This is a genomic window from Winogradskyella pulchriflava (genome assembly GCF_042434315.1).
GTDB classification, from domain to species: domain Bacteria; phylum Bacteroidota; class Bacteroidia; order Flavobacteriales; family Flavobacteriaceae; genus Winogradskyella; species Winogradskyella pulchriflava.
The window spans coordinates 806,640-864,310 of sequence record NZ_JBHLTQ010000001.1 but is presented as its reverse complement, the minus strand read 5'-3'; the positions used below and the strand labels follow the sequence as shown (position 1 = coordinate 864,310).

Genomic DNA, 57,671 nt, shown 5'->3' with positions numbered 1-57,671 from the left:
GGAGCCGTAGGTCCGGAAATCTGAGTATTTGTTCCACCAAATAGCGCTGCAAAAAAACTAATAAATATAGCGCCATACAGACCAGCACTAGGCCCTAAACCAGAAGATACACCAAAGGCTAATGCCAAGGGTAAAGCCACTATTCCTGCTGTAATACCACCAAAAGCGTCTCCTTTGATGTTTTTGAATAAATCCTTCATAGTTTAGTTATTATGTTACTTTAAATTTAACAAATTAAATTATGACTTCCTCACTTTACTAAAAATTAACGAAAGCAATAATATTAATTTGGTCACGACCAGAAGTTTCAAAATACTGGTTCATATATCCTAGTTCCATTCTTAAATTATCTGAAAACTTATATCCCAAGCCTCCAAAAACCCTATTTCTATCAAAAACAGATGATTTAGTGTTTAAAAAAATCTCATTATATAAAGATAAATACAATGGATTTTTTCCTTCTTCTTTATATTGAAGCGGTACATTAATCCCTAAAAAATACCTGAAGCGCATTTTAAAATCGTCTTCTACAAAACGTTGTTCAAAGCGGTAACGATGGCTTAAACCTACATTCCCAATTTTTTGTTTTGTTGTAAATTGCTGAAAAATTCTATGTTCGTTAACGGAAACTTTGTCGTCGGTATTACCTATATAGTTTTCAGACAAAATATAACCATAACCTAGTAGAATATTGTCATTATTTTCAGATAAATTATAGCCAACACCAGTTCTTAAAAGTAACTGCTCTAAATCACCAATGGCATTGTAGTTCCTGTACTGAACTTCGTTGTGAATATTCCATTTAGAATTCAGTTTTTTATTACCAATGTAAATTAACCAATTTCCTAAATTACTATCTTGACTCATAGCAAAAAACGGCAACACTAATGCAATGATTAGTGTTGCTATTTTGCTTTTCTTTTTCATTTTATATTGATTCATCAATTGGATGTCTTTTTATGAGTAAAACTCAACAGCACCTGTGTTGATATCATACATAGCTCCAACAATCTTTATCTCACCATTTTTCTCCATCTCTGCTAATATTGGACTTTCTGCATAAATTCTGTCTATAGTTAATTCTACATTCTTCTTAGAAACCTCATCTACAAAATCTAAATTTTTAGAAGTTCTTAAGCTTTCATCCTTAGGTTCAGTAACTGCATTTACAGCAGGTGTAATTTTTTCTATTAACTTAGTTAAATTACCCATTTCTGCATGGTCACAAGCTCCTTTTACGGCACCACAACTTGTATGTCCAAGTACAACAATAAGTTTTGTACCTGCTAATTTGCAAGCAAATTCCATACTTCCTAAGATATCTTCGTTAACAAAATTACCTGCTATACGAACACTAAAAATATCACCTAAACCTTGATCAAATATTAATTCGGCTGATACTCTCGAGTCTATACAACTCAAAATTGTTGCAAATGGAAATTGACCTTCGCTAGTATCGTTTACTTGTTCTAAAAGGTTACGATTGGCTTTTAAGTTATCTTGAAACCTTTGATTTCCTTCTTTTAAATATTGCAATGACTTTTCTGGTGTCATTGTTGCTTGTGTTTCTCTTGTATGTGCTTTCATATATCTATATTTTTATATTTTATTAAATTCTGTTTTTAATTATGCTTCAGACACTAATAACGAAACATTCAACTTGCTTAACACTTCTTTTAATGGTGCTTCAGCATTTGTTGTGTCCTTAGTTTTGTTTTTAGCTCTATCTACACATAATAAATTAATGTTGTTTTTTATTAAATAAGAGGAAAGTGTAGTCATTGCATTAGCATTCTGCTCAAATACATATTCTACCATTTTCTCTCCATTTACACCTATAGTATTAGTTGTTTCTTTTTGGCCTTTAAGAATCCTAAAGGATTTTAATGGTGCTTTGGTGTGCGTCATAATATCTTTAGAAAACTCTTTGTCAAAAATTTTATTAGAACCATTTAATACTCCTAGCGTCATTTTTTCATTTGGTACTAATGCATTTTCATTTGAAGAAATCATTATAACTCCTTTAAACTTCTTTAACACAAAACGCGTAATACTATCACCTATGAGTTTAAAAGGCTTTGACTCACGCTGACCTAAAACAATAATATCTGGTTTAGAGGTTTTAATATAGTTTTTAATTTCCTCTTTTACATTTCCAAATGAGAACCTATAATCAATTGCAGTATTATATGTTTTTGAAACAGAATTAACCAATTCTTCAACCTTTTTTTTGGTGTTATTTTGTTCTTCATTTAAAGTTCTCATTGCAGATAACTGATTATCTCTATCAACAATATCTATGTATTGTTTAACATGAAATAATTCAATCTTAGCATCAATCATATTTGCTAAACTTATACTGCTTTTTAAAGTTGCACTGGCAGTTTTTGACAAGTCTGAAAGTACTAGTATTTTATATTTATAATTTTTCATAATATTCTAGCTTAAACTTATATTAGACTTAGGTCTTAACTGAAAAAACTCAATAAAACTTGGCGGATTTTCAACAATTCCACGTTTGGAAATTAATTTGATGTCAATATTCCGCTCTTTGGCCTTAAAAGCAAAATCGTCTAGAATTTCAATAATATCATAATCTAGATATCTTGTTTTTCTAACGTCGAATTCTAAATAGGTGTCTCTTGGCAAACTATCTAATTCTTTTAAAATGGCACCTTTATTAAAGAAGGTTACTTCTTCTGCAAGCACCATCTTAATTCTATGTTTACCATTACTCTTATCTTCTATATGAAGAAAGTGAGAGTTTTGGTAACTTTTTAATAGAATAACAACGATACCAACCATTAAACCTAAACCTATTCCAACCAATAAATCCGTAAAAACAATACCAATTACTGTAACAAAAAATGGAACAGATTGTTTCCAGCCTAATTTGTACATTTTTTTGAATAATGCTGGCTTAGCCAATTTATAACCTACTATTAAAAGTATAGCAGCTAAAACAGATAATGGAATTTGATTTAATAATCTCGGAATTAATATTACCGAAATCAACAATAAGAATCCGTGGATAATAGCAGACATTTTACTTTTACCACCAGACTGAATATTAGCAGAACTTCTTACAATTACTTGTGTAATAGGTAAACCTCCAATTAAACCAGATAAAATATTACCTGTTCCCTGAGCTAATAACTCTCTATTTGTTGGTGTTACGTTTTTGTCTGGATCTAATTTATCTGTTGCTTCAACACATAATAAAGTTTCTAAACTCGCAACTAACGCTATAGTAAATGCTACAATCCAAACTTCTGGATTTGTAATTGCAGAGAAATTAGGAAAACTAAATTGACCTATAAAAGAATCGAAACTATCTGGAACAGGTACACTTACTAAGTGCGATTCCGCAATGGATAAAGTCTCGTTCGATTGTGTTAGTACGTAAAAAATTATTCCTACCACAACAGCCACTAAAGGACCTTGAATAATTTCAAAAAACTTTCCTTTTTTGGCTAACACGTTGCTCCATAGCAGTAATATAGCCAATGAAATAAGCCCAATAACCATTGAACCTATTATGATATTATCAAAAATACCTAATAAGGCCGAAAATGTGTTTTCTCCTGATGACCAGGTAAAACTATCAGCTCCTTCTGGCTCTGCATCGTAACCAAAGAAATGAGGAATTTGCTTTAAAATAATGATAATTCCAATACCTGTAAGCATTCCCTTAATTACTGATGATGGAAAGTAATACCCAATAACTCCAGCTTTCAAAACGCCAAAAAGCAATTGTATAATTCCGCCTAATACAACGGCCACTAAAAAGTTTTCATAACTACCTAAAGTACCAATTGCAGTTAATACAATAGCTGCTAAACCAGCTGCAGGGCCACTAACTCCAATTTTAGATCCACTTAAAGACCCTACTACAATTCCTCCAATAATTCCGGCAATTAAACCAGAGAAGAGAGGTGCTCCACTGGCTAAGGCAATACCTAAACATAATGGTAATGCTACAAAAAATACAACGACACTTGCTGGCAAGTCGTTCTTTAATGTTTTAAACATTTGATATAATGATTTTTACTACTGAAGTGAATTCAATAGTTGTTTAATATTTATTTTGGGGACATAAAATGTCTAACGAAAAAAATATTAAATAAAATCGGGCGGTGGGGAAATTAAATTGAGATGTGGTTTTGGATATTGTTTAAACCTATATCCTATTAAATTAGCATTTGCTTCATCTTCAAACATGCCTCCAGAATCGAGACTAGTATGTTCGAAAACTAATTTTACATTCTGATTTTCTTCCTCTTCAGTAACACCATAGAAACAGGTTACGTCTATAGAGTCGTCAAAAGAAACAATAATAGTTGGCGCAGCGATAAGTGCCATTAATACAATGGTAAAAAAAACTGCGGATCTATATTTATACTTCTGAAACATAAGCCGCAAATATAATATTAAGAAATTAACATACTGTTAAATAATTTCTAAAAATCCTTTAACAACTTAATATCCTTAGATGGAATCCACCCTAAAGAATTGTCAGAAAGTTGAATCTTTTTCCAGTCTTCATAAGTTTCTAAAACCTGAACCTTAGTGCCTTCATGAAGCCTAAACACTTCTTCACTTGTTTGATTAGGATCTGCTTTTACTCTACTTTCTTGAGCAAAAACAATGGCAGGATTATCTTTCTTATTCAACCCTTCTTTTTGAAATGCCATTGCAACAGAAAAACATGCAATCACCAAACTTACAATACTCGACACAAATGCAATTCGCTTTTTTGATGTACTATAAGAAAAATAATACACCAAAAAAAGCAAAACAAATAACAACACGCCTACAACTGAAATTTTAGCCCAAGTATCCGTTTTAAAGGTGTTTACAACATTATTGATTAATTTACTAAAGCCAACCTTAGGGACTATATCAATGGCATCCACAGTCATTTTTTGAGCAAAAGATAAGTTGTTTTTTATCTCCTTGTCATTAGGGTTAAGTTTTAGTGCTTTTTCAAAATAGTATATGCTAGGTGCAATGTTATTTAGCTTATAATTAGCATTTCCTAAATTATAATACAGTTGTGCTGAATGATTTCCAGATTCTAAAATGGATTCATACTTATCAATCGCTTCAGCATATTTCCCATCATTATATAAAGCGTTTGCCTCCTCAAAATTTTTATTGTTTTGAGTAAAGCCAAATAGACTAAAACAAAGTAATGCTACAATAATTGTTCTCATGCTATCTTAACTGTTTATCTATAAGTGAAATGGTCTTTGCAGCTTTATCATAATCATTTTGCATAGTTACCTGCGTTATTGGTGTATATCTTGCCAATTCACAGTTTTCTAAAATTGAAATAAAATCTGAAACCACATTGCTTTCAACATGTTGTGCTGTAAGAAGGCTTTCTATTTTCTCTTTATTAAAATCACTGGTTTCAATATTAAGTTTCGCCTTTAAATAATTATGAAGCGCTCGCTCTAAAGCTTCATAGAATGATTCTTTTTGACCTAAATTTCTTTTTGCTTCACTTAAATATTTTCTTGCTAATCTGTCTGCCTTTCTTATACGGTTCCCTGTAACATCTGCATTGCGTTTGTCTCTATTTCTTCTAATAACAATCGCTAAAGGAATTGCTAAAAACGGAAATAACAATAGTGACCAAAACGTTGTAGTATTAAAAAATGGTTTGCGTTTTATACTAGACCAATTAGACGATGTCTTTATAAATGAAAACGTATTGGTGTTTGGTCTAACCGTTTGCTTTGTATTAGTTGCCGCTGTATCATTAGTATTTGCTGCATCTGGACCATCTAATACATTAATAACAATTTCATTGGCTGTAATACGTTTATAGCTTTCTGTATCTAAATCAAAGTACGAAAATGAAATAGGTGGTATAGGATATTTTCCTCTATACTGCGGCACAATAGTATAAGTATCTGATATACTTCCTTGCATTCCGCTTAAATTGGTTCTTACATTTTCGTTGTGCTCTGGTTCATAGACTTCGAGCGAACTCGGTGTAGATAACTTAGGCAGCTCAAATAACTTTAAGTTTCCTTTTCCTGAAACTTCTATTTTAGCCTGAAGTGATTCTGTGGCATCTAATTCTGTTTTTGTTGTAGTTACCTTAAACGTAAAATCACCAACAGCTCCTTTAAAATCTGAAGGCTTATTCACTTCCGGAAGCGGTTTTACATCTATTGTTCTACTACCTGCAGTTACAGTTTTTGGTACTTTGGTCATTATAGGGCGACCAAAAATATCTGCTCTGCCAGTTGGTACTTCTACTGTAATGTCTAAAACCAAAGGTTCTATTTTTAGCTTTCCAGTTTTTTGAGGATACAATACTGTTTTTCTGAGAACTACATAACGATATTCTTCTCCTTTATACAATCCTTTTTGGATATTAAGTCCTTTGATTTCTATATTTTGACTCCAAAAATCATTATACCTTGGATTGTCTTTTTCTCTCCAGTTACTGACTCCTGTTTCTGGCGAAACATACAATTTATACACAACCGTAAAGCCTTCATTTAAGTACGGATTGGTTTTAGAAACCTCAGCTACCAGATGTATATTTTCTGAGGCAATGTCTGATGCGTCTGGTGGGCCATTAGGTTTGTCAACAGCAGCTGTAACATTGATTGTAACAGGAAACGTTTTGTATATTTCACCATCAATCTCAATCGTAGCTTGCTTTATCGTAAAGGTTCCCCTTTTTTTTGGAGCTAAAAAATAACTGTAGGTTTTAGAATAAGATCGTTTACCATTTACCCAAGAGTTACTGACGGAAGTATTTGGTCCTCCAACAACAGTAAAATCATTAAAACTTGGAGGCACAAAATTGTCGCCATCTTGATTCATCTCAAAATCTATGCGCAAACGCTCATTTACACCAAGTTTTTTCTTGCTAACCTTAGCTTCAAATTTAACTTGTGCAGAAGCTATACTTGTTGCAAGCAGTATGAATAATATCGATATGTTTTTTATGAATTTCATTTTGTTATAAAGCACTTCGACTGCGCTCAGTGTGACAACTGAAAACTGCGACTACGAACTAATTACCAATCTTTTTCGGTTTTTACTTTAGCTCCTTTTTGTTTTTCTGCATTTATCTTTTCTTGTACTTTCTGTTCTTGGTTTTGCATTGCCTCTAATATGTTTTTTATCTGCTGTGGAGACATTTGCCCTGGCTTAGGCTTAGGTTTTTCGTTTGGTTTCTTTTTATCATCATCACCTTTACCATCGTCTTTTTTCTCATCCTTAGGCTTTCCGTTATCATCCTCTTCTTTATCTCCTTCTTTTTTGCCCTTATCGCCTTCGTCCTTTTTATCTTGATCTTCTTTATTTTCGTCTTCTTTCTTCTCTTCGTTTTCTTTGTTTTTTTCCTCTTCTTTGTTTTCGTCCTTTTTATCGTCTTCGCCACCACCATCTTCTTGTTGGTTAGCACAGTCTTTTGCTAAGGCCAAATTATAACGTGTTTCTTCGTCAGTTGGGTTATTTCTTAAGGCATTTTTAAATGCTTCTACTGCTTCTTTGCATTGTTTTTCTTGCATTAAGATATTACCAATATTATGGAATGCTCTGTGCTTCTCATCTTTAGTCTTAGCATTTTTTGCTGCCTCCTGGCTTCTAAATAACGCTTCTTCAAAACTTCCTTTTCTAAAATACGAATGTGCTAAATTATAAGAACCAACAGCTTTACTCGGAGCTTTGGCAATGGCTTTTCTGTATTCCATTTCGGCTTCGACATAGTTATCTGCCTCAACTAACTCATTGGCATTATACACCAAATTTGCTGCTGTTTTTTCTGCTTTTAATTGTTCTTTGTTGGTTTCTTGCGAAAACCCTAAACATCCAACTAAAGCTATAATTAGTAATGTGTAAAACTTCATTTTACTCACTTTTTAATTTAAATTTTGTTTGAAGACAAACCGTTTCCTTTTTAATCTTTATACAATCGGGAACCGTTGTCTATCCAATTTAAAATTAGCAAACCCTTTTATAATTCAACGTTAAAGAATATCTAAAAGTTTTCATTAAACAAATTCAACTTCTTTAACCAGGCTGTTTTACGCTCTAGGAATAATATATCAATAAACAACAATAAAATCCCTAAACCTAAAAACCATTGGAATTGGTCTTTAAAATCTGCTATTTGCTTAGATTCAAATTCCTTTTTGTCCATTTTATTGAGAATATCCTTAATGGTTTCTACAACTTCAGTTGTATTGCTCCCATTGATGTAAACACCATTTGTTTCTTCTGCTATTTCTTTTAAAGTGGTTTCGTCTAAGCGTGTGATAACAGTTTCTCCATTGTTATCCTTTTTGTAATTTAATATTACGCCATTTCTTTTTATTGGTATTGGACCACCTTTAGTATCACCTACACCTACCGTTAATATCCTAATACCTTCTTCATTAGCTTCTTCCGCAATATCAACAGCTTCACCACCATGATCTTCTCCATCTGAAATAATAATTAGAATCCTATTGGTTTGCTCTTCATCATCGTAATAGGTTTTTGCAAGTTGAATAGCTTCATGGATTGCTGTTCCTTGTGAAGACAACATATCTGTATTCATGTTTTGCAAAAACATCTTTGCCGATGCGTAATCTGTTGTAATCGGTAATTGTGGAAATGCTTTACCAGCATAAGCAATAATACCAACTCTATCACTGGCCAAACTATTAATGATTTGCGTGACCAATTGCTTAGATTTTTCTAATCGGTTTGGTGCAATATCTTCTGCCAGCATACTTTTTGAAACATCTACCGCAAATACAATATCCACACCTTGACTACGAACAGTTTCTAATTTTGTACCAATTTTTGGGTTTACCAATGCTAATGACAAACACGCAAATGCTGCACAAAGTACTAAGACTTTTAGTACACTTTTAAAAAGTGATTGATTAGGACTTAAACGCTTTAGCAAATTTCTATCCGCAAATTTCTTTTGCGCAGAGCGTCTCCATACTTGTAATAACACAAATAGCAAAATAATTACTGGAATAACCAGCAATGTCCAAAACCATATTTTTTCGTCGAGTCTAAACAAAGCTTCTAAATATTGTGTTTCGTAATAGTATTTCAATTAAAAGAAGTAATCCGGCTAACAGAACCAGTGGTCTGTATTTTTCATCATAATTGTAGTACTTCTTTTCTTCAATTTCAGTTTTCTCTAGCTTATTGATTTCATTATAAATCTCGGCTAACTTTTTGTTATTTGTAGCTCTAAAATATTTACCACCTGTAACATCGGCTATTTCCTTTAACAAATCCTCATCAATTTCCACTTGTTGACTGCCATATTGAAATGTTCCGTTTGGATTTATTCTTACAGGAGACAAAGCCATTCCATTTGTACCTAATCCTATGGTGTAAACTTTTATACCATATTCTACAGCTAATTCGCTTGCGATTTTAGGATCTATAAAACCTGAATTGTTAACACCATCAGTTAATAGTATAATAACTTTACTCTTAGCTCTACTATCTTTTAATCGGTTTACAGAAGTTGCTAATCCCATGCCTATAGCTGTACCTCCTTCAATTATGGTATTATACTTTATATCTCTAAGCGATCTTTGCACAATAGATTTATCGCTTGTAATTGGTGTTTTTGTGTAAGCTTCTCCTGCATATTCTACAAGACCTATTCTGTCATTAGGACGACCATCAATAAAATCTGAAGCTACTTCTTTTAAAGCTTCTAGTCGGTTTGGTCTTAAATCTTTTGCCAACATACTCGCAGACACATCAATAGACATAACAATATCTATACCTCTTGTTGTTTTGGTTTTTGTTGACACATCAACAGTTCTTGGTCTGGCTAATGCGGTTATCAATAACCCTAAAGCGATTAAGCGTAATGCAAAAAGCACATGCCTAAACTTTGACCAAAAAGAAGATGTTGATTTAAATCCCTTAATACTAGAAATTTTTAGCTCAGCCGTTTGCTTATTATGTTTAAAAACATACCAAGCTATTGCTATTGGCAATAGCAACAGAAACCAAAATAGTTCTTTATTTAAAAATTCTATATGCTCAAACATTATTTATCCTCTTCTTCTGGTTCATCTGGATTAAGCTCAATGGAATCAACAATACGCTGTACCATTTTGTCTGCATAATCATCATTATCTGGCCAGGTTATTATTATTTGTTGCAATACATTTTTTTGATTTGAAAAACAAAGCAACATATACTCCGCATTAACCACAGAATTGGTATTTGGAATTTTAATACTTAACGTTCCAAATGTTTTTAATCCTTCGGCAGCGTTTGGTGTAATAAATTGTTCGCGCTTAACAGATATATCTGTTGCTCCTTGTGCCTCAAACCCTTTAAGACTTTCTTCCGAAACTTTTAATAAATCAAACGTTGGATTTTCATTATCCTCACCTTGTTGTGCCTGTTGTGGCACTTTGAGTGTTGTTGTATTAACACCTATGCTAAAAATGTCGAGCATAGTGCCATATACAAATGTTGTCATTGAAAGTTGTTCTTTCGCTTCTTCAGGAATCGGTGGATTTACACGTTTTAAAACTCTTGGTGTTTCTATCCAAACAGGTGGAAAACCGTAAGCACTTTCTACCCATTCTCCTTCCAACAATTCTTTACTTTCATGACCAATTATGGTATCTTTTACATATTCAAAACCATATTTAATACCGAAACCGACGAACGTAGCAATAAGCAAAAACAAAGAAATAGCCACAGTAAGAATAACTTTTCTACGTTTCTTCTTGCGTTCTTGTTCTTCTCTATATTGTTGATCTAATAATTTTTCTTCTTCTGTTGGTTCTGGCAAACTTTCTTTTACATGATCTATCTCTCTATCTATTGTGGACTTGTCCATTTCCGCCAGTGCTGTGTCTGGAGCTGATTTAGCAAACTTTACCAAATCGGCACGTTTTAAGATAGACTCAATGTTTTTTATAGTGTCTTTAGATAAGTCTATTTGATTACCTTCCTTAAGTAGTTGCAATCTTGAAATAAGCTCGTCTGTTGTACTCTCCAATGCACGATCGTACACTTTTTCGTCAAGGTATTTTCTTATGATAAAGGTTAATTCTGAATAAAATTCTTTGACTTCAGAACGTATTAAATACTGACTTTCATCTAACTTTTTTAAAGCTAACTTTGCTCTATCGTAAGGTGGTAAAAGGGCAATTTCTTCTTCCTCTGTTAGAGGTTTTTGCCTCCAAATAAACCAGTATAGCAAAAAGGCAACTAAAGCTAATGCTACCAAAATGCCTAATAACCATTTCCACCAATTGCCTCCACTTTTTTCTACCTCAAAAATTGGTTTTATATCGTAGAGGTTTTGCTTTGTGGTATCAACTTCAACTGTATTAACATCTACACGCAACGAATCGGTAAAAAAAGGCTTTTCGTTAATAATTACCTTTTGTTGCGGAATGGTATATGAACCCGAATCGAACTGTGTAAGTTTGTATATCCTAGACAATAAAAACTTAGCATCCTTTTTGGTAGTATCTATTTTTAATGCTTCAACAGCCTCTAAAGGCATAAAGGTTTGTCCTTCTGGAAACACTACTAAAGCTGTAGAATCTGCCTCTACTTTAATTTTATAATTAATTTGCTCTCCAATTCGGATTTTAGTAGTGTCAACTTCAGATTTCACTTGTGAAAACGATACGAAAGAAAAAAGAAAAAAGAACATAAAAAAGACAACGGAAGACCTTTGACGGAATACCGAAGTTTTCATTAATCCTTTATTATTAATTGGTAAATCGTAAATCATGATTCGTTTATCCTCTTCTTTTAAAATAACCCAATAGTTTTTTTACATAACTTTCATCCACACGACAATCTATAGCACCTGCTCCGGACTTTGTAAATGTATCTTTAAAGTAGTTTACTTTTTCGTTATAAAAGCGTCCGTAATTCAACCTTACTTTTTTGGATGCAGTATTTACTAATAACAATTCACCAGTTTCTTCATCTTCCATCTGCACCATTCCTATATTTGGGATTTCTTCTTCGTGTTTATCGTAAATTCTTATCCCTGTAATATCATGCCTACCAGCTGCTATTTTTAGATTCTGTTTATAATCATCTGCTATAAAATCTGAAAGCACAAAAACGATGGCTTTCTTCTTCATAACGTTAGACAAAAACTTAAAAGCTTCAGCGATATTGGTGTTTTTGCTTTTTGGTTTAAACTCTAATAATTCTCTGATAATTCTAAGTACATGAGAACGTCCTTTCTTTGGAGGGATGTAGAGTTCAATATCATCTGAGAATAGAATTAAACCAATTTTGTCATTATTCTGAGTTGCAGAAAAGGCTAAGGTTGCAGCTATTTCTGTAACAATTTCATTTTTAAATTGGTTTTTTGTTCCAAAGAGCTTACTTCCAGACACATCTGCCATGAGCATCATGGTTAGCTCACGTTCTTCCTCAAATACTTTAATGTAAGGTTCGTTGTAGCGTGCTGTTACATTCCAATCAATGTTTCTAACATCGTCACCATATTGGTATTGACGCACTTCAGAAAAAGTCATACCTCGTCCCTTAAAGGTAGAGTGGTACTCTCCTCCAAATATATGATCAGACAAACGACGTGTCTTAATCTCTATTTTTCGTACTTTTTTTAGAAGTTCTTTAGTATCCATTTTGCGCTTTGTCATTCCGCACTTGATGCGGAATCTATCAAATTAAACTTTTTGACAAATAATAGTGAGATTCCTGCCTGCGCAGGAATGACAATACTATGGCACCTCAATTTCATTAACGATCTTGTTAATAATATCTTCTGAAGTAACATTTTCTGCTTCAGCTTCGTAAGTAATACCTATTCTGTGGCGCAATACATCGTGCACTACAGCTCTTACATCTTCCGGTATAACGTAGCCTCTTCGTTTTATAAATGCATAACATTTTGCGGCAGTTGCTAAGTTAATACTACCACGAGGTGATGCTCCAAATGAAATTAAAGCCTTTAAATCTCCAAGTTTATATTTTTCTGGATAACGTGTAGCGAAGATGATATCTAAAATATATTTTTCAATCTTTTCGTCCATATAAACTTCTCTAACAGCTTCTTGTGCACTTAGAATCTGAGCGATTGAAACCACAGGATTTACTTTTTCGTAAGCTCCTTTTAAATTGGCTCTAACTATAAGCTGTTCTTCGTCTAGTTTAGGATAATCAATAACAGTCTTTAGCATAAAACGGTCTACCTGCGCTTCTGGTAAAGGGTAGGTTCCTTCTTGCTCAACTGGGTTTTGTGTTGCCATTACTAAAAAAGGCTTATCTAAAACAAAAGTTTCGTCGCCAATGGTAACTTGCTTTTCTTGCATAGCTTCTAACAAAGCGGACTGCACTTTTGCTGGTGCCCTGTTAATCTCATCTGCTAAAACAAAGTTAGCGAAGATTGGTCCTTTTTTAATTGAGAAGTCATTCTCTTTAATGTTATAAATTAATGTACCAACAACATCTGCTGGTAATAAATCTGGTGTAAACTGAATTCTACTAAAACTTGCATCAATGGCTTTTGAAAGCGTATTAATGGCTAAGGTTTTTGCTAATCCTGGCACACCTTCTAATAATATATGACCTTGACCTAGCAATCCAATTAGTAATCGCTCTACCATGTGCTTTTGACCAACAATTACTTTATTCATTTCTAAAGTTAGCAGGTCTACAAATGCACTTTCTTTTTCTATCTTTTCATTAATTGACTTAATGTCAACTGTACTCGTTTCTTCCATTATTATATCGGTTTAAGAACAAAACTATTTTTAGTAACTTTTTAGGAAGTGCAAAGTGTTAAAATTATTTGTTAGTTGCTGTTAACAATTGGTTAAAAAAATAAAGCGTAGTATTAGAAAACACTACGCTTTATAAATTTTTTTAAAGATAATAAGCTATTCAAAAATAATTGGATCTAAACTTGTGGTAGCACCAACATTTACTTCAACATTTTCTATAACTACTGAATCCAACATTAAGGACGCTTCTGGTGTAACTGTTACTGTGTAAATACCTTCTGGTAGCCCTGAAATTTGGAAATCACCAAAATCGTTGGTATAAGTCGTTGTTGAGAATAGACCGTTTGTAACAACAACTTCTGCAGCAATACCTGATGGCTGAATACTACCAGCTATAGTTCCTGAATTAACTTCTAGATTAGCTCTTAATACTGGTTTTAGATTAATATTACCTGAATTTCCTGCCATTACAATGGATTCCTCTACATCAAAATCTAAAATAAAGTCATAGTTATAACCAGCAATTATACTTTGATTAATCATCACTTTTAATCCAGATTGTTGCGCACTTGGAGTATTAAGAGGTCTCGTTTCTGTCTCACCCTCTAATAATACTGAGTTATCATCACCTAATACTAGTCTTATTTGCTTTATAAGACCTGTTTCAATAGTTTCATTGTTTACCAACTCTAAACTTACACCACCTGTAAGCTCTAATAAATCGTAAACTCCTGGATTGATAATTCCAATAGATTGCCATCCTTGTTCATCATCTTCATCAAAATCATCGCTGTCATATTTAACCTTTACGTCTATAATTTCAACAAATACATTTTGATAGTCTCCAGGATCATCTACAAGTTTTACGGATAGTGTTGCTGTATCTGAGCTGTTAGAACTATCAGAGTCATTACAAGAAGATAATGTTAGAAGTATTACAAAAATTGATACAATTTGTTTTAAAAATTTCATGGTTTATATTTTTATGATTTCTAATTTATGTACGCTGAGAATTACGTACTTGGATTATATAACATAAGGTATTTACAGACATTTTGAGTTAAAATCTAGTTAAAAAAAAGAGTAACACATTAAGCATTACCCTTTTATATTCCATTAATTTAGGATTAAAAAATTAATATTGAATTTGTCTTATTGCTGTATATAGTTTAGGATTTAAAACCATCATGTTTTCGTCTTCATTAAAGCTTACAGATTCGTCAATATCCATATCTATTACAAAATCGTATCGTCGCTTACTATCTAATTGTGTACTTATTAAATTAGAAGGTGTTGCATTACCATAGTTGGCCACATCTAAACTATGTAAAACATTATTAATATCTATAAAATTATTGTCGCCTAACACCAATCTTATTTCATAAATAAAGTTTGCATCTATTTCTAGATCATCTACTAAAAGTAGTGGGTTATCTTCTTTAAGATCACAAATGTTATAAGTTCCTTGGTTAATGGCATTAAGACTTAACCAAGCATCAGAAACACTTTCGTCTTCCTTTATTTTTAGTTGTACATCTTCAATATTGATATATACCTTATTAAGCACACTATTGGAGCTTTTTAGTTTTACTGTAATACTAGTAACGTTCTCATTGACATTAATATCGTCCTTGGAACAGCTTGTTGAGCATAATAAAATTAGTACTGAAAAAAACAACTGGTTAATAGCTTGTAAATGTTTCATGATTTGAGGAATGGAATAATTACTTAACAAGAATACTTTAATCCTATGGTTTTGAGTATTTTTATACACGAATTGCACAAAAACCAATATAAACTGAATAAAAAGTGACATATTCTCGATTAATTGCAGGTACTATGACCTGGGGAAGTTGGGGCAAACAACTCTCAAAAAAAGAAATGGTTGACTTAATGCGCCATTGTATTGCTCATAATATTACAACCTTTGACCACGCAGATATTTATGGTGCATACACCACAGAAGCCGGTTTTGGTAATGCTTTTATTGATTCTGGAATTAAGCGCGAAGACATTCAGCTTATTTCTAAGTGTGGTATTCAATATCTCTGCGACAATCGCGATAACAAGGTTAAACACTACGACTACAGTAAAGAATACATTATTTGGTCGGTTGAAGAATCCTTAAGGAATCTTCAAACCGAATATCTTGATTTATTACTATTGCACAGACCTAGTCCTTTAATGATTGCTGAAGAAATTGCTGAAGCTATTACCATTCTAAAAAAGGACGGAAAAATTAGAGATTTTGGTGTCTCTAATTTTACTCCATCGCAAATGGACATGATAGGATTGCGCATGGATATTGACGTTAACCAAATAGAGTTTTCTTTGACTGAGCATTCCGCCATGCATGATGGCACTTTGGATTATATGACAACTTGTGGCATAAAACCTATGGCTTGGTCTCCATTAGGTTCTGTTTTTAAAGAAGATAATGAACAAACCAGAAGCATACACAAACAGCTAGGTGCATTGATGGATAAATACAATGCTACCGAAGATCAATTGTTATTGGCTTGGATAATGAAACATCCTTCAGGTATACATCCAGTTGTTGGCACAACAAATAAAACGCGTTTGACACAAGCGATGGAAGCTTCAAAAATTGACTTAGAACTTGAGGATTGGTTTTTAATTTTGGTGGCCAGTCAAGGACATAAAGTGCCTTGATGTTATTCCTGCGTAGGCAGGAATCCACTTATAATCTGACTAAAAAATAGATTCCTGCATACGCAGTAATGACAGAATTATGAAAAAAACAGCATTAATTACAGGAGCAACAAGCGGAATAGGCAGAGCCACAGCAGAGGAATTTGCTAAACATGGCATCAACCTTGTGCTTTGTGGTCGCAGACAAGAACGCTTAGAGAGTATTGAAAAAGCGTTATCCAAACAAACTGATGTACACATTCTAAATTTTGATGTGCGCGACAGAGACAAAACGCTTGGAGCTATTGCTTCGTTACCAAAAGAATTTCAAAATATTGATATCCTCATCAACAATGCAGGTAATGCGCACGGACTAGACCCAATAGAAACAGGAAGTTTGGATGATTGGGATGCTATGATGGATATTAATGTAAAAGGATTACTCTATGTAAGTAAAGCGGTAATTCCTGGTATGACTGAACGTAGATCTGGACACATCATTAATATTGGTTCTTCTGCTGGAAAGGAAGTGTACCCAAAAGGCAATGTATATTGTGGTAGTAAACATGCCGTTTTAGCCATTACAGAAGGTATGCGAATTGATTTGAATCCTTACGGAATTAAAGTTGGTGCTGTTAATCCTGGTTTGGTAGAAACCGAATTCTCTGAAGTACGTTTTAAAGGTGATGCTGCTGCAGATAATATTTACAAGGGCTATAAAGCTTTGCAAGCTGAAGATGTTGCCGAAGTCATTTACTTTGCGGTGTCACGACCAGCTCATGTCAATATTGCTGATGTTTTGATGTTTTGTACGGCTCAGGCGAGTTCTACGATAGTAAAAAAGAATTAAATGTTTGCACCTCCTCCAGAGATTAATGTTATTTCTATATTTTCAAATAGATGTCAAGAACTAGTAGAATTCTATTTTGACATAGGTATGCTTTTCTTCCCATATGAAAATGACATTGGTCAGAAATGTTATTCATTTAAAAATGACAAATTGATATTTGAGATAATTGAAGTCGAAAAGTCATCTGATGTTACTAAGAATTTAAAAATTAGATTTCATATTGATGATGTTAAAGGTTACATTGAAGATATTAAAATACGTGATTTTAAAATTATCAAAGGCTTCTCAGAAACAGATTTAGCTGGTAATTTGATATTTAAAGATTTTGCTGGTAATTCAATTGAACTCATTACCTATAAACAATAAGATCCCTGCTTCCGCAGGAATGACAACTATGATTAATAAGCGTCTGCTCATAAAACACCTACTTGCTCACAATGATGAGAACAGCTTCTATGACAAAAAACGAAAAATAGATATTGGTTTTAAGGAAGGAAAAGCCAAGTTTTTAAAACATATTTGTGCACTTTCTAACAGTAATCCTAAAAACAACTCTTATATCGTTATTGGTGTTGAGGACGAGGATAATAACATAGTTGGTGTCGATTTTTTTGATGACAGTAAAATACAAAACCTTATCAATGCCTATCTCACCAATCCACCTATTGTACAATACGAAAACATTCCCTTTCCACATTTACCAGACGATAAGGTTGTTGGCCTTGTCACCATTAGAGCTAATGAAAAAATCACCGCTTTAAGAAAGAACATTTGGAAATACTATGGTGGCTCTGTTTTTTTTAGGGATGGTAGTATGAGCATGCCCAAAGTCTTCGATATCGAAATAAAGGACGTGAATTCAGAAATTGTTGCAGCTATTGAAAATCATGCACAGAACAATATTGAATTAACGCTTGATGGAGTGTTTGATTTTATGAAGAAACGCAAGGATTTTAATCCACAATACAAAGTTTTTAAAGAGTATTTCGTGCTTTGTTGGTCTGGACAAAAAAAGCATGTGAAGAACGAAGTTTTCTATTCGAGAGTAGATATTGAATTGATTAACGAACAAGTACGATTGTTCTATTCGGCATTAGATGAAGTCGCTATTTTCTATGATGAAGATTCGTTTAAAATTGTAGAATATGTAAGGCTTGGACTTCAACAGTCGTATAAATATTATAAGCTTGAAGAAAAAACCATTCACTTTGATAACAATGCCAATTATTCCATAGAAGCCAATTTAATTTTTGAGCCTCCGCAATTCGACAAAAAGGTGTTGCATCACATCTACAATAGCAACAATGCCATCTTGGAAAAGCTTGAAAAAGGCATAACACTAGCCAATCATGAAATTGCTGACTTAGAAAATTTAGCGGCTAGTTATCTTATTTGTTATCTCAACGGTTTTGAAGATGCCTTGCCTAAATTAGAGTACGCAAAGCCATATATGAAAAAGTATAATTCTCAACTTTATAATTCCTATAAAGAAACCATTAGAATCCTAAGGAAGGTAAAATACAGTTAGTTAGTCGGATTTAGTCACGATTTTATCCCTGTTTTCTGCATCTTATCGAAGCACTTACAAAAACCATACAGATTATACATTTTTTTTGACCATTCATCAAAAAATTTAAGAGCGAAGCAAAATAACTTGCATCTTTGAAATGCTATTAATCAATTATATAACCTTGTTTTAGCTGTCAAAAAAGCAGTCTTGAAACAAGGTTTTTTTTGTTTAGATAAAGTTCAACACTTTTTGTTTTGAATTGATAATCCCTTCTGTAGAGACATTCATCCAATTATTTAAAATGGTGGAATAGACTGATCGAAAATCAATTTCATACTTTAAATCTCCATTATCATCCAAATCATTTAAGCTTGCTAAATTATTATAGAATCCTGCTTGCTTTAGATTTTTACCAATTATAAAGACATTGTTTGCAGCTCCGTGATCTGTTCCGTTTGCCGCATTTTGCTTTACACGTCTTCCAAATTCAGAAAAGGTTAGAATCAATGTGTCTTCAAACATATCATTCTGCTCTAAATCTTTAACAAATGTCGAAACACTTTCTGCATACTGAGACAACAACCTACTCTGCTTATTATTTTGATTGGCATGCGTATCAAATCCACCTAAAGAAGTATAAAATACTTTAGTGTCTAATCCTGAATTTATAAACTGAGCTACATTTTTAAGCTGTCTTGCAAATTTATTTTGAGGATACTCTTGCTGAGACAGTTTTACCTTTGTGTTTTCGTAAATGTATTTTGCTGAAGACTTGGCTTCAGTCATGGTTTGGTACAAATAACCCAAATTGTGTTCGCTTAAATGTGCATCGTTATAATGATTAAGTACATTCTTAAAATAAGGATCTTTAGACGAATTATACAACACTCTATAATCGTTGGTAGCAATACCGTTGAAGTGTTCCCCTTTCATGGCTAAACTCAATTGCTCATCTATCTCAATAGCATTGTAAGGTTTTTCACCATGTTTATCTAGGTAGCGACCTAACCAACCACTTTGCAAATACTCATCAGAGCCACTTGCGGTTTGCCAAATGTCCATAGATCTAAAATGAGAACGCACAGGATTTGGGTAACCTACATTATTTAAAATAGACAATTGACCTTTATCGTAAAGCGCTCTCAATGGTGCTAAACTAGGGTGAAATCCTAAATCGTCATTAAGTTTTATAATGTCTTTTGTAATAGCTAAACGTGGTCTAGAATTATAGTAAATATCATTGTTATATGGAATAATAGTGTTTAAACCATCATTACCACCAGCCAGCTGAATAATAACTAAACGCTTATAACCCAATCTTTCGGCAGCTACAGATTCAAAAGCTTTTACAAAACTTGGCACAAAAAACAAGCTACTAGCTAATGCCGAATCCTTAATAAATTTTCTTCTATCCATAACTAACACATTTGATATTCTGGTAACGACATTAACTGAATACAATAATCTTGTTTCGATTTTTTGCTCAGCGATTTTAAATAATCCGCTGTACCTTTATTTATGTTTCCTTGAATAATATAATCCTGAAGATTTTCCGTTTCCACTAATTTGAAATTATCCATAAATGCTTCCCAATCTGGCAATGTTTTAAACGGTAGTTTGTCCTTATTACGTTTAAAGAATTTCTCTCTAAAATTATCATTAAAATCGCCATGTTCTTTTAATGAAATTACAGCGTTATTAAATATTATAGAAGCCAATTTTAATCTTACCATAATAGTATTAGCATCTATCCAAGCTTTATCTCCTTTCCAACCTGCAACGTTAGGAGGATCCAATAAGGTTTGTCCTAAAATTTTCTGAATTTTAATTAAGTCCCTTTCTCTTTCAAATTTTACAGGAACTGTTTTAGCCATACCAACCAAAAACTCTACAGGTGATTTTATTCTTGCACCAATGTTTTTTTCATCATAAAACCAATCGGACAGAAATACAAAGCGCATCAAATTTTCGATATTATAGTCTTTAAAAAACACATCTGCCATAGCATCAATATGCTTTTTGTTAGGTTTTGGATTTACAAAATAGCGGTAGATTTTATCTGAAATGTATAATGCGCACTGTTTATCTTCTAAAATTATATCTATAATATCGTCACCTGAGAAATTTCCTGTTTTACCAAAAAAGGTTTTTAAACCTTCATCATGCTGTCTTTTTCTTAAAATAAAATTTCCTTTAAAATCATGGTTATAACCAGTAAACGCTCTGGCAGATTCTTTAATGTCTTTTTCAGTATATTGTCCTTCACCTAAAGTGAATAACTCCATTAATTCGCGTGCAAAATTCTCATTAGGTCGATTTTTTCTGTTTTGTTTACCATTGAGATATTTTAGCATTGCTGCTTCTTTAGAAATGGCTTTTACAAAATCTCTAAAGTCGCCTAAGGCATGAGTTCTTAAGGCATTGTTGTAACGCTGTATGTATAAAATATGATTGTCCTTACATACAAAATGATTTGCCCAAAAAAGTGTCATTCGTTCCCTTAAAACTTCTTTAGAAGTAACTAAACGCTTTATCCAAGCATAGTTTAATTCTAGAATTTTCTCTCTGTTTTTATCTCTAAGTTCTTTCGCTAATGTCGGATTATCTTTTAGGTCTATTGGATTTAAGCCATTTAAAAAAGATAGGTCAACTCTTAATGGTGTAATAGATTTTGAATTAGAAATAAGCACTTCAACTATTTCATTTTTGCCTTTTTGCAATAACTTAAGTTCGCTAGGATTCATTCCAAATCCTGCTCGCCAAGATAAATGCTGAAGTTCTTTTTTATTCATGGTATATTAGACTTAATATAAACGTAATAGTTTAATTATGATGTTAATTACCCGTATTTTTTTTTAAATTTTCTTAGAACGAATCTAAAAAATCATTTTTTTTACGTACTGAAACCGGAATACTATCACCATTAACCATTATCAAAGTACCACCACGACCCTTTATGTATTTTTCAACATGATTGAGATTTACTAAATAAGAATTATGCACACGGACAAACTGTGCTGCATCTAATTTTTCTTCTATGTACTTAATTTTTCTAGTGACCAAAATTTTTCGTTTATCATTTAGAAAAATTTCAGTGTAATTTCCATCGCTATGGCAATAGATAATAGTATCGGTTTTTACAAAATCCAGTCCTTCCATAGTAGGTAATCCTATAGAACTTATTTTGTTATTGGTTTTTTGTAAGCGTTCAAACAAATCTGCAATATAGTTTTGAGTAGTATCCGTATCTAATAGTTGTGCCACTTTGTTTACGGCTTGGATCAATTCCTCTTTATCAATTGGCTTTAAAAGATAATCTGCAGCAGCAGTTTTAAAGGCTTGTAAAGCATACTCGTCATAAGCGGTTATAAAAATAACTTGGGCATTTTTATAGTCTATTTGTTCTAATAGTTCAAAACCATCCAATCTTGGCATGGCAATATCCAAAAACAGTACATCTGGTTTTTTATCGTTGATTAATGTGACAGCTTCTTCTGGATTAATGGTTTTTCCTATAACATTAATTTCTGGACAATGTTTTAATAGCATGCGCTCTAGCGAACGTAACGCCATGGGTTCATCATCTATAAGTAATGCTCTTATTTTAGAATTATTCATTCCTTTAATTGTTTTGGCAGGATCACTTTCACCAAGGTTCCTGTTCCATTTTCAGTTAAATCGATGACCTCAATCCCAGCTTCGTTTCCATGTATACTTTTTAATAGTTCTAGGCGACGTTGCGTCAGCCCTATACCTTGGGATTTGTGTTTAGGTTTTTGGGCCTTTTGTTGGGCACTTGCTGTTCTGCCTATACCATTGTCTTCTATGTTGCAAATGATATGTTGTTGATTTTCAGAAAAGGTCAACTTCAATTTGCGTTCGTTTTCTTTTGCCATTAATCCATGCCAAATGGCATTTTCAACAAATGGCTGTATCATCATTGGTGGTATAAGTGCTTTTTCTGTGTTAATTGACGGATCGATGGTTAAACTGAAATCTATGGAATTATAAAACCTTAGATTTTCCAATTCTATATATAGTTTTAATAAATCAATCTCTTCTTTTAAAGTTACAAATTTTCGTTTTGAATAATTAAGGGTCGATCTCATTAAGCGCGAAAACTTTACCAAATAATTTGAAGCGTCCTCACTACTATCGTTTTGAATAAATTCATTTATCGAATTTAAAGAATTAAACATAAAATGCGGATTCATTTGCGAGCGAATGGTGTTAAGCTCGGCCTCAATAGCAATACGTTCTTTGTTTGTAAGTTCTTCCCTATACTGACTTACACGTAGCTTTTCCTTTTGGTTTCTTCGGTATATAAAAAAACTTGTAAGAATAACTATTGTAATTAAAGCATATAACAAAACATTTGTTGTTGTTTTTGATTTTGCCATACGCTTGTCTAAGTCTGTTTGAGTTGAAACTAGGTTTTCGTTTTCGTCTAAAAGCTCATTAATACCCAATTCGGCTTTGGCAATTGCTACTTGTTTTGCATGAATATCTAAATTTTCGGCTTCAAAAGATCTATCAGATTTGTTTCTATAATATAGTGCGGAGTCTAGCTTGTTTGTGGCTTCAAAGGCCTTTGAAAGCAGTAACTCATATTCTGCTTTGTTAAGGCTTCTTTTTCGGTCGCTTATAGAGTAGTTTTCTCTTAAAAGATTCAGTGCCTCATTATGCTCATTTTCCTCAAGTAATATTTGAGCCATATAGGCTGCTGATTTTATTTGAATTAGATTGTTTCTGTTTTTTTTCGCCAATTCATAACTTGATAGAAATGTTTTTTTTGCTTCATCGGCATTACCTTGATCTTGTAAAATAATTCCTTTATAAAGAATATTGTAGCAATCTCTAAATGAGTTTCCTTGAATGCTATCAAGTCGAAAACATTCAGCATTGTAATATGCTGCAGAATCTAATTGCTTTGAGTTGATAAATGCCCTCGTAACTTGGGTAAGTAATGCGCTTGGAACTGGAAATTTAGAACGGTGTATTTTATAAATAGGTTGTATTTGGCGCCATATTTCTAAAGCACTCTCAGAATTTTTTACATAATTAAAATTAATCATTACTGTTTTAAGAGCCAAAACAACCTGAATAGAATCGTTCAATTTTTTTGCATATTCATAGTGCTTTTTATTGTGATATACCGATTTGTCAAAGTTAGAACTTGAAGTATTGTAGAATTGCAAATTAGAATGGTACTTCATTGTCATTCTGTCCACCTTGCTTTGTTCTGAGTAAGCTAATCCTTTGTAAAGTGTTTTTAATCCTTTTTCATAACTAAAATCCTTTAAGGATATGTTGATTGAACTTGCCCAAACCACATGTGCTAGCAATATATAATCAATAGGTCGTTTGCTTAAAATTTCCGGCTCCAACGCAGCGTATTCTCTTTTGGCCAAATCATGATTTTTGTTCAACCTGTAATAATCTGCCATGGCAAATCTGGCAATGAAATTAAAATCGTAATGCTTTACTATAAATTCTAAAGAATCTTTAGGAATGTTCTTTACCAGGTCTTTAATTTTTCGTAACACTTCATCTTTTTCCGTATTCTCATCCAAACTGTCATAAGTTTCTATAAGCACTATCAAATCCGATGCATTTTTCTCTTGGGCAATGAGTTTTGTATTGCCAATACATAGCAGAGAATAGAAAACTATTACAAATAAGGGTGTCTTGTAATTCATTTAAACAGGTTGAAGAATTTATAATAATACACATTAAATCTACCACCTCATAGACATAGTGTATAGTCGTGCCATTTCTAATTTAAAGTGTACAAAAAGTGAAATACTCGTGAAAAAGAGTCTCAAACACATGTAATCCATTGGTTGCAACACTTATACACTCAAATTTACGCATTCTCTCTTAAAGTTACACACCCTTACATTCTGCCTTTAAAACACCTGTAATATGAAATACATTTATTTCAAAATCAGCAATATATATTTCTATAGATTTTTTATGTGAAACATCAATTATTAAGCATACTACACAAAACACCTATTAACAAATAAAAATTTAATTATGAAAACTCTCAAATCAGTAATAAACATTAGCATAATGCTTTGCATATTATGCTTTTCCCAGTCCTGTAAAATCGACGATGAAGCGTCAACACCTGTGGAAGTTTGTGACGACGGTATTGATAATGACAACGACGGATTTACGGATTGTGAAGATAACGATTGCGACTCTGAACCTAATTGCCAAGTTGAAATTTGTGATGATGGCATTGATAATGACAACGACGCATTTACAGATTGCGACGATAGTGATTGTGACTCTGCTCCAGAGTGCTAATACGCCTTAACCAACTCACTTTAAAATTTAAAAAAATGAAAACAATTTTAAGTTTTGTTCTAACTATTACGGTCTCAATAGTTATGTATGCCCAAAACACCATCAACTACAAAGCTGTTATCAAAGATGACCTAGGTAATATTATAGCAAATAGTGCTGTCGATATAAAGTTTTCGATATTAGAAGGCAACATCGCGGGACCTGTTAAGTATGAAGAAGACCATGCAACACTTACAGATGCTAATGGTATTGTTATTGTGAATATTGGCGAAGGCACACCAGTGAGCGGTATATTTAATGATATTGCTTGGGAAACGGCAAAACATTATTTAAACGTTCAAATAGACACTGGCTCTGGATTTTTAGATATGGGAACCACACAATTTGGCGTTGTACCTTATGCCAAACACGCAGAACGTGCCACGATAGCAGACAACGTAACCTCTAAAATCGATGACTTGACCGATGCCAAATCCGATGCCGATGGTACCGAAGATGGGTCTTCCATTTTTTTAGGCGTTGGTGCAGGACTTAATGACGACAGCAGTGATAACCAAAATGTAGGTATTGGCTATCAGGCATTATACGCAAACACGTCTGGAGCTTTAAATACCGCAAGTGGGTATCGGGCGCTCCATAATAATACATCAGGATTTAGTAATACCGCAAATGGGTATCAGTCCTTATATTCAAATACAGCAGGAAACAACAATACGGCATACGGTTACAGTGCCCTATACGCCAATAGCGAAGGTTTTAACAATACTGCAACTGGTTATAATGCTTTAACTTCTAATACCATTGGAGGTAATAATACAGCTAATGGATATCAGGCTTTATTATTCAATACTGAAGGTACCAAAAATACCGCAATTGGAGCTTATGCATTGTATTCTAATACTACTGGAATTAGTAACACTTCAAATGGTTATCGAGCACTCTATTCTAACAATACAGGTATAGGCAATACCGCAATTGGCGATGAAGCACTTTATTCTAACACCACTGGGTTAAGTAACACCGCAATTGGTGCTTCAGCCTTATATTCTAATACTTCAGGGTTTTCAAATACAGCAATTGGTGTGGCAGCATTAATAAATAATACGACTGGCGATAACAATACTGCAAATGGTGCTCATGCCTTAAGACAAAATACTGTTGGAATTCAAAATACAGCTACTGGTAGAGGTGCCTTATACTGGAATACTATAGGAATTAATAATACAGCCAGTGGTTATGAAGCCCTGTACTCCAATACTGGAGGTAGTCAAAATACTGCTACTGGCACACAAGCGTTATACGCAAATACCACAGGCCTTAGGAATACTGCAACTGGATATAATGCCTTAAGGGATAATTTATCAGGAACTGGCAATACTGCAAATGGACAGCATGCGCTATCTGTAAATATCTCAGGAAACGGAAATACATCAACTGGTTTGAGTGCTTTATCAGCAAATACTACAGGAGATAACAACACAGCTTTTGGTCATTCCGCCTTAACTAGTAATACTACCGGAAACAATAATACAGCTTTAGGCTTTAATGCTGAAGTGCCAAATGGTACGAGCGATAACCAGGTGCGCATAGGCAATGAAGATGTTGGCTATGCAGGCATACAAGTGGCATGGACGGTAACCTCTGACCGTCGTTGGAAAGATCACATACGGCAATTACCTTATGGTTTAAATCTCGTACAGAAACTACAGCCTGTGGACTATATCCGCAAAAACAACAAGAACAAAACCAGGGAAATCGGTTTTATAGCCCAAGAGGTAGAACAAGCACTCATCACCTTAGGCTATGAAGACCAAGGCTTTTTAACCAAAGATGATAAAGAGTACATAAGCCTGCGCTACAACGATTTAATACCTGTACTCACAAAAGCCATACAAGAACAGCAGGATATTATAAAGCAACAGAAGGCTGAAAATTTAGAACAGAATAAAATCATTTCAGAATTGGTGAAACGTGTTACCGCTTTAGAAAACAATAAATCAAACCGAAAGTTATGAAGACAAAAATTACAATACTTATTTTATTAATAACCTGTTTAGGTTTTGCCCAAGATGGTGTAAACTATAAAGCAGTTATTAAAGACGACCTAGGCAATGTGATTGCCAATGAACAAATTGAAGTGGAGTTCTCAATCCTTCTAGGTGGAGCACAGACCAATATATATACAGAAACCCATTCGCCAATCACAGATAATAACGGTATTGTGATATTGAATATTGGACAGGGAACACCCACTATTGGGGAATTCCAAGCCATAAATTGGGGAATAGACAGCTACTTTTTAAATGTTAAGGTAGATATTGGGAGCGGTTTGGTAGATATGGGAACAATACAATTTACTACAGTACCCTACGCATTATATGCTAGAGACGTAGCCAATAAGGATGATGCTGATGCCAATCCAACAAACGAAATCCAAACCTTAAGCCAAACCGATAATACCATTACCTTAAGTGATGGAGGTGGTTCTTTTGATTTGCCTGAGCAAAAATGGTCAAGCGGTATAGGAGATAATGTATTTAGACTAGATGGAAGAGTTGGTATAGGCACTTCTGTACCAAGTTCAACTTTAGATGTTCAAGATAATTCCACAAGTGGAAGATCTTTGCAAATACATAAAACAGATGTTTCCTCAGGTAACGATGTACTGGAAATCGTGGTTCCTGAAAACGCGCCAGATAATGCACAGTTTATTGAGATGCAGCGAGGACTGACTGGTGATGTGGTTGCTAAAGTTGACACGGATGGTTCTGCAACATTTAAATCAGTACAAGTTACAGATGATGAAGTTTCCAGTTCAGATGTACCTGAGAAAGGTAGGGTGTATAGCAATGCCCTGCCCATTGCTTATGGATTTTTAAGAGGTGTACAAGTCAATCCCACTATAGTGGTAGATTATGGTATTGACACAGTAACTAGAAACTCTACAGGTAGATACAGCATCACATTAGATAGATTCATAGTAGGAACTCCTGTTATCATGGCGACATTAACTAGTCTTACAAATACAGGTAACACAATTGTAGCTGATCATGTTGGTCAAACAATTCGAATAGATATAAATAACAGTTCAAACCAACCCGTGAACGCTAATTTCTCGGTGGTAATTTACGGTAGTACATCTAATTAGAAATATAAAAAATAACACAATTATGAGAACACTACTAATCATATTAACACTTTTAGGATATTCATGTTTGAGCCATAGTCAAACCATAGAAAAATTCAGTATAGACTCTGGTGGAGTATCTACAACTGCTGGAGGTATTCAAATATTATATACTATTGGAGAAGTTAATGTACAAGAGTTAAATTCTGGAGGGATTTATATTTCTGAAGGGTTTATCAATGGTTTTGAAGATAACACGTTAGGTGTTTCTGAAGTTGATACTACAAATCTAAGTATTTATCCAAATCCAGCTTCAGAATATATTACCATCGAATCCAATAAAGCTTTAGACGCTATTGAATTCTATGACGTATTAGGCAAACCTGTGCTTCAAACTTTAGATTCCCGGATAGACATTAGCGCATTAAGCGCTGGTATTTACATTGTAAAACTCTCAATGGGCAACAAAAGCATCAGTAAAAAAATAGTTGTTCAGTAACTAAAAATATATTTGTCAAATAAAAAGAGACTGCCAAAAAGCAGTCTCTTAATTTTTATAGTCTTGTTTTATATTACAAATCAAACTTTATCCCTTGCGCTAAAGGTAGCTCATCAGAATAATTAATGGTGTTGGTTTGACGACGCATATATACTTTCCAAGCATCAGATCCAGACTCTCGTCCACCACCTGTTTCTTTTTCGCCACCAAAAGCTCCACCAATCTCTGCACCAGATGTTCCGATGTTGACGTTTGCAATTCCACAGTCACTTCCTGCATAAGACAAGAATTTTTCTGCTTCTTTCATTTCGTTAGTCATGATGGCTGATGATAATCCTTGTGCTACACCATTTTGCTTTGCAATGGCATTTTCAACATCTCCAGAATATTTCATTAAATATAAAATCGGTGCAAAGGTTTCGTGTTGTACAATTTCAAAATGATTTTCGGCTTCTATAATTGCTGGCTTTACATAGCAACCACTTTCGTAACCTTCTCCTTCTAAAACTCCACCTTCAACTAATACGTTTCCGCCTTCAGCTTTTGCTTTTTCAATCGCAGCCAAATACGTGTTTACAGCATCTTTATCAATTAATGGACCAATGTGATTTTTTTCATCTAAAGGATTTCCAATCGTTAATTGTCCATAAGCTCCAACAATGGCATCTCTCACTTTATCGTAAACTGATTCGTGAATAATTAAACGACGTGTCGATGTACAACGTTGACCACAAGTACCCACTGCACCAAAAACAGCACCAGGAACTACTACTTTTAAATCAGCTGTTGGTGTAATGATGATAGCGTTGTTTCCTCCTAACTCTAACAACGATTTTCCAAAACGCTCTGCAACTGTTTTACCAACTATACGTCCCATTCTAGTAGAACCTGTAGCGGATACTAACGGAATTCTAGAGTCTGTTGTCATAAATTCTCCTACTTTATAATCTCCGTTAATGATACAAGAAATACCTTCTGGCAAATTGTTTTCTTTTAATATACCAGCTATAATGTTTTGGCAAGCAACAGAGCATAAAGGTGCTTTTTCGGAAGCTTTCCAAACACATACATCGCCACAAATCCAGGCTAAAGCGGTGTTCCATGCCCAAACCGCAACTGGGAAGTTAAAAGCAGAAATAATACCAACTACACCTATTGGGTGCCATTGCTCTCTCATTACGTGTCCTGGACGTTCCGATGGAATAGTTTGTCCGTTTAACTGTCTTGATAAGCCTACAGCAAAATCACAGATATCAATCATTTCTTGAACTTCTCCATAACCTTCTTGCAAAGATTTACCCATTTCGTAGGATACCAATTTTCCAAGAGGCTCTTTTAAGTCTCTTAATTTGTTGCCAAACTGACGTACTATTTCTCCACGTTGTGGTGCTGGCACATCTCTCCATACAAGAAATGCTTTTGTCGCAGCATCCATTACTTTATCATAATCTGCTCTTGTTGTAGATTTCACTTTACCAATTAACTGGCCATCAACTGGTGAGTAGCTTTCAATAATATCTCCATTAGAAAAGTTGTTAGAACCTGTAGAAGACCCTTCATTAATATCCTTAACACCTAATTGGTTTAAAGCTTCTTTTATTCCGAAATCGGTAGCAATTGCTTCCATATATGTTTAAATTTTACGAATTATTAAATTTTTATGCGAAGATACTAATAATTCCATGGCTTTTGATTCTTCATTATTGATTTAATATATAAAACCCTGTAATTAAAAATCCTATTCGCTATAACGACGCTAATTGATATAATTATGATTGATTTTTAACTTTTATAATTTATAAGTCAAAAAAAATTAACTTTAAAGCACTTATAAAATCTAATCCAACATGAAGAAAATCGCTCTGTTAAGTCTTGTTTTATTTTTATGTTTTGCTTGTAAGAATGAAAATATAAAAAACACTTCTGAAACCACATCTAAAAAAACAGAATTTGCTATTGTTATTCATGGAGGAGCTGGTACTATTCTAAAAAAGAATATGACACCAGAAAAAGAAGCCGCATATAAAGCTAAACTTGAAGAAGCAATTAAAGTTGGTTATGATATCTTAAAAAGTGGTGGAAGTAGTCTGGATGCTGTTGAAAAAACGATTAATATCATGGAAGACTCACCGCTTTTTAATGCTGGTAAAGGTGCCGTTTTTACCAATGCAGAAACCAATGAATTAGATGCGTCTATTATGGATGGAAAAACGCTAAACGCTGGTGCTTCAGCAGGCACAACAACGGTTAAAAACCCGATTAATTTGGCCAGAGCTGTAATGGAAAAGTCCGAACATGTAATGCTTTCTGGAAAAGGTGCAGAAACCTTTGCGCAAGAACAAGGTTTAGACATTGTAGAACCAAGTTATTTCTTTACCGAAAACCGATTTCAATCCTTACAACGCATCAAAGATAAAGAAAAAACAGAATTAGACCATGATGCTACAACGGCATTTTATGATTCAAATATCAAAGATTCTAAATTTGGAACAGTTGGCTGCGTAGCTTTAGACAAAAATGGCAATTTAGCTGCAGGAACTTCAACTGGTGGCATGACCAACAAACGTTATGGTAGAATTGGAGATGCACCAATCATTGGTTCTGGCACTTATGCCAATAATGCTACATGTGCAGTTTCAAGCACTGGTTGGGGAGAATTTTTTATTAGAGCTCAGGTAGCTCACGATATTTCGGCACTTATGGAATACAAAGGTTTAACCTTAAAACAAGCCGCTCGCATTGTCATACAGGAAAAAGTACCAAACCTTGGTGGTGATGGCGGTATTGTGGCTGTAGACAAAGATGGTAATATGGCTATGGAATTTAATACAGCTGGTATGTATCGTGCTAGCATGAATGACAAAGGAGAATTAACAGTGAAGATTTATAAAGAATAATCTGTAACAATTTAATATCTTTAAACACAAATAGTTAACCAACCTCAACTACAACCATTAGCCTAATTTACTTTCAATCTAAAGAAAGTGAATGATTTAATTTTTTTGCCACAATTGGCAACGACTACGCTCCGTCCTGCTAACAGCAAGATTGGAAACAAATTTTCGAACTACATTACTTATACCATTAACGATCTTATACACTTCGTTATTGATTTTCTCTGTGCATTTCAAATAAATAGTTAAAAACTAAAGACACTAATACTATGAAAACCAAAAAAAACAACTGGAGTAAATCTGAATTACAAATTTACATTATGCTACTCTGCGCCAACGCAGATAAAAAAGAGACTGAGGAAGAATTGGAAATGATCCAAGACAAAACGTCCAAAAAAACTTTTCTAAAAATGCATAAAAAATTTCATAAGCATTCTGAAAAAAAGCGATTAAAGAAAATTGAAGATGTCATAAATAACCACGATTACAGCCAGATGGAGCTCGCGGCTTTTAGAAGAGAGATGTACAAAATTTTCTTTTCAGATAAAAAATTCAGCATGCTTGAAGAACGGTTAGATTGGACCTTAGATAATATACTGTATTAATCGTAATGATAAAATTCTTTAGAAACATCCGTCAAAACTCACTTATGGAAAGTAAAACAGATTGCTATTTTAAATGTGCCATTGAAGACATATTTCTATCAGTAATTGGCAGCTACAACGGAAGAAACCAAATAACTACTTAAGATTGGAAACACAAAACTGCCATAATTGCCAACACAGTTTTGAGGGCAACTTTTGTAACCATTGCGGTCAGCGCAACATAGGAAATAATCGTTTGCGCATACGCGAAGTTGTAAATGACTTTTTTGATAACACATTCAACTTACATAAAGGCTTCTTTTTTACATTTTGGAAATTAATTGTATCGCCTGGCAAAGTAGCACATGCCTATATTAAAGGACAACGCAAAAGGTTTACTAATCCAACGCGTTACTTGGTTATTGCACTTGCCTTTCAAGCTTTTATGGATTATTGGTTTAAAACCGATGAAATCTTGGAGAAAGATGAGTACTTCTATTTCCCATTCCTTTCAGAACGCCTTAATAATAGTATGGAGTTGTGGAATATAAAGTTGACCATTGAGTTTTCATTGTTGAGCAGTTTGTTTGAGGTATTGCTATTTCCCATCATTTTTTATGTGCTATTTAGGTCTCTAAAATTGAATTTTACCGAACTACTTACTACAAACTTTTATTATATCTCAACATCCACTTTAATAACAATGACCATTTTGTTTGTCACAAAAGTACTGTTCGATGTTTTTGTTTCCATAGAGTTTATCGCTTTGCTATTGCTTATCTATGTGTCTTGGGCTTATCTATCTTTTTTCAAAACCACACCTTTATGGATTCGCTCGTTAAAAATAGGTGTTGGAATTGCGTTTTTTTTAATAATGCGAGTGTTTGTATTGCCTTTTACACTCAGTTTACTAAATCCCTTAACGTGAAACTATGATTAAATTCTTTCGCCATATTCGTCAAAACCTAATAATGGAAAACAAAACCAGTAAATATCTAAAATACGCCATCGGCGAAATCATCCTGGTGGTTATTGGGATTTTAATTGCATTACAGATTAACAATTGGAATGAAAGAAGAAAAACAACGAACCAATTACAAGGGTATTTAAATAGTATCAGTAAAAATATACAAACAGATACTATTGAAATTAATCTAATTAAAAGTTTAAGAGAGCGTCACAACCTGGCGGCAATAGACTATGTGAAATATACTTACACAGATACGATGCCAATGCAATTAGTTCCTGAAATTGGTCGCATACTAGGTGAGCAATACTTAAATGTAAATCAAACAGGTTTTGATGCCCTTAAAAATTCTGGATACATCGCAAATCTTCAAGGCACAGAACTAGAAGATGCTATTTATGATTATTACTCATACTACGACGAAATACACGAAAGCGAGATTAGCCTAAACAATTTTATAGAAAATATGGAAGCAGGACTTTACAACGAAAAATATGAGGATGTCGCTATTGTTTATAAAGTATTTTCTAACTCAAAACCACCAAATGCGTTTTCTATAGAAGATCAACAAAAAGCATTACATCAAATTTACAAAAACTCTAAAATGCTTGGTATAATGCAACGTGTAGCTTCTGAAAAATACTTTTTTGTCTATGATAGTCTAAAATCAAAAGGGCAAAAAATCATAAACCTCATTAAAAAAAGGGATAACCAATGATTAAATTCTTCCGTCATATACGCCAGCGTTTGGTTTCTGAAAATAAGTTTTCAAAATACCTGCTTTATGCCACTGGCGAAATTATCCTAGTTGTTATTGGGATACTTATTGCATTACAGATAAATAATTGGAACGATGCTAGGAAAGAAAAAAAGGAGCTCAATCAATATTTAGCTAAAATCAGTAATAATATAGTTTTAGATATAAAAAATTTAAAAGACATAAAAACGAGAAGAGCAGCAACTAATAATGCATGCCAAAAAGCATTGATTAATTTTCAAAAAGAAGAGTATGACTTATTAGTAAACATGAGTGCGGCAAATGCTTTTATAGATTTTTATTTTACACCAAATCAAAGCGGATATGAAGCTTTAAAAAACTCTTCTTATTTAGGTGAGATTAATGGTACAAGAGTAGATAGTTTAATAGACAGTTACAATACAATTGTAAATAAAACTTTGAAAGAAGAAAACAGTTACTTCAACTTTGTAGAAAACATGGAAGTAATATGGACTTCAAAATTTGACATGTCCGAATTTATTAGTTTATACATGACTCAAAATAAATTAAACTATGGAGAACTCGATGACAATCTAAAAAGAAAACTCAAAGCAACTTTCGCTGACGCAACGTTTAGGTCTACAGTAACACGATGTGCAGTTCAAACCCAAATGCTTCAATATTATGATGAACTAATCTATACAGGTGAAGAACTAATAAAAGAAATTAAAACCGTTTACAATGATTAAAATGGCTTAAAAACATAGAATTAATGATATCACAAATATTAACTTAAAATAAAGCTATCATGAAAAAACTAATGCTATTAACACTTTTCTTATGCTTTGGGTTATACTTAAACGCACAAGAAGAACAACCATCACCCATTCTATTTATTTATGATGCCAGTGGGTCTATGTGGGGACAATTAGACGGAAAAACAAAAAAGGAAATTGCATCAAGCGTTTTAGCTAACACAGTTGGTAATTTACCAAGCAATCAAAATGTTGGTTTAATTACTTATGGTCACAGAAAAAAGGGAGATTGTGATGACATTGAGTATATGGTAGATTTATCAAACAACTCAAAAACAAAAGTTACTGATGCAATAAAAAATGTAAATCCTACAGGTAAGACACCTTTAGCGCGCAGTGCTACTATGGCAATTACTTCATTAAAAGAAAACAAAACAAAAGCCACTATTATTTTAATTACGGATGGTATTGAGTCTTGTGATGGTGACATATGCAAAGTGGTAACAGATGCCAAAGCCAATGGTATAGACTTTAAACTTCATATAGTAGGATTTGGGCTAAAAGAAGGAGAAACCAAACAATTAAAATGTGCTGCGAGCGCTGGTGGAGGACATTATTATGATGTTGCAGACGCAAGCGGATTAGGAGATGTTTTAAACGAGGTAACCACACAAACCATTGACAAACCAGACGAAAATTTTTCAATTTACGCCACAAAAAACGGACAACCTGTTGACGCCTGGATAAAAGCCACAAAAGCCGGAACCAATGAAGCTGTAGATGGCTCAAGAACGTATCGCGATTCGGGTTGGGTGTATTTACCTCCTGGCAAATACGATATTGCCATTAGACCTCTTGAAGGCACCGATATTCCTGGTACTACAATTACTGTAGAAATGAATGAAGGCGATATTAAACATGAAAACATCAGTTTTGATGGTGGCACACTAGAAGTGTTTGCCTCCAACAACGGTGAAGGTTGGGATACTTCTGTAAAAATGATTGATGTAAACACAGGTAAAGTAGTAGCAAACGTAAGAACCTATGGTAAGGTAAAAACAATGGAGGTTCCTGCAGGAAACTATAAAGTTACTTATCAAGCACTAGTTTTAAAAGGGAATGACACCTACTTTGAAACTGAAAATATTAAAATATCAGCAAATTCAACCACATTAATAACTCATAATTTTGAATCTGGTTTCGCAAAAATTGGTGTACAAACATCGAGTGGAGAATTAATTGATGCCACCGTAAATTTTCATGATGCTAATTCTGATAATCTTATTACAGGAGCAAGAACTTATACATCAGCCCAAAACAATCCTAGAGAATTTTTATTAAATCCAGGAACCTACACTGTAAAATTAAGGACTTTAGGAAACCATAAGGGCCATTCTGATACATTTACAATAACAGTTAAAACAGGCGAAACTGTTGAGAAAATAATAACCTTTTAGGTATGGCACATCAAATGTTAAAACCTTATAGCTTTTTACTATACTTTTTAAGTATTATAGCTTTCTTTTTTATTGGTGTAACCTATGCAGGAATTGTTGATGCCGGAAAAAATCAAGGGCTAGCTGGAGGTGCCATCGTAGTTGGTTATGGTATTATTTCTACAGTAATTGGGTTGGTAATTGCATTAGTCATAGCCCATAATACCAACCGAAAAACAATTTTTAAGCTCAATATCATTTTAGCCTTATGTAGTATTGGTTTTTACGCCTATTATCATGTAAAATATTTAGAAAGGCAAAAAACCAAAGAACAAGATCAACCTAAAATTGAGCAACCTAAAAAACAAACAGACACACCATTATCCAATGATAAACTTCTTTAGAAAAATCCGCCAAAACTTGCTTATGGAAAACAAATCCGGCAAATACCTCAAATACGCTATTGGAGAAATCATACTTGTAGTTATTGGGATTTTGATAGCCTTACAGATAAACAATTGGAATTCAAACCAACAAGAGCTAAAGGTACTTAACGGTTATTTACAAAACATTGCCGAAAACATTAAAGCAGATAAAAGCAACTTAAAAACAATTAAAGCCTTTAGAGATAGCTCAATAATTGGCTCTAGGTTTTTTTTGAAAATGATGGATTCAGAGTCCGTAAATATAGAGGATGCTACTATTTATTTTTCCAGATACCTTAAGTTCTCACCGCTTTTAAAAGAAAAGTTTAAATCAGATTTAAGTGGTTTTGAGTCTTTAAAAAATTCAGGGTTCTTGCCCAGAATCCAAGACAGTAAAATAGAAAAAGAACTATTTAAATATTACAGTCTAGTAACCGATATAAAAGATGAAGAAGGGGAATTAAATGATTTAATGAAAGAAATGATGTATGATCTATATAAAAAAAATGTTATACAAGAATTGAATAAAACAAGAAGAAAAATTGCCAATGGCACATTGACCTCAGTGGAAATTGAAACACTAAACAAAAACTTAAATCATCCAAGCTTTTTTGCTGCCAATTCTAGAAATAGAGGTGTTAATTATTTAATAGACCTATATAATGAACTTGACAAAACAGGAACCACTATCATAAACGAAATTAATACTAAATCCAATGATTAAATTTTTCCGTCATATACGCCAACGCTTAGTGTCAGAAAACAAGCTTTCTAAATACCTGCTTTATGCCATTGGAGAAATCATCCTGGTGGTTATCGGGATTTTGATTGCCTTACAGATTAACAATTGGAATCAAAAACGCATCGTAAAAGCACAAAACCAAACCATTATTCAAAATCTAAATACTGAGTTTAGTGAAAATCTAATCGAATTAAACTTTAGCTCTGAAAGGGTAAATGATGTGATTGAAGGATTGGATACGTTACTGAAAGTTATGAGAACTCAGGAACATAATATCACCGAACAAGAATTTGACCAACTATTGAACAAAACATTTTGGTTCCCATCCTGGAAGCCAAGTTCTTTTGTATTAATGGAATTAAAAACTTCTGGCGCTTTATCCAAATTAGACAATAATGAGTTAAAATCTTTACTATTTAAATGGGAACGTGAGTTTGACAAAATGGAAAATAACAAAACTAATTATTTGAGATATGGAGCAGAATATGTTGAGTTCATTACCAAAAATGGCTCTGTAAGAAATATTGATGCACTAACAGAAAGCACTAAAAGTCTTCAAAAATCTACCATTGCCAAAAATAATCCTGAGCTTTTAAAGCATCCTGAATTTGAAAATAGAGCAGATAATTTCTATTTCCTTGCCGTTAGATTAAGAGAACATTTATTATCTCTTAGAAAAATAATGGAGGACATCATAGAATGCTCAAACACAGAATTATCCAATGATTAAATTCTTCAGACGTATTCGAAAAAACTTAGTTATGGAAAATAAAACATCCAAGTATTTTAAATACGCCATTGGCGAAATAGTCCTTGTAGTTATTGGAATCCTTATTGCACTACAAATTAATAACTGGAACTCAATTCAAAAAGACATCGCTAAAGAACAGCAGATTCTATTAAGTCTTCAAGCAGAGTTTAAACAAAATATCGAAGAACTTAGTTTTGACCATGAAGTAAATATGGGAAGTATAAATGCTGTAAAGACACTTTTAGATCTTGATAAAACTACAGATTTTGAAACCAAAACTATAGATAGTTTATTGGGTCAAGCGTTCAACTTTGCAACTTTCGATGCCAGATTAGGAGTTATCAACGACATAAGTTCTTCAGGAAATCTTGAACTCATCAGAGATGCTGAATTACGATACAAGTTAAACCAATGGACAGGCGAATTAGCCGATTATAAAGAAGATGTTATAATTAGAAGAGACTATTGGATAAAACATACACCTTCTGTCGTTCATAAATTCTTACCTATACGAAATCAAGACGTGTTTATGGATCGAGAAGATTATGCAAGAGCCATTGTAATTAAGCCTATGGAAGTACCAAAATCTAATTACGTTGCATTTTTATCAAGCATAGAAGTAGATAGTTTTTTATTTGATTATTACATGAATCAATCCTTTGTAAGCACTAATGAAAAAGCAATAATGACTTTTTTAAAAGAAACACTCTCACTAATTGAAAAGAATATTGATAAATGATAAAATTCTTCAGACATATTCGAAAAAACTTAGTTATGGAAAACAAAACATCCAAGTACTTTAAATACGCCATTGGCGAAATTATCCTTGTAGTTATTGGTATTCTCATTGCCCTACAGATTAACAATTGGAACGAAAACCGAAAAAGTGACATTTTTGAGAATGAAATTTTAACACAAATCCGTGCCAATCTTATTAAAGATAAATCGGTCTTAGCAGACTACATCAATAATGCAGAACTTGCAACTACGTCCATAGACAAAATTTTAGCAGAAGATATGTCTTTAAAGGTTAATGATAGCCTAAAATATTGGTTAGCAAATGTTGTAAGGTTTGACAGATACAGACCCTTAACCAATGCCTATGAAGTGCTTAAATCTCAAGGTATTGATAAAGTCAGTAATAAACAACTTCAATTTTTACTTGGTATGTATTACGATGACCAATCTGTTGAAGCCAATATAGCAAGCCATGATCTAGAAATAATGTTTTTAACCGACTGGCTTCCTATTCTTAAGAAGAATATTGTACACCAAAAATTTGGTGTAATGCTTCAATTACAAGATTACTCAGAATTAAAAGTTGGTGGTGAAATTAGAAATCTGCTAATCTTAAATCGAGATAATTGGAGAGGTAGTGACAATACTCTAAAGAAAACGTTAGCTCTTATAGAACAAATATTAACCATTATTAATCAGGAGCTAGATGATTAAATTCTTTCGTAAAATCCGTCAAAACCTAATTATGGAAAACAAAACAGGCAAATACCTTAAATACGCCGTTGGCGAAATCATCCTAGTGGTCATAGGCATTTTAATTGCGTTACAGATTAATAATTGGAACAACAATCAAATCAATAAAAAAGAGGAGCAGGCCATTTTAAAGAACCTCAACTTTGAATTTAAAAAAAACAGGAGGGATCTTGAATTGGTAAAAGACAACTATCGAGGGTTTATTAATTCCACTAAAAAAATATTAAACCTTATTGGAGAAAGCAGAGAAACACTACAAAAATATAATACAGACAGTCTTATATCTGAAAGCATCAATTATTACGATTACAGGCCAACGGAGAATGTACTTTCAGATTTAATTTCCTCTGGTAAATTAAAATTGATTGTATCAGATTCATTGCGATTGCATTTATTCCAATGGTCCAGTTTTTTAAATGAAAAGGAAGAGGCGTGGGAAACTCTCGATGATTTCTCTCAAAACATGATGATGCCATATCTTACAAAAAATGCATCTCTCAAAAACATAGACAGCTATGGTTTTTTAGATTGGGAGGAACCATCTAAGTTAAATCCTGATACTTATAAAATATTTCAGGATATTCAATTTGAAAACAACATAGATAATCACGCTTGGAGCTTAACCAATTATATTTTAGCATTGGAAAATCTTGAAAATACTATTGATAAAATTTTAGTTGAAACATCGAAAATTAAAGATTGAGAAAATGATCAAATTCTTCCGTCATATACGTCAAACCATCATTATGGAAAACAATAAAACTAACCGTTACCTAAAATACGCCATAGGCGAAATCATCCTTGTTGTCATTGGTATTTTGATTGCTTTGCAAATCAATAATTGGAATGAAGACCGAAAAGCAACAATTATTGAAGAAAATTTCTTCGACAGTGTGCTTATAGATATAGAAAAAGATGAAGAGAAGCTTATTTATTATGAACACTTCCATACCAAGCGTATTGAATATCTAGATACACTATTGACCTACGTTCGAAATCCAAAGCGTCCTATGGGCCTCAATAAATTTGCCCAATATATAGAGCCGTTATTCTATTCAGTTAGCCCAACAGTTTACAATACAACATTTGAGTCTGCTAAGTCTTCAGGTGTCTTTAGTAATATTAAAGCAAAAGATTTAATGAAACAATTGTCGCAGTATTATGCCGATTTTACCCAAATCGAAAACACTTTTAATTCTATAACGAGATTTGTAGAAAATCAACTAGAACCCCTTTTATATAACTTTCCTGAAGATTACATGACGTCTGAAACTGGACGGTTGGTGATTAATGAAGAAGACGTTAATTTTTTTTATAAAAAAATTGCATCGATTGAAGACCAAAGAAATTTAAACACAGATTACAATGCTATACTTAGAACACCGAAATTGGAAAATATTATTATTGGGGATATGGGTAGAACATTTAATATTATTGGGAAAATTGAGACTCGCATTGTTGATCTTCGTCAATTAAGAACAAAAATCATAAATCGTGATTAAATTCTTCCGAAAAATTCGCTTCTACCTTATGGAAACAGGAAAAACAACCCGTTATTTTAAATATGCCATAGGAGAAATCATCCTTGTGGTAATTGGTATTCTCATTGCACTACAGATTAACAATTGGAATGTAAATAGAATGAATACTAAAGAAGAAAATACAATGCTTTTGGCCTTAAAGAAAGAAATCAGCGAAAACCAACTGCTACTTAAAAATGAAGTTGAAAGACATACCAAAGCTTTTAATTTATTAAGCGAATTGACTAGCTACATTTCACCTCAACCCAAAGAAATTAATGATGTAAAACTCGATTCCTTAATATTTGCTGTAGGTTGGCTTCCTAGATATTCTCCAAATGAAGGTGTTATAAATTCTCTTATCTCATCAGGTAAAATTTCACTTATTAAAAATGATGGATTGAGTTCAAAAATTTCATCTTGGAATAGCTTATTAGACGAATACAACACCACCTACAAATGGACCGAAAGAGATGTTTTTGAACTATTGGCTTACATTAAAGACAAATACCCATTTAGGCGAACACTAAAAAATTTCGATATCGAAACTGTTAGAAATAGCGAATTCAAATTCTCAAAGGAAGATTTGTTATCAGATTTAGGCTTTGAGAGTTTATTGGCAAACAGAATAATCGATGCCCAAGATGTTTTAAATAGTTCTGAAAAAATGTATAGTTTTCAAAAGGAAATTTTAGAATTAATTGAAAAAGAACTTGAAAATTAAGGCGCAAATAGAAAAGCCTATAAATGATAAAACATTTTCCATCTTGTTAAGACTTCCCTTGCTGGGAAGGGATTAAGGGATGGGTTCAACAATGAGAAAAATTATCCCATACTACCCAAAATTAGTGCCTTTAGCAAAAGAACTTCGTAAAAACATGACGCTAGGAGAAGTAGCATTATGGAGAGAAATAAACAACAAAAAACTTGGCATAAGATTCAGCAGGCAGATACCAATTGATAATTTTATAGTTGACTTTTACTGTAAAGATTTACAATTAGCAATTGAGGTGGACGGTTCTGTTCATTTTGAAAAAGGACAAGAAGAAAAAGACACCTTGCGACAACAGAAACTAGAATATTTAGGAGTAAAAGTCATTCGGTTTAGCGATTGGGATGTGAGAAACTATTTGAGCTGGGTGATTAGAGAAATTGAAAAGGAAATATTTGAACTTCAAAGTGAATAAATGGATTAGCGATTAATATAATTGTTTGCTGTTCCCCTTTTGAGAGGGGATTAAGGGGTGAGTTTTTCTATCCACTAGATTCTATATAATTAATAATACTAAACCCATCCCTAACCCTTCCAAGGAAGGGAACACGCATAATCACATTTTATTTCCGTAACAGTCTTCACACAACAGTTTCCCTTATCGGGAAGGGATTAAGGGATGGGTAATGAAAAGAATTCAACCCATAATTCGTATATCAATACATACAATTCTTAACTTTAAGAACAATTTAACAATCGCCCAAAGTCTAAACATTAAAATTTTGGCGTAACTATTTAACAAGAATGTACCTACTCTTCTTTTTAATCAGAATTTTACACTCAAAAACATTGACACCATGAACATCAAAAAGCAATTCCACCTACTTCTCATTTTAACATTTGTATGTTCTTGTAAAAAAAAGCCCGTAGAAACCGATAATATTTTCAAATTTAGAGATTATATCAGCTATACCACTTCTGGAATTGTTTCTGTATTAGAACCTATAAAAATTAGCTTGGCCAATGAAGTTGAAGGATGGGAAGCAGAACAAAATATTGATGATGCTATTATAAAAACACAACCTCACATTCAAGGCACATTAAAAGCACTCAATAAACACACTTTATTATTTACTCCAGATGAGCCATTAGAACCAGCAACAGAATATGCCGTTACCGTAAAACTTGGAGAACTCTATAAATCCATACCAAATGAGTTTGAAGATTACACTTTTCAGTTCAAAACCATTACTCCGAGTTTCAGCATTATGACTAACAACTTGCAGTCTTACAGCAAAGAGTGGCAGTACGTTTTGGGTCAATTACGCTCGTCAGATGTAATTACTTTAGAAGATGCCAAAAAATTAGTGACCGCAAAACAGAACAAAAAAGACCTCAATTTGGTTTGGCTAGAAATGCCAGAACCGTCTAAATATTTTGAATTTAGAATCGACAGCATAAAACGCGATATTGAGGATAGTAAAATTGATATCGCTTGGGATGGTAAAGCCATTAAAGCCGAAAACAAAGGAGACAACTTCATTAACATTCCAGGAAAAAATAACTTTAGCATTGTAGAAACACAAGTTATTCAAAACCCTGAGCAGTACTTATCCATTAACTTTTCCGATCCTATAAAAAAGCAACAGAATTTTGCAGGCTTAGTCACCATTCAAAATGTAAAAAACCCAAAATATATTGTTGATGGCAACGTGTTGAAAGTCTATCCAGACAGCAAATTAGTTGGCGATATTAGAATAGATGTGTTTACCGGAATTAAAAATACCGATGGTTTCAAACTCAAAAATGCATTTAACCAAACCCTAACTTTCGAAGAGTTAAAACCACAAGTACGATTGATAAGTAACGGTTCCATATTACCAAATTCAAAAGACTTAAAATTCAATTTCGAAGCTGTGAACCTCAGCAAAGTTGATGTACGAATCATCAAAATATTTGAAGACAACGTACTACAGTTTTTGCAAGAAAACAACATAGATAGTAATAACGAATATCACATAAAACATGTTGGTCGTCGCATTGCTAAAGAAACCATTACTTTAATTGGAGATGAAAATTTAAATACTGGCGAATGGAAAGCATACAGTATCGATTTATCAAAATATTTACAAGCAGATCCTGGTGCAATTTATCGTGTTGAAGTCAGCTTTAAACAAGACTATTCCTTATACGATTGTTCTTCCAAATCAGAAACCACAGAGATTGAAGAAGACGATTATTATGATGAGTATTACGAAGAAGATTTTTACGCTTCTGAAGACCTTACAGAAGAGGAAGAAGAACTCAGGGAAGAACGTTATTGGGATAATTTAAGCTATAGCTACAGAAACACCAATTATAGATATAGAGACAGAGATAACCCTTGTACAGATTCTTATTTTAATTACAGTAGTAGAACGGTAGCCATAAACTTAATTAGTTCAGACCTTGGCGTTATTGCAAAGCAAGGTAATGATTATACCTATTTCTTTGCTGTAACTAATATTCTATCTACAAATCCAGAAACGAGTGCAAAAGTCACGCTTTATAATTATCAGCAACAGGAAATCGCAAAAGGGAATACCAATAACGAAGGTATTGTAGAAATCGATGCTAAAAAACGAGCAGCTTTCGCCATAGTTTCTAAAGGAAAAAGTATGAGCTATGTAAAATTACACGATGGAAATTCCTTATCACTAAGTAAGTTTGATGTTTCTGGAAACAGATTGCAACGTGGACTAAAAGGTTATATCTATGGTGAGCGTGGCGTTTGGCGACCAGGAGATAGTTTGTTTTTAACCTTTGTGTTGAATGATAAGGCCAACAAACTCCCAAAGCGTCATCCTGTAAAACTAGAAATTACTGACCCAGTAGGTAAATTAGTTTACAGAAAAGTGTCCATTGATAACATTAATAATTTCTATGATTTCACAGTACCAACTTCACCAGATTATAAAACAGGAAACTACAATGCTAAAGTTTCTGTTGGTGGAGCTAATTTTACAAAAAGCCTTAAAATTGAAACGGTTAAACCTAACCGATTAAAAATTAAAATAGATTTTGAAGACGAAGTTTTAACCAACAACAAACCGCTACAAGGAGACTTAAACGTAGCATGGTTACATGGCGCGCCTGCAAAAAATTTAAAAGCTGAAATTAAAGCAAAATTTACAACATCATACACCAGTTTTAAAGGTTATAAAAACTATGTGTTTAGCGACCCAACCAAAAATTTTAGTTCAGAAGAAACTAATGTATTTGAAGGCTATTTAGATGCTGAAGGGAATGCAAAAGTCGATTCAAAATTAAATATTGGCAAGAATGCTCCAGGCATGTTAACAGCGCAATTTTTAGTAAGAGCGTTTGAAAATGGTGGTGATTTTTCACTCGATGCTTTCACCATGCCTTATGCACCATATGAAAGTTTCGTTGGCTTACAATCACCAAAAGGCAACAACTATGGTTCATTCTTTACAGACGAAAATCAAACGTTCGATATTGCAACCGTTACAGCTGAAGGCAAACCAATTCAACGTAATAAATTAGAAGTAAAAATTTATAAAATTGAATGGCGTTGGTGGTGGAATTCCTCTTACGATGATTTAGCAAGTTATGTGTCGAGTAATTACCACAGACCTGTACAGCAATACGAAATCGATACAGATGTCAATGGAAAAGCGAGCTTTAAAGTCAATATTCCAGAAACGGAACGTGGACGCTATCTAATTAGGGTGGTTGATCCTGTGAGTGGTCATGCCACAGGACGCACAGCGTACTTCTATAAAAATTGGTGGTCTAATTCGGCAGGTGGAGATAAAGAAGCCGCAAAAATGTTAGTCTTCTCAACAGATAAAGATAACTACAATGTTGGAGATACGGCTAAACTAACGTTTCCATCTGGAAGCGAAGGTAGAGCTCTAGTAAGTATAGAAAACGGCACCGAAGTTTTACAACACCAATGGGTAAAAACTAAGCCAGGTGAAACAACTATTGATATTCCTGTAACTGCTGAAATGGCACCAAATGTGTTTATCAACATTTCATTATTGCAACCACATGCCATAACTTCAAATGATTTACCGATTCGCTTGTTTGGCGTTATTCCTATGATGGTAGAAAACCCTGAAACGCGATTAGATCCACAAATAAATATGCCAGATGTCATTCAACCAGAGCAATCTTATGAAATAAAAGTATCTGAAAAGAACAATAAAAGCATGACATATACCATAGCGGTTGTTGAAGAAGGCCTGTTAGATTTAACACGATTTAAAACACCTAATGCTTGGGATAGTTTCTACGCTCGTGAAGCTTTAGGCGTAAAAACTTGGGATATTTTCGATGATGTTATCGGAGCGTATTCTGGTAGCATAGATCAAGTCTTCGCGATTGGTGGAGATGGAAGCGCAGCTGGTGGAAAAAACAAAAAAGCGAATCGCTTTAAGCCTGTAGTAACTTATCTCGGACCATTCCTTTTAGATGCAGGAAAAACAAAAACACATCAACTAAAAATGCCAAATTATGTTGGTGCAGTAAGAACAATGGTTGTTGCAGGAAACAGTAATACCGAAGCTTATGGTAGTGCTGAAAAATCAGTACAAGTTAAAAAACCATTAATGGTTTTAGCAACCTTACCACGTAAATTAAGTCCTGGTGAAAAGGTAACATTACCAGTAACGGTTTTTGCCATGGAAAACAAAGTGAAAGATGTAACACTGTCTATAAATGTAAGCGATGGCATTGCCATAAAAGGCAATAAATCACAGTCATTAAAATTCAGCAAACCAGATGAAAAAATGGTGTATTTTGAATTAGATGTCACCAAAGCAAAAGGCATCAATACCATTGAAGTTGTTGCCACAGGAAACGGAGAAAAATCAACTTACAAAGTAGAAATTGATGTAGAAAATCCTAATCCATTCACCTCGCGAGTTATTGATAGTGAGTTACAAGCTAATGGAAAAGAAACAGTTGCTATTACAACTTTTGGAGTACCAGGAACCAACTCGGCAACTGTAGAGTTTTCAACCTTGCCTCCTATGGATTTCACCAAACGTTTAGCGTATTTAATTCGTTATCCTCATGGTTGTGTTGAGCAAACCACATCTGGAGTGTTTCCGCAATTATTCTTAGCAGATATTTTCGATTTAACACCTCAAAAGAAAAAGCAAGTACAACGTAATATAGAAAGTGGTATTAATCGCTTAGGACGTTTCCAGAATGCAAGTGGAGGATTAGGTTATTGGATGGGTGAAAATTCAGCAAATGATTGGGGAACAAGTTATGCTGGTCATTTTATGATAGAAGCCGAGAAAAAAGGATTCATTTTACCATTAACTTTTAAGAGTAATTGGATTGCTTACCAAAGACAAGCAGCACGTAATTGGAGACCAAGCTATAAATCTTATCATAGTGATTTTGCTCAAGCCTATAGACTATATACTTTGGCTTTAGCAGGAAGTCCAGATTTAGCAAGCATGAATAGATTAAGAGAATTTGATGAAATTTCTAACGACGCTAAATGGAGATTAGCTGCTGCTTATGCTTTAGCCGGACAAAAAGAGGCAAGTGAAGCGATTTTAAAATCGGCAAATATAGATTTTGAAGACAACGAAGCTAATAACTATACTTATGGTTCTGTATATAGAAATAGAGCAATGGCATTAGAAACTATGTTGCTAATTAATCATCCTCAAAAAACAGATTTAGCAAAGTCTATTGCAAAATCTTTAGCAAGCGATCGTTGGATGAGTACACAAACAACAGCTTATAATTTATTAGCTCTCGGAAAAATGATTTCGCAGAATGGTGGTAAAGAATTAAATCTCACTTATACTATAAACGGTAAAACTGAAACTATTGACACTAAAAATGGTATTGCGCAACGCAATGTTCCTATAAAAGAAGGTGAGAATCAAATTGTCGTTACCAACTCAAAAGACAATTTGGTTTATGTAAGAGTTTTAAATTCTGGCAAATTAAAACTAGGTGATGAAATTGCAGAGCAAAGAGGTTTATCAATTTCAACCGTTTATAAAGATTTACAAGGCAATAAAATTGATGTTACCAAATTACAACAAGGTCAGGATTTTGTGGCAATAGTAAGTATTTCAAACTTAACCAGAGATTATGTAAACGATGTTGCATTAACACAAATATTTCCTTCAGGTTGGGATATTGTAAACACACGTTTTACAGACTTTGGAGATACCACAGTAAGCAATGCCAGATATACAGATATTAGAGATGACCGTGTGAACTTCTATTTCGATATGAATAGACAAGGAAAATATGGAACGATGACCTTTACAGTGATGTTAAATGCATCGTACTTAGGTACCTATTATTTACCAGGAGCGCAAGCTGAAGCCATGTACGATAATGATGATTATTTAGTAAGAAATAAAGGGAAATGGGTAACTGTTGAGAAGTAACCAAATTCCTGCGTAGGCAGGAATCTCAAAAAACAATGCTAAACTACTTGTCGGTCGACAGACAAGAATCCTACCATACCAGTTATACTTTGAATTAATTCAAAGGAAAAAATGAAGATTTTTTGTGATAAACGAGGCATAAAAATCAAGCATAGCCATAGCTACGGTTTATTTTTATAACGATGTATAGTGCAAAAAAGGGCATTTTAACTGAATAAATTCAAGGTGTAAATGGTATAATACAAACCGCTAAAATGTTAAACTTAAAAACAAGTAATTATGAAAAATTTAAAAATGATTTTAGCGATCGCTTTAGTATTCAATATGGCAATTGCGACAGCACAACAAGAAGCGTATGTAGCAGCAGAAAGTGGTTTATCTCTTAGAGATCAGCCAGATGTTAGCGGAAAAATGCTGACAAAATTAGCTTATGGCGAAGCCATTGGTGTATTAGAAGAAACTGACAAAAACCTAGTCGTATTAGATGCTGGTGAAAAAATCAGTGGAAAATGGGTGAAAGTAGAAACCAGAAACCACATTGGATATGTGTTTAATGGGTATTTATCACCAAATAAAATCGCAAGAACTATCAGAGTAAATCTTGATGATCTAAATGTTGAAATCAAAAATTTAGCAACGAGTGATTATAAAAGAACTCATAACCTAAAAGATGAAGATAAAGCAACTATCAATGTTGATGTAAGCGATTCGCCAGAAGGAAAACAAATTGTTTTAATTGATAACGATTATAAGCAAGTGAGTTTATTTCAACGTTACGAAAACAGTTTCTCATTTATGAGCTCTGATTCAAAATGTAATACAAACGAATGGAAACAATTCGACACAGAATGGAAGCCACTTAAACAATTAAGGTCTAATACTTTTGAGACTTTAGCCTACACAGAAAAGGATTGGAAACAATTTATTGAAACAGCAATTAAGGATTTAAAAGATGATGTGGTTGATAAATGTGGAGAAGATTGGTTGACTTATGTAAGTAATGTTAAAAACATAAAAGATATTCCTGTTAGTGTAACTACAAATCGTGTTTTTATTAAATTTATCTTGACAGATTCTGAAGATAATATCACAGAAAAAATAATTGAATTTGAGATGCCAAAAGGGTCTTGAACCATAAAAAATGACCTTTTAGATTTGTCATGCTGAACTTGTTTCAGTATCTCATCTAAAAGGTCTAATAAAATAGATATGAAAAACTCTAAACCATACTACGCCGTAATTTTCACCTCAACACAAACTGAAGCTATAGAAGGCTATTCAGAAATGGCTGAAAAAATGGAAAATCTAGCCAAACAACAAAAGGGTTTTATTGGCATAGATTCTGCCAGAAATGAAGTCGGCATAACATTAAGCTATTGGGAAAGCTTAGAAGCCATTAAAAACTGGAAAGCCAACACAGACCATTTATTTGCACAACAAAAAGGCCGCGAACAATGGTATAATTGGTATAATGTAAGGATTTGCAAAGTAGAACGCGAGTACGAATTCACGAAAGCTCTTTAAGGTTTGTCATGCTCAATTTATTTCAGCATCTAAAATATAATACTTCAACTGCACTCAGAGTGACTGTCTCTTTAAAATGAAATTAATAAACTACATAAAACGCAACAAGATAAAATCGGCAATTGTCGCTATACTTCTTGTGGCTTATTATTTCTGTTTACCAAAGCAATTATTTAAAGATCCAACAGCCACAGTAATTACAAGTAATTCTAATGAATTGTTAGGTGCACTTATTGCAGATGATGGTCAATGGCGATTTCCTGCAAGTGATAGTATTCCAGATAAATTTAAAACCTGTATTCTTCAGTTTGAAGACGAATATTTTTACAAACATCCTGGTTTTAATCCTATTTCAATTTTTAAAGCTTTAAAAGGCAATTTAAGTTCGGGTTCTGTAAAACGTGGGGGCAGCACCATTACACAACAAGTGATTCGTTTATCTCGAAAAGGACAATCGCGCACGTATTTTGAAAAGTTTAAAGAATTAATTTTAGCCACACGATTAGAATTTAGGTTATCTAAAGCTGAAATATTAAATCTTTATGCTAGTTACGCTCCTTTTGGAGGCAATGTAGTGGGCATCGATGCGGCATCTTGGAGGTATTTTAACAGAAATGCTTCAGATTTATCATGGGCAGAAAGTGCAACTTTAGCCGTTTTACCAAATGCTCCGAGTTTAATTTATCCAGGAAAAAACCAAAAACGATTATTAGATAAGCGTAATCGATTATTGAAAAAACTATTTGAAAATGGTACCATTGACGAATTAACTTATAAGTTATCTATTGAAGAAGGTCTGCCGCAAAAACCTTATCCATTACCACAAATTGCACCGCATTTGCTTCAGAAGGTTGCTAAAAAATACAAAGGAGAACGTATTAAAACTACTGTAAAAATTTCGCTCCAAGAGCAAGCAAATTCTATAGTGAAACAACATTACAACCTATTAAAACAGAATGAAATTTATAATATTTCCGTTTTAGTTTTAGATGTCAATACACGAGAAGTGTTGGCTTATGTTGGCAATGCACCAACAGATAAAGCACATCAAAAAAGTGTTGATATTATTGATAAACCAAGAAGTACAGGTAGTATTCTAAAACCCTTTTTATATGCTTCAATGTTAGATGCTGGCGATTTACTGCCAAATATGTTAGTTGCAGATGTGCCAACTCAATTTGGCAGTTACCAACCAGAAAATTTTAATAAATCTTATGATGGAGCTGTATTTGCCAATGAAGCTTTATCGCGTTCGTTGAATGTTCCTGCAGTGCGAATGCTTCAAGATTTTGGTTTGGATCGCTTTTATCATTATTTAAAACAACTTCAACTCAAAGATTTAAAATACAATGCAAATCATTATGGTTTGTCTTTGGTGCTGGGAGGTGCAGAAAGTAATCTTTGGGATTTATGTAAAAGTTATGCTGCTATGGCTTCAACATTGAATCACTTTAATGATAATTCTAGTCAGTATTTTACCAATGAATTTGTGCAACCTACTTATATCTCTAAAGAACCTGCTAATTTTGGAAAGCTTCAAAATGAAAAAGACGTTTTTGACGCAGCTTCCATCTTTCTCACTTTTGAAAGCATGAAACAAGTGAACCGGCCAGAAGGTGATGATAGTTGGGAATATTACGATTCTTCGCAAGATGTGGCTTGGAAAACAGGAACCAGTTTTGGATTTAGAGATGCTTGGGCCATTGGCACAACAAAAAATTATGTAGTTGGTGTTTGGGTGGGTAATGCAGATGGAGAAGGACGACCAGGTTTGGTTGGTGTACAAACCGCTGCTCCTATTCTATTTGATGTGTTTGATGTCTTACCAAAAAGTGAATGGTTTACTACACCTTATGACGAAATGTTAGAGGTTAATATCTGTAAAAAAAGTGGTTATAGAGCTTCTTCAATTTGTGATGAAACCGAACTGAGATATATTCAAAAAAGTGGTAATAAAAGAGCACCTTGTCCATTTCATAAGTTGGTGCATTTGGATAATTCAGGGCAGTTTCAAGTGAATTCTTCATGTGAAGCCATTACTAATATAGAAAATATTCCTTGGTTTATTCTTCCTCCTCTACAAGCTTATTATTTCAAAAATAAAAACCCATTTTACAAACCACTTCCACCTTACAGAAATGATTGTGCTGAAGCTTCAGGTATTAGTATGGAGTTTATTTATCCAAACCAGCAAAGCACTATTTTTCTACCCAAAGATTTTGATGGCAATACCAATGATTTAATTCTAAAAGTTGCACACTCAAAACCAGAATTAGAACTCTATTGGTATATTGACAGTCAATTTGTAGGTAGTACAAAGGACATTCATGATATGGCTGTTATGCCAGCTTCTGGAGATCATATAATTACGGTTATGGACGAACTAGGAAATGAACTAAAACATAAAATTACAATTTCGGAATGATTCCATTCAACTGCAAATTCCTATTTTTACAGAAATAAATCAACTTATTAGTTATGGAAATTGTTCAATTTATACATTCAAAATGGGCTTATTTAGTACTTTTAGTATTAATAATTGCCACTTTTAACGCACTTATTAAATTTTTCGGTGATAAGGAATTTGATGCCAAAGACTTTAGAATTTCATTATTTGCTCTGATTACAATGCACATTCAATTATTAATTGGTATTGTTCTGTTTTTTATGAAAGATTATTTTGGTACTATAAGTGAAGTTGGAGGTATGGGCGAAGTAATGAAAAATTCTGCCTTAAGAAACCTAATTGTAGAGCATCCGCTTACAATGATTATTGCTGTTGCGTTAGTAACCATTGGTTATTCTAAACACAAAAAGAAATTAACTTCTAAACCAAAATTTAAGATGTTAGCAATCTTCTATACCATTGCTTTAGTTTTAGTATTGGCAAAAATTCCTTGGGATCTTTGGTTTAAAGCTTAAATAAAATCGCAAAAAAAGCGTCCAGAATTTTGTTCTGGACGCTTTTTTTTTTACCTAATTACTGTTTAATTCTCAGTTTTTGGTTCTTCGTCTTTTACTTCCTTAATAAGGTAAATATAAACCGGAAAGTGATCACTAAATCCATCCGTAAAACCTCCGTCTGCAAAACTTCTAAAAGGATAACCTTTATATCTTCCTCTTTTATTTGTTAAGTAATGTTTATTAAAAATACCTGCTTTATAAAATCGGAATGAAGAATAGTCTTTTTCTAAAAATGGTTGCGTAATTAAAACCATATCAAACAAACTCCATGCATCTCTATAACCTGTAGTGCCCAGGCCCATTTTTTTGTATTGATTTTCAAAAGGGTTATATATGCCTTTAAGAGGTATTTTGTCCTTATCTGCCTTGGCTTTTAAAGCCTTTTTAAAACTTGCATTTGTTGGGTTATCATTAAAATCACCCATTGTTATAACCTTAGCGTAAGGATCTATGGATTGTAAAGAGTCAATAATACGTTTATTTAATTTTGCTGCTCCAACTCTTTTTGACCTACTTCTTGCTTCTCCACCACTTCTCGAAGGCCAGTGATTTACTATTACATGAATTAAATCACCGTCTAGTTCACCACTAACTAATAATTGGTCTCTAGTATAAACACGATCTCTGGTTAAATCATCATAGATAAGTAATACATGAGAGCTAGAATCTTTAGGTTTAAATAATGCTTTCTGATACAATAAAGCTACATCAATACCTCTTTTGTCTGGAGATTCATAATGAATAATCCCATAATCTTTGTGTAATAATTGTGGGTCATTAACTAGATCTACTAAAACCTGTCTATTTTCCACCTCTGAAACTCCGATTAAAGCTGGAGTGTTATTGGTGTCTTCTGAACCAATATCTGCGACAACCCTAGCCATATTGCGAACTTTGTTCTTATAAACCTCTCCCCTTAAAGCTTCATTCATTTCCATAATTGGACTTGCCTCATCATATTTAATAGGGTCATTAATAGTATCAAATAAATTCTCTAAATTGTAGAATGCTACGGTATGAATTTTAAATTTCTTTTTTTCTTGCGCATTTACATTAAATAATGCCAAAAGAAATATTACAATTATAGTTAGATTAAATTTTTTCATTTAGTGTATGTTATGTTAACATTAATTACATTACAAATCTTGAGCCAAAAGTATATATTTATTATAAATAATGTAAATTTGCACGCCTTAAATAACTTTTATTTAATCTACAAAGACTATTAACTTTAATATTTAGTATGAAAAAAAGCTTAATTATTTTATTATTTGGAGTTCTTTCTTCCTTTACTATGGTAGCTCAAAGCACTATTATAAAGGGTAGCGTAAAAGATGCTACATCATCAGAACCAATTCCAGATGTAACCATAACTATTGAAGAAACAAATCTAACTACTCAGACAGATGGTTTAGGTGAATTTATTTTTTCTAGTAATGTTCCATTAGGAGAGCAGGTTTTAAGGTTATCTAAACCTGGTTACACTACAAAACGCTATCCAATTATAGTAAATGAGGGTAAGACCATAAACATTACGGATATGAGTTTAGATGTAGAACAATCTGCAGCCCAAGATTTGTTTACAATAACCTTATCGGATGACGAACTAAACAATGACACAAGTGGTGCTGATAACATTTCTGGCTTATTGGCCTCTTCGATGGATGTTTTTCAAAGAACTGCAGCTTTTGAGTTTAGCTCATCATTCTTTAGATTAAGAGGTTTAGATTCAGACAACGGTTCTGTTTTAATAAACGGAATTGAAATGAATAAAGTTTATAACGGAAGACCTCAGTGGAGTAATTGGGGTGGACTTAATGATATGGTTAGAAACCAAGTTCTTACATCTGGTTTAACACCTTCTGAGTACAACTTTGGAGGAGTGTTAGGAACAACAAATATTATTACAAGAGCTTCTAGTTATAGAAAAGGCGGTCGAGTAACTTACTCTTCATCTAATAGAAGTTATACGAATAGAATTATGGCGAGTTATGCTTCTGGATTGTTAGAAGGCGGCTGGTCTTATGCTTTTATGGCAAGTAGAAGATGGGGAGATGAAGGGTACCAAGATGCAACGTTATACGATGCTAATTCTTTCTTCGCTTCTGTAGAAAAGAAAATTAACGAAAAGCACAGTATTAACTTTACATCTATCTACGCTCCTAACAGACGTGGTAAATCATCTCCGAACACTCAAGAGGTTTATGACTTAAAAGGTATAAAATACAACGAGTATTGGGGTTATTTAGATGGTGATAAGAAAAATTCTCGTATCAAAGAAACTGAGGAGCCAATTTTAATGCTTAACCATTACTGGACTATTAATGATAAAACATCATTAAATACAAATGTTGGATATCAATGGGGAAAATTAGGTAATAGCCGATTAGATTATCCAGGTGGAGCAAATCCAAGCCCAGCATATTATCAAAATTTACCAAGTTATTTCTTGGCAGATAGTGATGGTCCAGATTATGCTGGAGCATACCTAGCCGAACAAAACTTTATAAACGATGGTCAAATTGATTGGAATCGTATAATTGATGCTAACCTTACTAATAACACAGGTGGTAGATATGCTGCTTATGCATTATATGAAGACAGATCTGATGACAGTCAGGTAACAGTAAGTTCTATATTCAACAAAGAGTTAACAGAAAACATCATATTAAATGCTTCTATAAATTATAAAAATTTAAAATCTGAAAATTTTGCTGAAATTATAGATCTTTTAGGAAGTAATACAGGTGTCCTTAATGTAGACTCTTTTGATGGTTTTCAATTTGATTTAAATAACCCAGACCAAGTTGCTTTTGAAGGAGATAAATTTAGATACAACTACAACTTGTATGCAGACATCATTTCGGGTTACGCTCAAGGTGTTTTTAAATACAATAAAGTAGATTTTTACTTAGCAGGAAGTGTTACTAAAACCGAATACCAAAGAGAAGGTTTATATAGAAATGAAGCCAACCAATTTAACTCTTTTGGAAAAGGAGAAAAATTAGACTTTACAGGATTTGGTGCTAAAGCTGGTTTTACTTATAAAATTTCAGGTAAACATTTATTAGATGTCAATGCAGGATACATTACAAGAGCACCATCATTACGAAACACGTATTCTAACTCAAGAGCAAACCATGATGTTGTTGGTACTGTAAATGGTGTAAACGTAACTGGTCAAGAAATTACTGAAGAAAAAATCTCATCTATTGATGCAAGTTATATTTTTAGATCACCAATAGTAAATGCAAAATTAACTGGTTTCTATACAAAAACTGAAGATGCCAATGAAATATCATTTTACTACGCAGATGGTATTGGAGGTTTTATAAATGAGCAAGGTAATATTGAAACCAACAACCTTGTTTCCGAGGTATTACAAGGTGTTGACAAAAGACATATTGGTGCAGAACTTGGGATTGAAGCACAGGTAACACCAACTATTAAACTAAAAGGAGCTGCATCTTATGGTCAATATACTTACGATAATAATCCTTATTTATATGTATCATCGGATGACCAAGCTGCATTTTATGGAGAATCAAATTTAAAGGATTATAAAGTTGCTGGTGGACCACAAAAAGCTTACTCAGTAGGTTTTGAGTATAGAGATCCAGATTATTGGTGGTTTGGCGCTACTGCAAATTTCTTTGCTGATACTTATGTCGATGTTAGTCCTTTATTACGTACATCTAGTTTTTATTTAGAACCAACAGATGGTTTACCAATGAACGACTATGATCCAGAAATTGCTGCAGAACTATTAAAACAAGAACGTTTTGATGACTATATGGTAATAAACCTAATCGGTGGAAAATCTTGGAAAATAGATGATTACTTTATTGGATTTTTTGCAAGTGTTGGAAACATCCTAGATAAAGAATATAAAACAGGAGGTTTTGAGCAAGGTAGAAATGCTAACTACAGAGAGTTGCTTGAAGACAATACGAACCCGAAGCGTCGTTTTGGACCTAAATATTGGTATGGTCGTGGCGCTAATTACTTTTTAAATGTATATTTTAGATTCTAAAAAAACTATGAAAAATAAATTTCAAATTATGAAAACAACTAAATTATTAACATTAATACTTGTTGCATTTGCAAGTATTACAATCACTTCTTGTGTAGAAGATGATGATTACTCAATACCTAATAGCTTAGGAGATGAAGAAAATGCTGGTTTAACAACCATTATGAACGAACTCGCTTCTGGAGATTTAACTGAAATCTCAATTACAGATTTAAAGAACCTTTACCAAACATATGAAGATGCTCAATCTGGTTTTGATTATGATCATTTTATACAAATTCCAGATGATTTAGTAGTAAAAGGTTATGTAACATCTTCAGATGCTACAGGTAATTTTTACAAAGAATTTTACATGCAAGATGCACCTGAAAATCCAACAGCTGCTATTGGTGTACTTTTAAATCAGGTAGACTCTTATAATCAGTTTAATTTAGGGCGCGAAGTATATATTAGACTGAAAGATATGTATGTTGGTTATAACTCAAACGAAATTATTTCTATTGGAGGTCAACCAGATGAAGATGAAGTTGGTCAATTTACTGCAAATCAAATTCCTAATAAAATTTTTAGATCTACAACTACTTCAACTATTGTTCCTCTTGAAATAAGCTTATCTGCAATTAATGAAAGTCATGTTGGTATGCTTATTATTGCTAATGATGTTCAATTTCCTGAAGAGTTAAGTGGAAGCACTTATGGAGATCCTTCTCAAGACTTTGACACTCAAAGAACCTTACAGGCATGTGAAGGTTTTGGTTATTCTAATTTTTCATTAGAAACAAGTTCTTTTGCTAACTTTTATTTTACACCACTTCCTACAGCTAATGGCGGTACTATTACAGCAGTTGTTTTAAAAACTTTTGGAGGAGATAATTTGGTTCTTTTATTAAATGATTTAAGCGATGTACAATTTGATAATGCACGTTGTACTCCTTTAGACATTAACGATTTTAATGTTGTTTTTCAAGACGAATTTAACAATTTAAATAACTGGACTACTTTTAATGTTACTGGTGCGCAAGTTTGGGGCACAAC

At 33.3% G+C, this 57,671-nt stretch carries 52 protein-coding genes (2 of these 52 cut by a window edge); 30 read left to right on the top strand and 22 right to left on the bottom strand.

All coding sequences use genetic code 11. The annotated features are described in order from the left end of the window. The 16 genes from ACFFGA_RS03805 to ACFFGA_RS03730 all read right to left on the bottom strand — a co-directional run. Positions 1 to 200, bottom strand: the 5' portion of a protein-coding gene (locus tag ACFFGA_RS03805; RefSeq protein ID WP_386059877.1) for a SulP family inorganic anion transporter. The gene continues 1,663 nt to the left of window position 1, outside the view; only the first 200 of its 1,863 coding nucleotides appear in the window; its start codon is at positions 198 to 200; its stop codon lies off the left edge, out of view. A gap of 58 nt (positions 201 to 258) precedes the next feature. Then, positions 259 to 927, bottom strand: a complete 669-nt coding sequence (locus ACFFGA_RS03800; protein WP_386059874.1) for a DUF2490 domain-containing protein — start codon at positions 925 to 927, stop codon at positions 259 to 261. Between the two features lie 30 nt (positions 928 to 957). Next, the gene (locus ACFFGA_RS03795; RefSeq protein ID WP_386059871.1) at positions 958 to 1,587 is read right to left on the bottom strand and encodes a carbonic anhydrase family protein; all 630 of its coding nucleotides are present in this window, start codon (positions 1,585 to 1,587) and stop codon (positions 958 to 960) included. Positions 1,588 to 1,626: 39 nt separating this feature from the next. Further along, positions 1,627 to 2,433: a universal stress protein gene (locus ACFFGA_RS03790; protein ID WP_386059868.1), complete on the bottom strand. Its 807-nt coding sequence runs from the start codon at positions 2,431 to 2,433 to the stop codon at positions 1,627 to 1,629. Between the two features lie 6 nt (positions 2,434 to 2,439). Further along, positions 2,440 to 4,032 (bottom strand): SulP family inorganic anion transporter, encoded by a 1,593-nt coding sequence (locus ACFFGA_RS03785; protein WP_386059865.1) that lies wholly within the window; start codon positions 4,030 to 4,032, stop codon positions 2,440 to 2,442. An 87-nt stretch (positions 4,033 to 4,119) separates the two neighbouring features. Next, positions 4,120 to 4,362: a hypothetical protein gene (locus ACFFGA_RS03780; RefSeq protein WP_386059863.1), complete on the bottom strand. Its 243-nt coding sequence runs from the start codon at positions 4,360 to 4,362 to the stop codon at positions 4,120 to 4,122. Between the two features lie 98 nt (positions 4,363 to 4,460). Further along, complete coding sequence (locus tag ACFFGA_RS03775) at positions 4,461 to 5,216, bottom strand: tetratricopeptide repeat protein (RefSeq protein ID WP_386059861.1); 756 nt, start codon at positions 5,214 to 5,216, stop codon at positions 4,461 to 4,463. 1 nt (position 5,217) lies between these two features. Next, on the bottom strand, positions 5,218 to 6,984 hold the full coding sequence (locus ACFFGA_RS03770; protein ID WP_386059859.1) for a BatD family protein: 1,767 nt from the start codon (positions 6,982 to 6,984) through the stop codon (positions 5,218 to 5,220). Positions 6,985 to 7,046: 62 nt separating this feature from the next. Beyond that, positions 7,047 to 7,880 (bottom strand): aerotolerance regulator BatC, encoded by an 834-nt coding sequence (locus ACFFGA_RS03765; RefSeq protein ID WP_386059857.1) that lies wholly within the window; start codon positions 7,878 to 7,880, stop codon positions 7,047 to 7,049. Positions 7,881 to 8,011: 131 nt separating this feature from the next. After that, positions 8,012 to 9,049: a vWA domain-containing protein gene (locus ACFFGA_RS03760; RefSeq protein WP_386060626.1), complete on the bottom strand. Its 1,038-nt coding sequence runs from the start codon at positions 9,047 to 9,049 to the stop codon at positions 8,012 to 8,014. Then, a complete protein-coding gene (locus ACFFGA_RS03755; protein ID WP_386059854.1) occupies positions 9,042 to 10,046 on the bottom strand; it encodes a vWA domain-containing protein in 1,005 nt (334 codons plus the stop codon). The genes ACFFGA_RS03760 and ACFFGA_RS03755 overlap by 8 nt, the downstream gene beginning before the upstream one ends. After that, complete coding sequence (locus ACFFGA_RS03750) at positions 10,046 to 11,761, bottom strand: hypothetical protein (RefSeq protein ID WP_386059851.1); 1,716 nt, start codon at positions 11,759 to 11,761, stop codon at positions 10,046 to 10,048. Before ACFFGA_RS03750 ends, ACFFGA_RS03755 begins: the two co-directional genes overlap by 1 nt. A gap of 7 nt (positions 11,762 to 11,768) precedes the next feature. Beyond that, entirely contained in the window at positions 11,769 to 12,635 is an 867-nt protein-coding gene (locus ACFFGA_RS03745) for a DUF58 domain-containing protein (RefSeq protein WP_386060623.1), read from the bottom strand. Positions 12,636 to 12,731: 96 nt separating this feature from the next. Then, complete coding sequence (locus tag ACFFGA_RS03740; RefSeq protein ID WP_386059848.1) at positions 12,732 to 13,733, bottom strand: AAA family ATPase; 1,002 nt, start codon at positions 13,731 to 13,733, stop codon at positions 12,732 to 12,734. Positions 13,734 to 13,889: 156 nt separating this feature from the next. Continuing rightward, entirely contained in the window at positions 13,890 to 14,705 is an 816-nt protein-coding gene (locus ACFFGA_RS03735) for a DUF4382 domain-containing protein (RefSeq protein WP_386059845.1), read from the bottom strand. Between the two features lie 163 nt (positions 14,706 to 14,868). Next, the gene (locus ACFFGA_RS03730; RefSeq protein WP_386059843.1) at positions 14,869 to 15,438 is read right to left on the bottom strand and encodes a DUF4382 domain-containing protein; all 570 of its coding nucleotides are present in this window, start codon (positions 15,436 to 15,438) and stop codon (positions 14,869 to 14,871) included. Positions 15,439 to 15,542: 104 nt separating this feature from the next. Here ACFFGA_RS03730 and ACFFGA_RS03725 point away from each other — a divergent pair, with 104 nt between their 5' ends. The 4 genes from ACFFGA_RS03725 (at position 15,543) to ACFFGA_RS03710 (ending at position 18,763) form a co-directional block, all read left to right on the top strand. Then, a complete protein-coding gene (locus tag ACFFGA_RS03725; protein ID WP_386059840.1) occupies positions 15,543 to 16,406 on the top strand; it encodes an aldo/keto reductase in 864 nt (287 codons plus the stop codon). A 79-nt stretch (positions 16,407 to 16,485) separates the two neighbouring features. Beyond that, complete coding sequence (locus tag ACFFGA_RS03720; RefSeq protein WP_386059837.1) at positions 16,486 to 17,235, top strand: SDR family NAD(P)-dependent oxidoreductase; 750 nt, start codon at positions 16,486 to 16,488, stop codon at positions 17,233 to 17,235. Further along, positions 17,236 to 17,601, top strand: coding sequence for a hypothetical protein (locus ACFFGA_RS03715; protein ID WP_386059834.1), 366 nt, complete (start codon positions 17,236 to 17,238; stop codon positions 17,599 to 17,601). A 28-nt stretch (positions 17,602 to 17,629) separates the two neighbouring features. Then, a complete protein-coding gene (locus ACFFGA_RS03710) occupies positions 17,630 to 18,763 on the top strand; it encodes an ATP-binding protein (protein ID WP_386059831.1) in 1,134 nt (377 codons plus the stop codon). A gap of 210 nt (positions 18,764 to 18,973) precedes the next feature. Here ACFFGA_RS03710 and ACFFGA_RS03705 read toward each other — a convergent pair whose 3' ends face one another. From ACFFGA_RS03705 to ACFFGA_RS03690, 4 genes are all read right to left on the bottom strand, one after another. Beyond that, the gene (locus tag ACFFGA_RS03705) at positions 18,974 to 20,161 is read right to left on the bottom strand and encodes a DUF1501 domain-containing protein (protein WP_386059829.1); all 1,188 of its coding nucleotides are present in this window, start codon (positions 20,159 to 20,161) and stop codon (positions 18,974 to 18,976) included. Between the two features lie 2 nt (positions 20,162 to 20,163). Next, entirely contained in the window at positions 20,164 to 21,537 is a 1,374-nt protein-coding gene (locus tag ACFFGA_RS03700; protein ID WP_386059826.1) for a DUF1800 domain-containing protein, read from the bottom strand. A gap of 73 nt (positions 21,538 to 21,610) precedes the next feature. Continuing rightward, positions 21,611 to 22,363, bottom strand: a complete 753-nt coding sequence (locus ACFFGA_RS03695; protein WP_386059823.1) for a LytR/AlgR family response regulator transcription factor — start codon at positions 22,361 to 22,363, stop codon at positions 21,611 to 21,613. Beyond that, on the bottom strand, positions 22,360 to 24,444 hold the full coding sequence (locus tag ACFFGA_RS03690; RefSeq protein ID WP_386059820.1) for a sensor histidine kinase: 2,085 nt from the start codon (positions 24,442 to 24,444) through the stop codon (positions 22,360 to 22,362). Before ACFFGA_RS03690 ends, ACFFGA_RS03695 begins: the two co-directional genes overlap by 4 nt. 340 nt (positions 24,445 to 24,784) lie before the next feature. On the opposite strand from ACFFGA_RS03690, the gene ACFFGA_RS03685 reads away from it, so the two are divergent. From ACFFGA_RS03685 to ACFFGA_RS03670, 4 genes are read left to right on the top strand one after another with little or no spacing between them, the layout of a single operon-like run. Continuing rightward, complete coding sequence (locus ACFFGA_RS03685) at positions 24,785 to 25,060, top strand: hypothetical protein (RefSeq protein WP_386059818.1); 276 nt, start codon at positions 24,785 to 24,787, stop codon at positions 25,058 to 25,060. Positions 25,061 to 25,095: 35 nt separating this feature from the next. Further along, complete coding sequence (locus tag ACFFGA_RS03680) at positions 25,096 to 27,075, top strand: tail fiber domain-containing protein (RefSeq protein WP_386059815.1); 1,980 nt, start codon at positions 25,096 to 25,098, stop codon at positions 27,073 to 27,075. Continuing rightward, on the top strand, positions 27,072 to 28,208 hold the full coding sequence (locus tag ACFFGA_RS03675) for a hypothetical protein (RefSeq protein WP_386059812.1): 1,137 nt from the start codon (positions 27,072 to 27,074) through the stop codon (positions 28,206 to 28,208). Before ACFFGA_RS03680 ends, ACFFGA_RS03675 begins: the two co-directional genes overlap by 4 nt. A 22-nt stretch (positions 28,209 to 28,230) precedes the next feature. Beyond that, positions 28,231 to 28,686 (top strand): T9SS type A sorting domain-containing protein, encoded by a 456-nt coding sequence (locus ACFFGA_RS03670; RefSeq protein WP_386059810.1) that lies wholly within the window; start codon positions 28,231 to 28,233, stop codon positions 28,684 to 28,686. Positions 28,687 to 28,759: 73 nt separating this feature from the next. Here the strand turns inward: ACFFGA_RS03670 and amaB are convergent, their stop codons facing one another. Continuing rightward, entirely contained in the window at positions 28,760 to 30,313 is a 1,554-nt protein-coding gene (gene amaB, locus ACFFGA_RS03665) for an L-piperidine-6-carboxylate dehydrogenase (protein ID WP_386059807.1), read from the bottom strand. Positions 30,314 to 30,533: 220 nt separating this feature from the next. Between amaB and ACFFGA_RS03660 the strand changes: the two genes are divergently transcribed. The 20 genes from ACFFGA_RS03660 to ACFFGA_RS03565 all read left to right on the top strand — a co-directional run bounded on the left by ACFFGA_RS03660 (position 30,534) and on the right by ACFFGA_RS03565 (position 52,561). Next, on the top strand, positions 30,534 to 31,583 hold the full coding sequence (locus tag ACFFGA_RS03660; RefSeq protein WP_386059804.1) for an isoaspartyl peptidase/L-asparaginase family protein: 1,050 nt from the start codon (positions 30,534 to 30,536) through the stop codon (positions 31,581 to 31,583). A gap of 266 nt (positions 31,584 to 31,849) precedes the next feature. Further along, positions 31,850 to 32,185, top strand: coding sequence for a hypothetical protein (locus ACFFGA_RS03655; protein WP_386059801.1), 336 nt, complete (start codon positions 31,850 to 31,852; stop codon positions 32,183 to 32,185). Positions 32,186 to 32,330: 145 nt separating this feature from the next. Then, the gene (locus ACFFGA_RS03650; protein ID WP_386059797.1) at positions 32,331 to 33,092 is read left to right on the top strand and encodes a DUF3667 domain-containing protein; all 762 of its coding nucleotides are present in this window, start codon (positions 32,331 to 32,333) and stop codon (positions 33,090 to 33,092) included. 4 nt (positions 33,093 to 33,096) lie between these two features. Continuing rightward, positions 33,097 to 33,849: a DUF6090 family protein gene (locus tag ACFFGA_RS03645; RefSeq protein WP_386059794.1), complete on the top strand. Its 753-nt coding sequence runs from the start codon at positions 33,097 to 33,099 to the stop codon at positions 33,847 to 33,849. Beyond that, positions 33,846 to 34,598: a DUF6090 family protein gene (locus ACFFGA_RS03640; protein ID WP_386059791.1), complete on the top strand. Its 753-nt coding sequence runs from the start codon at positions 33,846 to 33,848 to the stop codon at positions 34,596 to 34,598. The genes ACFFGA_RS03645 and ACFFGA_RS03640 overlap by 4 nt, the downstream gene beginning before the upstream one ends. 59 nt (positions 34,599 to 34,657) lie before the next feature. Further along, entirely contained in the window at positions 34,658 to 36,061 is a 1,404-nt protein-coding gene (locus ACFFGA_RS03635) for a VWA domain-containing protein (RefSeq protein WP_386059788.1), read from the top strand. A 2-nt stretch (positions 36,062 to 36,063) separates the two neighbouring features. After that, entirely contained in the window at positions 36,064 to 36,444 is a 381-nt protein-coding gene (locus ACFFGA_RS03630) for a hypothetical protein (RefSeq protein ID WP_386059785.1), read from the top strand. 22 nt (positions 36,445 to 36,466) lie between these two features. Next, positions 36,467 to 37,189 carry a DUF6090 family protein gene (locus ACFFGA_RS03625; protein WP_386059783.1) on the top strand — a complete coding sequence of 241 codons (723 nt, stop codon included), beginning with the start codon at positions 36,467 to 36,469 and terminating at the stop codon, positions 37,187 to 37,189. After that, positions 37,182 to 37,937 (top strand): DUF6090 family protein, encoded by a 756-nt coding sequence (locus tag ACFFGA_RS03620; protein WP_386059780.1) that lies wholly within the window; start codon positions 37,182 to 37,184, stop codon positions 37,935 to 37,937. The genes ACFFGA_RS03625 and ACFFGA_RS03620 overlap by 8 nt, the downstream gene beginning before the upstream one ends. A gap of 31 nt (positions 37,938 to 37,968) precedes the next feature. Beyond that, entirely contained in the window at positions 37,969 to 38,697 is a 729-nt protein-coding gene (locus ACFFGA_RS03615) for a DUF6090 family protein (protein WP_386059777.1), read from the top strand. A gap of 35 nt (positions 38,698 to 38,732) precedes the next feature. Next, a complete protein-coding gene (locus ACFFGA_RS03610; protein ID WP_386059775.1) occupies positions 38,733 to 39,410 on the top strand; it encodes a DUF6090 family protein in 678 nt (225 codons plus the stop codon). Between the two features lie 31 nt (positions 39,411 to 39,441). Further along, a complete protein-coding gene (locus ACFFGA_RS03605; RefSeq protein WP_386059772.1) occupies positions 39,442 to 40,152 on the top strand; it encodes a DUF6090 family protein in 711 nt (236 codons plus the stop codon). A gap of 43 nt (positions 40,153 to 40,195) precedes the next feature. Beyond that, positions 40,196 to 40,951 carry a DUF6090 family protein gene (locus ACFFGA_RS03600; RefSeq protein WP_386059769.1) on the top strand — a complete coding sequence of 252 codons (756 nt, stop codon included), beginning with the start codon at positions 40,196 to 40,198 and terminating at the stop codon, positions 40,949 to 40,951. Between the two features lie 28 nt (positions 40,952 to 40,979). After that, on the top strand, positions 40,980 to 41,693 hold the full coding sequence (locus tag ACFFGA_RS03595; RefSeq protein WP_386059766.1) for a DUF6090 family protein: 714 nt from the start codon (positions 40,980 to 40,982) through the stop codon (positions 41,691 to 41,693). Positions 41,694 to 41,784: 91 nt separating this feature from the next. Beyond that, a complete protein-coding gene (locus ACFFGA_RS03590) occupies positions 41,785 to 42,156 on the top strand; it encodes an endonuclease domain-containing protein (RefSeq protein WP_386059763.1) in 372 nt (123 codons plus the stop codon). Between the two features lie 382 nt (positions 42,157 to 42,538). After that, positions 42,539 to 48,115: an alpha-2-macroglobulin family protein gene (locus tag ACFFGA_RS03585; protein ID WP_386059761.1), complete on the top strand. Its 5,577-nt coding sequence runs from the start codon at positions 42,539 to 42,541 to the stop codon at positions 48,113 to 48,115. Between the two features lie 279 nt (positions 48,116 to 48,394). Continuing rightward, positions 48,395 to 49,246: an SH3 domain-containing protein gene (locus tag ACFFGA_RS03580; RefSeq protein WP_386059759.1), complete on the top strand. Its 852-nt coding sequence runs from the start codon at positions 48,395 to 48,397 to the stop codon at positions 49,244 to 49,246. Between the two features lie 78 nt (positions 49,247 to 49,324). Next, positions 49,325 to 49,639, top strand: coding sequence for an antibiotic biosynthesis monooxygenase family protein (locus ACFFGA_RS03575; RefSeq protein WP_386059756.1), 315 nt, complete (start codon positions 49,325 to 49,327; stop codon positions 49,637 to 49,639). Between the two features lie 76 nt (positions 49,640 to 49,715). After that, positions 49,716 to 52,064, top strand: coding sequence for a penicillin-binding protein 1C (pbpC, locus tag ACFFGA_RS03570; protein WP_386059753.1), 2,349 nt, complete (start codon positions 49,716 to 49,718; stop codon positions 52,062 to 52,064). Positions 52,065 to 52,117: 53 nt separating this feature from the next. Then, the gene (locus ACFFGA_RS03565) at positions 52,118 to 52,561 is read left to right on the top strand and encodes a hypothetical protein (RefSeq protein ID WP_386059750.1); all 444 of its coding nucleotides are present in this window, start codon (positions 52,118 to 52,120) and stop codon (positions 52,559 to 52,561) included. A 65-nt stretch (positions 52,562 to 52,626) separates the two neighbouring features. Here ACFFGA_RS03565 and ACFFGA_RS03560 read toward each other — a convergent pair whose 3' ends face one another. Beyond that, complete coding sequence (locus ACFFGA_RS03560; RefSeq protein ID WP_386059747.1) at positions 52,627 to 53,709, bottom strand: endonuclease/exonuclease/phosphatase family protein; 1,083 nt, start codon at positions 53,707 to 53,709, stop codon at positions 52,627 to 52,629. Between the two features lie 137 nt (positions 53,710 to 53,846). On the opposite strand from ACFFGA_RS03560, the gene ACFFGA_RS03555 reads away from it, so the two are divergent. Then, a complete protein-coding gene (locus ACFFGA_RS03555; RefSeq protein ID WP_386059744.1) occupies positions 53,847 to 56,636 on the top strand; it encodes a carboxypeptidase regulatory-like domain-containing protein in 2,790 nt (929 codons plus the stop codon). A gap of 28 nt (positions 56,637 to 56,664) precedes the next feature. Continuing rightward, a protein-coding gene (locus ACFFGA_RS03550; protein ID WP_386059741.1) for a DUF5689 domain-containing protein crosses the window boundary here: on the top strand, positions 56,665 to 57,671 show its 5' portion. Its footprint extends 397 nt past the window's final position; the window shows 1,007 of its 1,404 coding nt (coding positions 1–1,007); it begins with the start codon at positions 56,665 to 56,667; the stop codon falls past the right edge of the window.

Excerpts from the sequence above, each read along its gene's own strand:
- ACFFGA_RS03800 (WP_386059874.1), bottom strand. The coding sequence starts at position 927 with ATGAAAAAGAAAAGCAAAATAGCAACACTAATCATTGCATTAGTGTTG.
- ACFFGA_RS03795 (WP_386059871.1), bottom strand. The coding sequence starts at position 1,587 with ATGAAAGCACATACAAGAGAAACACAAGCAACAATGACACCAGAAAAG.
- ACFFGA_RS03790 (WP_386059868.1), bottom strand. The coding sequence starts at position 2,433 with ATGAAAAATTATAAATATAAAATACTAGTACTTTCAGACTTGTCAAAA.
- ACFFGA_RS03785 (WP_386059865.1), bottom strand. The coding sequence starts at position 4,032 with ATGTTTAAAACATTAAAGAACGACTTGCCAGCAAGTGTCGTTGTATTT.
- ACFFGA_RS03780 (WP_386059863.1), bottom strand. The coding sequence starts at position 4,362 with ATGGCACTTATCGCTGCGCCAACTATTATTGTTTCTTTTGACGACTCT.
- ACFFGA_RS03775 (WP_386059861.1), bottom strand. The coding sequence starts at position 5,216 with ATGAGAACAATTATTGTAGCATTACTTTGTTTTAGTCTATTTGGCTTT.
- ACFFGA_RS03770 (WP_386059859.1), bottom strand. The coding sequence starts at position 6,984 with ATGAAATTCATAAAAAACATATCGATATTATTCATACTGCTTGCAACA.
- ACFFGA_RS03765 (WP_386059857.1), bottom strand. The coding sequence starts at position 7,880 with ATGAAGTTTTACACATTACTAATTATAGCTTTAGTTGGATGTTTAGGG.
- ACFFGA_RS03755 (WP_386059854.1), bottom strand. The coding sequence starts at position 10,046 with ATGTTTGAGCATATAGAATTTTTAAATAAAGAACTATTTTGGTTTCTG.
- ACFFGA_RS03750 (WP_386059851.1), bottom strand. The coding sequence starts at position 11,761 with ATGATTTACGATTTACCAATTAATAATAAAGGATTAATGAAAACTTCG.
- ACFFGA_RS03745 (WP_386060623.1), bottom strand. The coding sequence starts at position 12,635 with ATGGATACTAAAGAACTTCTAAAAAAAGTACGAAAAATAGAGATTAAG.
- ACFFGA_RS03740 (WP_386059848.1), bottom strand. The coding sequence starts at position 13,733 with ATGGAAGAAACGAGTACAGTTGACATTAAGTCAATTAATGAAAAGATA.
- ACFFGA_RS03735 (WP_386059845.1), bottom strand. The coding sequence starts at position 14,705 with ATGAAATTTTTAAAACAAATTGTATCAATTTTTGTAATACTTCTAACA.
- ACFFGA_RS03730 (WP_386059843.1), bottom strand. The coding sequence starts at position 15,438 with ATGAAACATTTACAAGCTATTAACCAGTTGTTTTTTTCAGTACTAATT.
- ACFFGA_RS03720 (WP_386059837.1), top strand. The coding sequence starts at position 16,486 with ATGAAAAAAACAGCATTAATTACAGGAGCAACAAGCGGAATAGGCAGA.
- ACFFGA_RS03715 (WP_386059834.1), top strand. The coding sequence starts at position 17,236 with ATGTTTGCACCTCCTCCAGAGATTAATGTTATTTCTATATTTTCAAAT.
- ACFFGA_RS03710 (WP_386059831.1), top strand. The coding sequence starts at position 17,630 with ATGATTAATAAGCGTCTGCTCATAAAACACCTACTTGCTCACAATGAT.
- ACFFGA_RS03705 (WP_386059829.1), bottom strand. The coding sequence starts at position 20,161 with ATGGATAGAAGAAAATTTATTAAGGATTCGGCATTAGCTAGTAGCTTG.
- ACFFGA_RS03700 (WP_386059826.1), bottom strand. The coding sequence starts at position 21,537 with ATGAATAAAAAAGAACTTCAGCATTTATCTTGGCGAGCAGGATTTGGA.
- ACFFGA_RS03695 (WP_386059823.1), bottom strand. The coding sequence starts at position 22,363 with ATGAATAATTCTAAAATAAGAGCATTACTTATAGATGATGAACCCATG.
- ACFFGA_RS03690 (WP_386059820.1), bottom strand. The coding sequence starts at position 24,444 with ATGAATTACAAGACACCCTTATTTGTAATAGTTTTCTATTCTCTGCTA.
- ACFFGA_RS03685 (WP_386059818.1), top strand. The coding sequence starts at position 24,785 with ATGAAAACTCTCAAATCAGTAATAAACATTAGCATAATGCTTTGCATA.
- ACFFGA_RS03680 (WP_386059815.1), top strand. The coding sequence starts at position 25,096 with ATGAAAACAATTTTAAGTTTTGTTCTAACTATTACGGTCTCAATAGTT.
- ACFFGA_RS03675 (WP_386059812.1), top strand. The coding sequence starts at position 27,072 with ATGAAGACAAAAATTACAATACTTATTTTATTAATAACCTGTTTAGGT.
- ACFFGA_RS03670 (WP_386059810.1), top strand. The coding sequence starts at position 28,231 with ATGAGAACACTACTAATCATATTAACACTTTTAGGATATTCATGTTTG.
- amaB (WP_386059807.1), bottom strand. The coding sequence starts at position 30,313 with ATGGAAGCAATTGCTACCGATTTCGGAATAAAAGAAGCTTTAAACCAA.
- ACFFGA_RS03660 (WP_386059804.1), top strand. The coding sequence starts at position 30,534 with ATGAAGAAAATCGCTCTGTTAAGTCTTGTTTTATTTTTATGTTTTGCT.
- ACFFGA_RS03655 (WP_386059801.1), top strand. The coding sequence starts at position 31,850 with ATGAAAACCAAAAAAAACAACTGGAGTAAATCTGAATTACAAATTTAC.
- ACFFGA_RS03645 (WP_386059794.1), top strand. The coding sequence starts at position 33,097 with ATGATTAAATTCTTTCGCCATATTCGTCAAAACCTAATAATGGAAAAC.
- ACFFGA_RS03640 (WP_386059791.1), top strand. The coding sequence starts at position 33,846 with ATGATTAAATTCTTCCGTCATATACGCCAGCGTTTGGTTTCTGAAAAT.
- ACFFGA_RS03635 (WP_386059788.1), top strand. The coding sequence starts at position 34,658 with ATGAAAAAACTAATGCTATTAACACTTTTCTTATGCTTTGGGTTATAC.
- ACFFGA_RS03630 (WP_386059785.1), top strand. The coding sequence starts at position 36,064 with ATGGCACATCAAATGTTAAAACCTTATAGCTTTTTACTATACTTTTTA.
- ACFFGA_RS03625 (WP_386059783.1), top strand. The coding sequence starts at position 36,467 with ATGGAAAACAAATCCGGCAAATACCTCAAATACGCTATTGGAGAAATC.
- ACFFGA_RS03620 (WP_386059780.1), top strand. The coding sequence starts at position 37,182 with ATGATTAAATTTTTCCGTCATATACGCCAACGCTTAGTGTCAGAAAAC.
- ACFFGA_RS03615 (WP_386059777.1), top strand. The coding sequence starts at position 37,969 with ATGGAAAATAAAACATCCAAGTATTTTAAATACGCCATTGGCGAAATA.
- ACFFGA_RS03610 (WP_386059775.1), top strand. The coding sequence starts at position 38,733 with ATGGAAAACAAAACATCCAAGTACTTTAAATACGCCATTGGCGAAATT.
- ACFFGA_RS03605 (WP_386059772.1), top strand. The coding sequence starts at position 39,442 with ATGGAAAACAAAACAGGCAAATACCTTAAATACGCCGTTGGCGAAATC.
- ACFFGA_RS03600 (WP_386059769.1), top strand. The coding sequence starts at position 40,196 with ATGGAAAACAATAAAACTAACCGTTACCTAAAATACGCCATAGGCGAA.
- ACFFGA_RS03595 (WP_386059766.1), top strand. The coding sequence starts at position 40,980 with ATGGAAACAGGAAAAACAACCCGTTATTTTAAATATGCCATAGGAGAA.
- ACFFGA_RS03590 (WP_386059763.1), top strand. The coding sequence starts at position 41,785 with ATGAGAAAAATTATCCCATACTACCCAAAATTAGTGCCTTTAGCAAAA.
- ACFFGA_RS03585 (WP_386059761.1), top strand. The coding sequence starts at position 42,539 with ATGAACATCAAAAAGCAATTCCACCTACTTCTCATTTTAACATTTGTA.
- ACFFGA_RS03580 (WP_386059759.1), top strand. The coding sequence starts at position 48,395 with ATGAAAAATTTAAAAATGATTTTAGCGATCGCTTTAGTATTCAATATG.
- ACFFGA_RS03575 (WP_386059756.1), top strand. The coding sequence starts at position 49,325 with ATGAAAAACTCTAAACCATACTACGCCGTAATTTTCACCTCAACACAA.
- pbpC (WP_386059753.1), top strand. The coding sequence starts at position 49,716 with ATGAAATTAATAAACTACATAAAACGCAACAAGATAAAATCGGCAATT.
- ACFFGA_RS03565 (WP_386059750.1), top strand. The coding sequence starts at position 52,118 with ATGGAAATTGTTCAATTTATACATTCAAAATGGGCTTATTTAGTACTT.
- ACFFGA_RS03560 (WP_386059747.1), bottom strand. The coding sequence starts at position 53,709 with ATGAAAAAATTTAATCTAACTATAATTGTAATATTTCTTTTGGCATTA.
- ACFFGA_RS03555 (WP_386059744.1), top strand. The coding sequence starts at position 53,847 with ATGAAAAAAAGCTTAATTATTTTATTATTTGGAGTTCTTTCTTCCTTT.